This window comes from Methylacidiphilum sp. Yel, from assembly GCF_004421185.1.
Taxonomy (GTDB): domain Bacteria; phylum Verrucomicrobiota; class Verrucomicrobiia; order Methylacidiphilales; family Methylacidiphilaceae; genus Methylacidiphilum.
Window position 1 is genome coordinate 1 of record NZ_LXQB01000027.1, and the last position, 45,837, is coordinate 45,837.

General features: G+C 40.2%; 47 protein-coding genes and 1 tRNA gene. 20 read left to right on the forward strand and 28 right to left on the reverse strand.

What is annotated here, in order from left to right; all coding sequences use genetic code 11:
* Positions 1 to 305: 305 nt before the first annotated feature.
* From A7Q09_RS11455 to A7Q09_RS04900, 3 genes are all read left to right on the forward strand, one after another.
* Positions 306 to 647, forward strand: a complete 342-nt coding sequence (locus A7Q09_RS11455) for a zinc ribbon domain-containing protein (protein ID WP_134390179.1) — start codon at positions 306 to 308, stop codon at positions 645 to 647.
* Between the two features lie 178 nt (positions 648 to 825).
* Entirely contained in the window at positions 826 to 1,254 is a 429-nt protein-coding gene (locus tag A7Q09_RS04895; RefSeq protein WP_134390180.1) for a hypothetical protein, read from the forward strand.
* A 138-nt stretch (positions 1,255 to 1,392) separates the two neighbouring features.
* A complete protein-coding gene (locus A7Q09_RS04900) occupies positions 1,393 to 1,977 on the forward strand; it encodes a carbonic anhydrase (protein WP_134390181.1) in 585 nt (194 codons plus the stop codon).
* Positions 1,978 to 2,300: 323 nt separating this feature from the next.
* Here the strand turns inward: A7Q09_RS04900 and A7Q09_RS04905 are convergent, their stop codons facing one another.
* Positions 2,301 to 2,483, reverse strand: coding sequence for a hypothetical protein (locus A7Q09_RS04905; protein WP_134390182.1), 183 nt, complete (start codon positions 2,481 to 2,483; stop codon positions 2,301 to 2,303).
* Positions 2,484 to 2,568: 85 nt separating this feature from the next.
* Between A7Q09_RS04905 and A7Q09_RS04910 the strand changes: the two genes are divergently transcribed.
* On the forward strand, positions 2,569 to 3,513 hold the full coding sequence (locus A7Q09_RS04910; RefSeq protein WP_134390183.1) for a class I SAM-dependent methyltransferase: 945 nt from the start codon (positions 2,569 to 2,571) through the stop codon (positions 3,511 to 3,513).
* 347 nt (positions 3,514 to 3,860) lie between these two features.
* On the opposite strand, the gene A7Q09_RS04915 is transcribed toward A7Q09_RS04910, so the two are convergent.
* Positions 3,861 to 3,933, reverse strand: a tRNA-Gln gene (locus A7Q09_RS04915).
* Positions 3,934 to 4,046: 113 nt separating this feature from the next.
* On the opposite strand from A7Q09_RS04915, the gene A7Q09_RS04920 reads away from it, so the two are divergent.
* Together A7Q09_RS04920 and ligD are read left to right on the forward strand one after the other, a co-directional pair.
* Positions 4,047 to 4,892, forward strand: coding sequence for a Ku protein (locus tag A7Q09_RS04920; protein WP_134390184.1), 846 nt, complete (start codon positions 4,047 to 4,049; stop codon positions 4,890 to 4,892).
* Positions 4,889 to 5,851 carry a non-homologous end-joining DNA ligase gene (ligD, locus tag A7Q09_RS04925; protein ID WP_134390185.1) on the forward strand — a complete coding sequence of 321 codons (963 nt, stop codon included), beginning with the start codon at positions 4,889 to 4,891 and terminating at the stop codon, positions 5,849 to 5,851. Before A7Q09_RS04920 ends, ligD begins: the two co-directional genes overlap by 4 nt.
* Positions 5,852 to 5,877: 26 nt before the next feature.
* On the opposite strand, the gene A7Q09_RS04930 is transcribed toward ligD, so the two are convergent.
* The 12 genes from A7Q09_RS04930 to A7Q09_RS04985 form a co-directional block, all read right to left on the reverse strand.
* Entirely contained in the window at positions 5,878 to 6,180 is a 303-nt protein-coding gene (locus tag A7Q09_RS04930; protein WP_009060748.1) for a GYD domain-containing protein, read from the reverse strand.
* A 77-nt stretch (positions 6,181 to 6,257) separates the two neighbouring features.
* Positions 6,258 to 6,956 (reverse strand): endonuclease V, encoded by a 699-nt coding sequence (locus A7Q09_RS04935; RefSeq protein WP_134390186.1) that lies wholly within the window; start codon positions 6,954 to 6,956, stop codon positions 6,258 to 6,260.
* Positions 6,957 to 6,958: 2 nt separating this feature from the next.
* Positions 6,959 to 7,300: a hydrogenase maturation nickel metallochaperone HypA gene (hypA, locus tag A7Q09_RS04940; RefSeq protein ID WP_134390187.1), complete on the reverse strand. Its 342-nt coding sequence runs from the start codon at positions 7,298 to 7,300 to the stop codon at positions 6,959 to 6,961.
* A 4-nt stretch (positions 7,301 to 7,304) separates the two neighbouring features.
* Complete coding sequence (locus A7Q09_RS04945; protein ID WP_134390188.1) at positions 7,305 to 7,784, reverse strand: hydrogenase maturation protease; 480 nt, start codon at positions 7,782 to 7,784, stop codon at positions 7,305 to 7,307.
* A gap of 38 nt (positions 7,785 to 7,822) precedes the next feature.
* Positions 7,823 to 9,901: a glucans biosynthesis glucosyltransferase MdoH gene (mdoH, locus tag A7Q09_RS04950; protein ID WP_134390189.1), complete on the reverse strand. Its 2,079-nt coding sequence runs from the start codon at positions 9,899 to 9,901 to the stop codon at positions 7,823 to 7,825.
* 22 nt (positions 9,902 to 9,923) lie between these two features.
* A complete protein-coding gene (locus A7Q09_RS04955) occupies positions 9,924 to 10,319 on the reverse strand; it encodes a hypothetical protein (protein WP_134390190.1) in 396 nt (131 codons plus the stop codon).
* A complete protein-coding gene (locus tag A7Q09_RS04960; RefSeq protein ID WP_134390191.1) occupies positions 10,316 to 11,854 on the reverse strand; it encodes a glucan biosynthesis protein in 1,539 nt (512 codons plus the stop codon). The genes A7Q09_RS04955 and A7Q09_RS04960 overlap by 4 nt, the downstream gene beginning before the upstream one ends.
* The gene (locus A7Q09_RS04965; protein WP_134390192.1) at positions 11,838 to 13,370 is read right to left on the reverse strand and encodes a glucan biosynthesis protein D; all 1,533 of its coding nucleotides are present in this window, start codon (positions 13,368 to 13,370) and stop codon (positions 11,838 to 11,840) included. The genes A7Q09_RS04960 and A7Q09_RS04965 overlap by 17 nt, the downstream gene beginning before the upstream one ends.
* Before the next feature lie 102 nt (positions 13,371 to 13,472).
* A complete protein-coding gene (locus A7Q09_RS04970; RefSeq protein WP_134390193.1) occupies positions 13,473 to 14,279 on the reverse strand; it encodes a hydrogenase expression/formation C-terminal domain-containing protein in 807 nt (268 codons plus the stop codon).
* 210 nt (positions 14,280 to 14,489) lie between these two features.
* Complete coding sequence (locus tag A7Q09_RS04975) at positions 14,490 to 15,317, reverse strand: Mut7-C ubiquitin/RNAse domain-containing protein (RefSeq protein ID WP_244228537.1); 828 nt, start codon at positions 15,315 to 15,317, stop codon at positions 14,490 to 14,492.
* Positions 15,284 to 16,423 carry a thioredoxin domain-containing protein gene (locus A7Q09_RS04980; protein WP_134390194.1) on the reverse strand — a complete coding sequence of 380 codons (1,140 nt, stop codon included), beginning with the start codon at positions 16,421 to 16,423 and terminating at the stop codon, positions 15,284 to 15,286. Before A7Q09_RS04980 ends, A7Q09_RS04975 begins: the two co-directional genes overlap by 34 nt.
* A 39-nt stretch (positions 16,424 to 16,462) precedes the next feature.
* Positions 16,463 to 17,080 carry a hypothetical protein gene (locus tag A7Q09_RS04985; RefSeq protein ID WP_134390195.1) on the reverse strand — a complete coding sequence of 206 codons (618 nt, stop codon included), beginning with the start codon at positions 17,078 to 17,080 and terminating at the stop codon, positions 16,463 to 16,465.
* A gap of 155 nt (positions 17,081 to 17,235) precedes the next feature.
* On the opposite strand from A7Q09_RS04985, the gene A7Q09_RS04990 reads away from it, so the two are divergent.
* Entirely contained in the window at positions 17,236 to 18,534 is a 1,299-nt protein-coding gene (locus A7Q09_RS04990; protein WP_134390196.1) for a M48 family metallopeptidase, read from the forward strand.
* Here the strand turns inward: A7Q09_RS04990 and A7Q09_RS04995 are convergent.
* Complete coding sequence (locus A7Q09_RS04995; protein WP_134390197.1) at positions 18,531 to 20,366, reverse strand: bifunctional homocysteine S-methyltransferase/methylenetetrahydrofolate reductase; 1,836 nt, start codon at positions 20,364 to 20,366, stop codon at positions 18,531 to 18,533. The genes A7Q09_RS04990 and A7Q09_RS04995 overlap by 4 nt on opposite strands.
* A gap of 28 nt (positions 20,367 to 20,394) precedes the next feature.
* On the opposite strand from A7Q09_RS04995, the gene A7Q09_RS05000 reads away from it, so the two are divergent.
* Together A7Q09_RS05000 and A7Q09_RS05005 are read left to right on the forward strand one after the other, a co-directional pair.
* The gene (locus tag A7Q09_RS05000; RefSeq protein ID WP_134390198.1) at positions 20,395 to 21,438 is read left to right on the forward strand and encodes an LOG family protein; all 1,044 of its coding nucleotides are present in this window, start codon (positions 20,395 to 20,397) and stop codon (positions 21,436 to 21,438) included.
* A gap of 34 nt (positions 21,439 to 21,472) precedes the next feature.
* Positions 21,473 to 22,102, forward strand: coding sequence for an HAD family hydrolase (locus A7Q09_RS05005; protein WP_134390199.1), 630 nt, complete (start codon positions 21,473 to 21,475; stop codon positions 22,100 to 22,102).
* Here A7Q09_RS05005 and A7Q09_RS05010 read toward each other — a convergent pair.
* From A7Q09_RS05010 to A7Q09_RS05040, 7 genes are all read right to left on the reverse strand, one after another.
* A complete protein-coding gene (locus A7Q09_RS05010; protein ID WP_134390200.1) occupies positions 22,099 to 22,965 on the reverse strand; it encodes a metal ABC transporter permease in 867 nt (288 codons plus the stop codon). The two genes, A7Q09_RS05005 and A7Q09_RS05010, sit on opposite strands and share 4 nt — an antisense overlap.
* Before the next feature lie 7 nt (positions 22,966 to 22,972).
* Positions 22,973 to 23,734 carry a metal ABC transporter ATP-binding protein gene (locus A7Q09_RS05015; protein ID WP_134390201.1) on the reverse strand — a complete coding sequence of 254 codons (762 nt, stop codon included), beginning with the start codon at positions 23,732 to 23,734 and terminating at the stop codon, positions 22,973 to 22,975.
* Positions 23,715 to 24,692, reverse strand: coding sequence for a metal ABC transporter solute-binding protein, Zn/Mn family (locus tag A7Q09_RS05020; RefSeq protein WP_134390202.1), 978 nt, complete (start codon positions 24,690 to 24,692; stop codon positions 23,715 to 23,717). Before A7Q09_RS05020 ends, A7Q09_RS05015 begins: the two co-directional genes overlap by 20 nt.
* Before the next feature lie 112 nt (positions 24,693 to 24,804).
* Positions 24,805 to 25,245, reverse strand: coding sequence for a DUF5069 domain-containing protein (locus tag A7Q09_RS05025; protein WP_134390203.1), 441 nt, complete (start codon positions 25,243 to 25,245; stop codon positions 24,805 to 24,807).
* Between the two features lie 92 nt (positions 25,246 to 25,337).
* On the reverse strand, positions 25,338 to 26,153 hold the full coding sequence (locus A7Q09_RS05030; RefSeq protein WP_134390204.1) for an MBL fold metallo-hydrolase: 816 nt from the start codon (positions 26,151 to 26,153) through the stop codon (positions 25,338 to 25,340).
* A 385-nt stretch (positions 26,154 to 26,538) separates the two neighbouring features.
* On the reverse strand, positions 26,539 to 27,555 hold the full coding sequence (locus A7Q09_RS05035) for a biotin--[acetyl-CoA-carboxylase] ligase (RefSeq protein WP_244228538.1): 1,017 nt from the start codon (positions 27,553 to 27,555) through the stop codon (positions 26,539 to 26,541).
* On the reverse strand, positions 27,536 to 29,473 hold the full coding sequence (locus tag A7Q09_RS05040) for a PHP domain-containing protein (protein ID WP_134390205.1): 1,938 nt from the start codon (positions 29,471 to 29,473) through the stop codon (positions 27,536 to 27,538). The genes A7Q09_RS05035 and A7Q09_RS05040 overlap by 20 nt, the downstream gene beginning before the upstream one ends.
* 729 nt (positions 29,474 to 30,202) lie before the next feature.
* Here A7Q09_RS05040 and A7Q09_RS10675 point away from each other — a divergent pair.
* The 8 genes from A7Q09_RS10675 to accB all read left to right on the forward strand — a co-directional run bounded on the left by A7Q09_RS10675 (position 30,203) and on the right by accB (position 36,985).
* Positions 30,203 to 30,343 carry a hypothetical protein gene (locus A7Q09_RS10675; protein WP_208526686.1) on the forward strand — a complete coding sequence of 47 codons (141 nt, stop codon included), beginning with the start codon at positions 30,203 to 30,205 and terminating at the stop codon, positions 30,341 to 30,343.
* A 10-nt stretch (positions 30,344 to 30,353) separates the two neighbouring features.
* The gene (locus tag A7Q09_RS05045; RefSeq protein ID WP_134390206.1) at positions 30,354 to 31,136 is read left to right on the forward strand and encodes an enoyl-ACP reductase; all 783 of its coding nucleotides are present in this window, start codon (positions 30,354 to 30,356) and stop codon (positions 31,134 to 31,136) included.
* 33 nt (positions 31,137 to 31,169) lie between these two features.
* Positions 31,170 to 31,862 (forward strand): HAD family hydrolase, encoded by a 693-nt coding sequence (locus A7Q09_RS05050; RefSeq protein WP_134390207.1) that lies wholly within the window; start codon positions 31,170 to 31,172, stop codon positions 31,860 to 31,862.
* 41 nt (positions 31,863 to 31,903) lie between these two features.
* A complete protein-coding gene (locus A7Q09_RS05055) occupies positions 31,904 to 33,325 on the forward strand; it encodes an NAD(P)/FAD-dependent oxidoreductase (RefSeq protein WP_134390208.1) in 1,422 nt (473 codons plus the stop codon).
* Positions 33,326 to 33,370: 45 nt separating this feature from the next.
* Positions 33,371 to 34,777, forward strand: a complete 1,407-nt coding sequence (gene cysS, locus A7Q09_RS05060; protein WP_134390209.1) for a cysteine--tRNA ligase — start codon at positions 33,371 to 33,373, stop codon at positions 34,775 to 34,777.
* The gene (tmk, locus tag A7Q09_RS05065) at positions 34,765 to 35,406 is read left to right on the forward strand and encodes a dTMP kinase (protein ID WP_134390210.1); all 642 of its coding nucleotides are present in this window, start codon (positions 34,765 to 34,767) and stop codon (positions 35,404 to 35,406) included. The genes cysS and tmk overlap by 13 nt, the downstream gene beginning before the upstream one ends.
* Positions 35,390 to 36,250 (forward strand): DNA polymerase III subunit delta', encoded by an 861-nt coding sequence (locus tag A7Q09_RS05070; RefSeq protein WP_134390211.1) that lies wholly within the window; start codon positions 35,390 to 35,392, stop codon positions 36,248 to 36,250. Before tmk ends, A7Q09_RS05070 begins: the two co-directional genes overlap by 17 nt.
* Before the next feature lie 294 nt (positions 36,251 to 36,544).
* Positions 36,545 to 36,985, forward strand: a complete 441-nt coding sequence (gene accB / locus A7Q09_RS05075; RefSeq protein WP_134390212.1) for an acetyl-CoA carboxylase biotin carboxyl carrier protein — start codon at positions 36,545 to 36,547, stop codon at positions 36,983 to 36,985.
* A gap of 30 nt (positions 36,986 to 37,015) precedes the next feature.
* On the opposite strand, the gene A7Q09_RS05080 is transcribed toward accB, so the two are convergent.
* Complete coding sequence (locus tag A7Q09_RS05080) at positions 37,016 to 37,648, reverse strand: SIS domain-containing protein (RefSeq protein ID WP_244228539.1); 633 nt, start codon at positions 37,646 to 37,648, stop codon at positions 37,016 to 37,018.
* Positions 37,649 to 37,670: 22 nt separating this feature from the next.
* Here A7Q09_RS05080 and A7Q09_RS05085 point away from each other — a divergent pair, with 22 nt between their 5' ends.
* A complete protein-coding gene (locus tag A7Q09_RS05085) occupies positions 37,671 to 38,780 on the forward strand; it encodes an LptF/LptG family permease (protein ID WP_134390214.1) in 1,110 nt (369 codons plus the stop codon).
* Between the two features lie 6 nt (positions 38,781 to 38,786).
* Here A7Q09_RS05085 and A7Q09_RS05090 read toward each other — a convergent pair whose 3' ends face one another.
* Positions 38,787 to 40,313, reverse strand: a complete 1,527-nt coding sequence (locus tag A7Q09_RS05090) for a peptidylprolyl isomerase (protein WP_134390215.1) — start codon at positions 40,311 to 40,313, stop codon at positions 38,787 to 38,789.
* 119 nt (positions 40,314 to 40,432) lie between these two features.
* Here A7Q09_RS05090 and lnt point away from each other — a divergent pair, with 119 nt between their 5' ends.
* Together lnt and A7Q09_RS05100 are read left to right on the forward strand one after the other, a co-directional pair.
* The gene (gene lnt, locus A7Q09_RS05095) at positions 40,433 to 42,034 is read left to right on the forward strand and encodes an apolipoprotein N-acyltransferase (protein WP_134390216.1); all 1,602 of its coding nucleotides are present in this window, start codon (positions 40,433 to 40,435) and stop codon (positions 42,032 to 42,034) included.
* A 106-nt stretch (positions 42,035 to 42,140) separates the two neighbouring features.
* Positions 42,141 to 42,620 (forward strand): phosphate-starvation-inducible PsiE family protein, encoded by a 480-nt coding sequence (locus tag A7Q09_RS05100; protein ID WP_134390217.1) that lies wholly within the window; start codon positions 42,141 to 42,143, stop codon positions 42,618 to 42,620.
* A gap of 128 nt (positions 42,621 to 42,748) precedes the next feature.
* On the opposite strand, the gene hpt is transcribed toward A7Q09_RS05100, so the two are convergent.
* Genes hpt through nusB form a run of 4 tightly spaced genes read right to left on the reverse strand, consistent with a single transcriptional unit; the run spans position 42,749 to position 45,722 of the window.
* On the reverse strand, positions 42,749 to 43,312 hold the full coding sequence (gene hpt / locus A7Q09_RS05105) for a hypoxanthine phosphoribosyltransferase (protein WP_134390218.1): 564 nt from the start codon (positions 43,310 to 43,312) through the stop codon (positions 42,749 to 42,751).
* Positions 43,309 to 44,406, reverse strand: coding sequence for a bifunctional diaminohydroxyphosphoribosylaminopyrimidine deaminase/5-amino-6-(5-phosphoribosylamino)uracil reductase RibD (gene ribD / locus A7Q09_RS05110; protein ID WP_134390219.1), 1,098 nt, complete (start codon positions 44,404 to 44,406; stop codon positions 43,309 to 43,311). Before ribD ends, hpt begins: the two co-directional genes overlap by 4 nt.
* Positions 44,384 to 45,232, reverse strand: a complete 849-nt coding sequence (ftsY, locus tag A7Q09_RS05115) for a signal recognition particle-docking protein FtsY (protein WP_134390220.1) — start codon at positions 45,230 to 45,232, stop codon at positions 44,384 to 44,386. Before ftsY ends, ribD begins: the two co-directional genes overlap by 23 nt.
* Positions 45,233 to 45,257: 25 nt before the next feature.
* Positions 45,258 to 45,722 (reverse strand): transcription antitermination factor NusB, encoded by a 465-nt coding sequence (nusB, locus tag A7Q09_RS05120; protein ID WP_244228540.1) that lies wholly within the window; start codon positions 45,720 to 45,722, stop codon positions 45,258 to 45,260.
* Positions 45,723 to 45,837 lie beyond the last annotated feature (115 nt).

Below are 45,837 nucleotides of genomic sequence, written 5' to 3' on the forward strand. Positions count from 1 at the left end.
TATCGGCCATGGCAACACTCTCAACAAGGAGAAAAGGTACTCGGTCCCAAGCCGCACAGGGCCTTGCTCAAGCGATTGGGGCGACTCTCTAGAAATCTCTTGCGCAAGAAAAAGGAGTCGGCCAATCGGACCAAAGCCAAGGCTTGGATTTGCAAGGCTGCATGCCAGGATTGCCAATATCCGGCAGGAGGGCTTGCACAAGCTCATCTCACGGCTCAGGCGATGATTTCACCGCGTGCTTGTCAAAGAGCTGAAAGTGGGCAGCATGGAGAAGAACCGGTAATCTTGCCTGCTTTCTATCCGACATGGGTTTCTTCGAGTTTCGGCGACAACTGGAATATAAGGCAGAAAGGGGTGGTGGTTTGGTGCTTGTCGCTGGTCGCTTGTTTCCGTCCAGCAAGAGCTGTTCGGCATGGGGGAGGGTCCAGGAAACACTGCCGCTGGCCATTCGCCAGTGGGTATGCCCGGAGTGTGGAAGCATCCACGACCGGGAGGTGAATGCGGCAAGGAATATCCTGGCGCATGGTTTGGCCGTCCTAAACGGTCCTATGGCGAGTTCCGCCAAATGTGAAGCCGGTGGAGAAAAAAGCTCTGGCCGCCGTCGCATGACGATGGGAAAAACTGTCCTCTGTGAAGCAGGAAGTTAGCTTTGTTCCTCTCTGAGCAGGAACGAGTAAGTCTGAGGGAACGGTAAGTAAACCTAATCCAAAGGATTCTTCCTTCAATTCCATTGACATTCACAACTCTAAATTTTATAGACAACATGATTGTTAAAAGAAAAACATCCGTATCAAGCTTTGAAGCAAACCAATGTATCATGGATAGGTGAAAAAATTAATCTTTATTTTCCTCTTAGCTTCGATGCCTCTTTTGATGGCTACCGACAAATGGTTGGATTACTATCCATTAAAGATAATAAAAGGTCAGGGGGGAGCCTTTTACATAGAACCCAAGACAAAATTTAAAATCTATGTGTATGGGACTCCTGAAAAATACATCCCACAAGGCATCATCATTCATAAGGGAAGCTTACTAGACGCCTTTCGAAGTAACAATGGCATCCTAAGAGATTTTATCAGGACTGCTAAGCAACACCACAGCAATGCACTGATTATAATCGACAAAAATAAGCCCATGGTATTTGCCGTTGCCGGATTTTGGCCTGCTTTTGCTTTTCCTGTAGGCGTAGGCAGTCTGATGTTTCTAGCTATACAGGACTGTTCGACAGGAACAAAGCCCCATCTTGCCAATTAAAAAATCCCAAACACAAAAATTATTAAAAGCATGCGCTAGAAAACTTTTTAAAAATTTTGCTTTCATTTTTTAATTAAAAGGTGCAATTGATGTTATTACATGAAAAGAGTATGTATAACTAGTTAAAGGAGAGAGGTTATGAGTCAAATATATCAAGAAGTGTTAAAGGCAAATGAGCACTATGTAGCAACTTTTGGAGATAAAGCACAATTGGCCATGCCGCCTGCGCGGCATTTTGCAATTCTTACTTGTATGGATGCAAGATTGGATCCGGCAAAGTTTGCTGGCTTAAAAGAAGGAGACGCCCATGTTATTAGAAATGCTGGAGGCAGAGCCAGTGATGACGCCATCCGTTCTCTGGTTATTTCTTATAAGCTATTAGGAACCAAAGAATGGTTTATTATTCACCATACAGACTGTGGTATGGAAACATTTTCAGATAGTATCATGGAAGATCTTTTGGAAAAAAGCTTGGAAACGGCTGTCCTTGAAAATGGACAATGGAAGGACGTTGGCAAGGAAAAGGGCTCTCCAGAAGGAAAATATATCCGATGGTTGACAATAAAAAACTTATCGCAAAGCGTTATTGAAGATGTGCTTAGGGTGCGGCATCATCCTCTAGTCCCCTCCTCTATTCCAATCTATGGATTTATTTATGATGTGAAATCTGGAAAGCTTGTCGAAGTTAAAGAAGCAAATGAAGTTGGGAAAGCTAAAAGCTAATTAGAGGTTGCTTTAGAATTTCCTTACAAAAGAAAAACTCATTGGCATAAAAACTTTCCCTGAAAGCGAGCCCGTTCCTGTTTGGATTAACAAATGTGGAACGGGCCCTTCCTCAAATTCAAGCTTCAAATTTTCAAATTGTACTTGGTTCTTTCAGTTGGCTTCTTTGAAGAAGCTTACTCGATTTTTTTTCATTTCTTTTTTATTTGGTCTTCAACAATCAATTAGAGAAAACTAAAGGATTTGCTTCTGGATGGTTAAGGTGATCAGAAAAGTGATTCGATGAACCTTTAAAGAGAAAATGCTACCAGTAGAGTATCTAGCTAATAGGTTAGAAGATCTTCACAATTTTTTGATTTTTTTTCCAACTCGAATGCAAAGCTAACATCTGGAGGAAAACGACAGTTATCTAAAGCATATATTCTATTCATCCCAGATCCTTGCCAATTATAAAAACAATAAAACCATTCGACCAATTCAGGATTGTTTTTAAAGCTTTCAAACACTTTTCTTAGTAATGAAGAATAAATAACTAAAGGACTTTGGAAAGCTCTAGCAGAAGAGGAAAGACTAAAGAAAATTGGAAACTCTATGTTTTTAAAACACAAACAGCAAAACAAAGAAGCACCCTCTTTTCTACTGCTAAAAAAGCAGAAGAAAAAAAGGACAAAAACCTATTTAAAAATAATCTTGTTGATTGCAGCTAGTTTTAATTTTTTTTCTTTAAAATTATTTGCCTATAATCCTGTAAGGAATGATTCTCTTGAACTTGCTAGGCTTTACGATAAGCTAAGTACGCCTCAATACATTCAAGGAAAAGATCTCATAAAACTTTTAAAGGTTACAGCAGGAAGTTTTGTTCTTGATTTAGGTTGTGGAACAGGAAGACTTGCTGCCTATTTGAGAGAACTCGTTGGTCCTAAGGGATGGGTTATTGGAATGGATCCGTCCCCTTATCGAATTGAGATTGCAAAACAAAGAATGAAAAAAGGACTTTCCTTTCAACTTGGCGGGAGTGAGGATCTGGGAGTATTTAAAGACAATTTTTTTGATTTTGTATATTTGAACAGTGTTTTTTATTGGATTAGAGACAAAGAAACAGCCTTAGTCGAGATTTACAGGATTTTAAAACCAGGAGGGAAATTGGGAATAACTTCTGGTTATAAATTTGAAAATTCTCCTCTACTGAAAATTGTAAATGATGCCATCATGGAAGTAATGGGTAAAGAATTTGCAAGCGGAGGGATGAATGAAGATTCTTTTGGTAAAGAAGACTTTAAGGAGTTGCTTCAGGAAAGTGGATTTTTAATTATCCATTTTAAGCAAAAAGAATATACAGACTACTTTCCAAGCCCTAAGGAAGTTGTTCAGTTTTTTAAAGCAAGCAGTAATGGAAATTTACTAGAAGAGATTCCTCAAACAAAGCGAGCCTTCATTTTATCAAAAATCGAAACACGGCTGGAAAGGCTACGTTCTTCGAAAGGAATTAAAATTATTCATTGGACAATGTTTGCGGTTTGTCAAAAACCCTTATAAGTCAATATTGCTGAGAATGTGGCACCGTTGACTGATGCTCAACAACTCATTAAGAGGCTAAAGTTTTGCACTCTAATGAGAACAGAACAGCTCCCAAGGCCCTTCTCGCACTGACTGACTCTCAATCCCCCAAGCTCTTCTTCTATCCAAAGAAGAAAAATCCGGTCCGTATTATCATCGGTCAAAAAAGGATGATCTGTATAAGCGGCAACTATTCCACCTTTCCGACAGCTTCTCTGTCCTTATTTGATTGATTGGCCAATAGCTTCTAATAGTGTGTGTGTCGGCAAATACTGGAGAGGGGAGAGGCTTAAAAAAAGTCTTGAAAAAAACCTTTTCAAATCCTGCTGCCGCGCTAGGATTCGAACCTAGAACACTCAGATCCAGAGTCTGATGTGCTACCAATTGCACCACGCGGCATAATTTGTCTCTTTTTCCTTATTCAGCTTTTGAAGAATTGCAAGCGTTCCTTTTCATCTTTTTTATTTTAACTAATTGTTGCCTCCTCTATTGATAAAACTTATTGTTAGTTTATGCGAGCCCTATGGAAAGGGACCATCAGCTTTGGGCTTGTGACGATTCCGGTCAAGCTGTATCCTGCCATAAAAACGGAACCATTGCATTTTAAATTTCTTCGACGCAGCGATCTTTCACCTATAACGAACAAACGGGTGGCTGTGACAGATCAAAAAGAAGTGCCTTGGGATCAAGTAGTTCGCGGGTACGAATATGAAAAAGGCAAATTTGTAATTCTGAAAGATGAAGACTTTGATCGAGTCGATGTAGAAGCCATTCATACTGTTAAAGTTTTAGATTTTGTTGCGCTTTCTGAAATTGATCCCATTTACTTCGAAAAACCCTATTATTTAGTTCCTGATAAAGGCGGAGAAAAAGCCTACCAATTATTCCATTATGGTTTAACCAAGACCGGAAAAACGGCCATCGCCAAAATTATACTACACAACAAGGAGCACATGGCCGCATTGAAAGCAAAAAATTCCTTACTGACTCTGGAACTTATGTATTTTCAAAGGGAAATTGTTGATCCCAAAGAACTAGGCACTCCACCAAAAGTCGAATTGGATGAGCGTGAAAAGAAAATGGCGATAGAATTAATCGAAAAAATGTCTGTACCTTGGGATCCAAGCCGGTATCAAGACGAATATTCGAAAGCTATTGAAAAACTCATTAAAGAAAAAATCAAAAAGGGACATACAGAAATATCCAAGGAAAAAAAGCCTCAAACTAGAGGAAAAGAACAAAAAGATCTTGTTTCTCTGCTTGAAGAAAGTTTGCGAATGGGAAATGGTCGATCAAGGATTTCTACAGGCTATGGGTTAAAGCAAGAGACTAAAAAAGGAAAAAAGAAAAAAGAGTGAACTTAGATCTCTTCAACTTACCTAAATTGGAACCCATGTTTTTAGAGCCGATGCTGGCCAAAAGCAGTCATTGCCAGATTCCTTATCCGGGCTGGATTTACGAACCTAAAATTGATGGTATGAGGATTATCGCTGTCAAATTTGACAATCAAAAGACTGTTCTTTTTTCTCGAAGGAAGTTATCAGAAAATGAAAGATTTCCCGCCATTCTCAAAACTTTAAATTCAACTGAAGAATCCACGTGGGTTCTAGACGGAGAAATCGCTGCTCTCGACCAACAGGGTAAACCTTCATTTCATCTTCTTCAAAAAGCAAGAGACAAAGTTTTGACCGTTTTTTATCTCTTCGATCTGCTTTCTTTAAGGAAGCGCGACCTGCGCAGATTGCCTCTTAGCACCAGAAAAGATCTTCTCTACCACTTCTTTTATCATCTTCCCTCCCCAGTCCGCTTGATCCCCTATTTTTCTGAAGAGCCAGAGAAGGTCGCCGCAAAAATTAATGAGTTAGGTTTTGAAGGAGTCGTTGCAAAACGTGCTGACTCTGTCTATACATCGGGGAAAAGATCTTCAGCATGGTTGAAATTCAAGTTTTTAAAACGACAGGAGTTTGTCATTATAGGCTGGACAGAGCCAAAAGGCTCGCTAAGGCCTTTTGGCTCTCTTCTTTTAGGTTATTATCAAAATAATGTTCTCTGCTATGCCGGCAGAGTAGGCAGCGGGTTCTCAGAACAAACAGCTCTGGAGCTTTATAGGCTACTAAAAAAGCTTGAAATTTCTTCTACCCCACTCAGTCAGTCGCCACCAATTCAATTTCCTAGATCTCTTTCTATCCACTGGACAAAACCAATGATTCTTTGCGAAGTTGCATTCAGAGAATGGACAGCAGTTGGTAAAATCCGCCAGCCCGTCTTTGTAGGAATCCGTACAGACAAAAGTCCTTTAGAAGTCAGTCGCGAATAAGAAGAAAGCCCTTTTCTTTTAACCAACTATTTCTTATGAATCGCCATAGAGGAAACAAACTCATCCCAGGGAACGGCTGACATCGTTTCAGTGATTTCTTTTCCATATCCCCGGAGTATCATCGCTGCTTTTTCCACCTCAGCTACATCTTTTGCCTCAACAATGTCCACAATGTCATATTCTCCTAGGGTCGCATAACTTTCTTTCCATTTTATCCCCGGGCATTCCTCTTTGATCTTACTGGAAACAACCTTTGATAAATTTTTGATTTCTGATGGCTCCTTCATACTTTCTGGAGTTAAACGGCTGAGGATAATAAAAGTGGGCATAAGTTCACTCCTTTTTTAATAATTGTAACTTTTTTTCTATCAGAAACAACCTGTTCTTCTGAACAAAATACAAGAATCTATGAGCACAGAGCTGAACGCACCAAGCCCGCACGACATAACCTAGCTGCTTTTCTAGCAAGTCTTAATGGTTCTGGAGTCCTATATTTTATGGTATAGCTAAGAACAATCTCTATCGCTGTCTCCCAATCAAGTCGGTAGCCTGGATGCACAACAAGCGGCGCTTTGTTCTCTTGCGTTCTAAGCCAAAAAGCAACAGTTTCGTTCCCGATTCGAAGTTCGGATCTATCTCCTCTGTTCTTTCCTGGAAGAACGCCTGTGGCTATTAAAGGTTTTCTTGTGATCCCCACCGTAGGAATATCCAGTTTATACCCCAAATGCAGAGCCAGACCCGCTCTGTGAGGATGATCCCTTGAAGTTGCATTGACAAAAAGAAGCTCAGGGCGAAGATTAAGTCCAACGACAGCTTTTTCTAATAACGGTCCATCTCTTAAAGCAAGCAACCCTGGAATATAATCGAAAGAAGCTCTTTCAGAAATAGTGAAAGTCTTTAGTTGTCCATCGGGAAAAAGGGCAATAGCAGCCCCCCATCCTTGATCGAACTTTTTACCGGGTCCACTTCTTTGTCGTCCATAACAGATGAAGACGGCAGCACAGACAAATGGTTTGGAAGGTTTTTCCCAATTTGAAACAGAAAGCATAGCTATTCTTTTTTGTTCCGAAATCAACTCTTCTATGGTTGTAGGCCACCCCTCCATCTTTATTCGACCTCTATACTATCTAGTGTTAATTCTTTGACCTCTTCGGATAAGATCATGACTCCCTCACAGTTAGGACAGCTCTCACCAATTTTTCCTACAAATCCTTCCTTTTGACAACTTAAGCAGTAGGCTTTGACAAGAATTTCTTCAATATGAAGTTCAGCTCCTTCGGCAATTGTTCCTTTAGAAGCAATCGAAAAGGAAAACTTCATCGCTTCTGGTTCAACAAGGGCTAAGGGAGCTGTCTTTAAGACAATTTTTATGACCTTGTGAAATCCTAATTCCAGCGCCTTTTCTTCAAGCAAAGAAACCAATGATTCGCACAGGGAAAGTTCATGCATAGATTTAGCTAACCTCGGTTTTTTCTGAACTAAACTCTTTTTTGAACATTTCTACAAGTCTCTCAATTGCTTCTTTTACTGGTTCTGAAAGACCGATCCCATAGCCCACCTCTTTAACCTCAACCAAGTAGATTTTAATATTTTTAGGGAACCTTTCCTTATAGAGCCATTTAGCCCATTTCAAGGCATCATCCCAGCCGAAAGAATGCAGATCGACATAGGGATCTGTTTCTAGCAATTTTTCAAGCTGCTCCCCTCCAACCATAAAAATTGTTCCAGGGATAGATCCACTCTTTAGTCCATCGACCACAATCAATGAATCGTATTCCTCCAGATCATCTAAAAGAGAAAACCCCGATGTTCCATAATCAATGAGTTTTACAGGCAGGGATGGATGCAATGAAGCAAGCCTTTGGATCAACTCAGGGCCAAGCCCATCATCTTTTCTAAGCAATTGACCACAACCAATAATAGCAATAGCCATTAGGAAGTATTCTAACACCGTTGGTTTTGTTTTTCATTCTATCTTTCGGAATCTCCCACCCAGAGCTTCCAGATGGGTGGATCAGCAGTCCATATTTTCTTATGAAGAAGGCTCAAGCTATAGGGATCCCTTAAGAGCGCTTTTTTTTCGAAAGAGGATAAGGACTCAGGGCCATTTTGAAGCAAACGTTCAATTAATTGTTGTTTCCATTCTTTCATCTCCCTAGACTGCTTTTTGCATTTGGATAAACCGATGCAGGCTAGATGGAGTGCATGGATCAACGGATCAACGACTGCAGATCTAAAGCCATAAATTGAAAGTCCTCTTCTCACATAAGAAGCCTTTTCGTTTAGCGCTTTTCTTAGGGCAACGATCACAGGAGTTGGATCTGACTCGACAGGAACCATAAAGATCCCTTTTTCTTTTGCCTTCCTTCCTAAAGATATCCTGCTGGAAAGCACAGCTAGAGGAATGGAAAGCAAAAAAGAAAAAATAACAGCTAAAAGCCACCAGAAACTCGAAGGATTTAATAGGTAGGTACCAACCCCAAAAGCTATGCCAATAATAGTCACAGGGAAAAACTGATACAATCCCTCTTTCCAAGAAAATTCAGCTCCTTCCCGTATCTGTTTGCCCCAGCTAACTCTCTTCCCCAAGAAAGCGGATAAAATAAAAAAACCATGGAAAAGTGCTTTGATAGGAGCAATCAAGCTCGAAAACAGAATTTCTAGGAATACACTTTCTAGTAGATTTTTCAGCCCCCCATATTTTTCCAATTCCCTAGTCCAAATCACAAGAAGCACCCCTAAGAGCTTCGGCATTAATAATACCAAAAGAGTAAAGAGAAAAAGCAACGCTGCCCAATCAGCATGAAAAACAGGCCAGCTAGGGAAAAGGCTTAACCCTTGAGGAAAGTAATTTGGAACGATAAAAATATGAAGCAGGCTTTCTAGAGTAGTAAGCAGTAGAAACCCTCCCCAAAGCACCGCTGAACCATAGGCCATCACTCCATTAAGAAAAAGAAATCGATTAAAGATAAACAAGCCTTTAGAAAAGATGAGTCGAAGATGTTGGAGATTTCCTTGACACCACCTCCTGTCTCTTTTCAATTCGTCAAGAAGGGTTGGAGGCAGCTCTTCATAGCTATCCTCAAGCTCATAAGCTAACCAAACCGAATAACCTGATTTTCTCATAAGGGCTGATTCGACGAAATCATGGCTAAGGATTTCTCCGCCAAATGGCAGCCTATCAGATAGTTTTGGCAAGCCACAATATTTTATGAAAGGCTCGGTCCGGATAATTGCATTATGTCCCCAATATTGGCCATCTCCAAGCTGCCAATAATGAATGCCAGCAGCAAAGATGGAACCCAAAAGATGGCTTGAAAACTGTTCTATTCGAGAAAAAAGAGAACTGGCACCAACCGCTTTAGGAACTGTTTGAACTATTCCAATAGATGGATTGGATTCCATGATTTCCACAAGCCTTATCATTGTTTGCCCTCCCATGAGACTGTCCGCATCCAGAACGATTAAGTATTTGTAATAAGCAGCCCAGCGCCTACAAAATTCAGCGATGTTCCCACTTTTCTTCTTTAACCGTACCCTTCTTATCCTATAAAAAATTTTGCCTATGCCGTTGACTTTTCTGCAAAGATTCGCCCAGCCAATCTCCTCTTCGATCTGGTTATCTGGACTATCCGAATCGCTAAGGATAAAAAAATCAAAAAAAGAAAGTTTCCCATATTCTTCTATGGACCTATACATGGCTTCAATCCCGGCACAAATCCTTTCAACTTTTTCACAATAAATGGGCATTAAGACAGCCACTTTGGTTTCTGTCATCATAGATTTGGATTCAATCGGCATTGCTTTAAACTTCTCTTTATTTCCAACAAGCAGCAGAAACCCTGCAATCGCCGTCCATAAACCGATCGATATCCAACCAAAGAGAATTCCAAAAAGAATAATGATGCCTATTTCCAAAGGATTAGACCCCTTATATGGAAGAATTTCGGCCATGAACTCGCTGGCTATTATGGTGGGAATAATTACTAGGAAAAGCAGTAAAATCCTTCGCCTCAGCGCAATCCTTTCCCAAGAGCTTTGCAGTATCATCGAGGTTTTTCTTTATAAAAAGCTAAGCGGACTTCCTTCGTAACCGTCCAAAAAATGCTACAATCTTCAGAAACTGGTTTGGTTCCAAGAGCACAGAAGCCGTCATCGATTTTCTTTTAATCGGCAGCATCGCTACTGCTAAGGGCTTAGAAAAGGTTGGATCTAAGCAACAGCTGTTTTCTTTGGAGACAAAGAGCAGCTGCTGCAGCTCCACCTCCATCCACTGCCTAAGAAAGGCTTCTTTATTTTTGGCGCCAGAACAAAAAAATCTAAATGTATCAAAAACTTCTTCAGGATTATCCGCAGAGCTAAAAGCCTCCTCTAGAGCTTCTCTAGCCTCCTTTGCTTCACAAGAGCACAGGCTCGCATAGAAAAGCAGCCTCTCTGTTAGAAAAGATGCCAGCTGATTATCCTTCATTTGAAAAATTCTTGATACCACCTTTCGGTGAGTTTTTTCCCCTTTTTTTCAAGCCAACCTTCTACGCGCAGTGGTTCTCTACCGTTTTCCTGAATTTGCACTTCTAGCAGCGCCGTTTTTTCTTGAGCCTCCCATCCAACCGTAGCGTAAAGGAGCTCGCCTCCCGACAGGACATGAACCACTGGATTAAATTCTAAAGCGGCATTCTCTTCTAGCATTTCTCCCTTAAAACTGAGGAGAACAGCTGTTTTTCCCTGAGATATTTTGGTTCGGTCCACTCTAGCCGAAATGACTTTGCCCAATTTTCCCTCAGCCGGTACCTCTCCTTTGAGCCAACAGATAGAATAACTAAAACTCAGTGACTGACCAGCAAAAGGGGTTTTAGATGGCGTCCAGAAAAGAAGAATGTTTTTGTTCAAATCATCTTTGAGCGGAACCTCCACCAATTCAACTTTTCCATCTTCTAAAAAACCGCTGTTTAACTGTACCCAGGCAGATGGCATATCCTGAAAGCTTCTGTGGATATCCTGGTAATGATCATAAAGTCTGTTCCTTTGAACTAGTCCAAATCCCAACAGTTGACCGTTAGCTATTTCCTTTAAAACCAAGCGTGAAGGATTTTCCAAAGGGCTCCATGTCCACTCTCCAGTAGTAGACTCAATGAGTAGTCCGTCAGCCTCATGAACCTGAGGTCTATAATCCGATAGGATTTTGGGACCATTTTCTCCATACTCAAACATGGCAGACAGAGGAGCTATCCCAATTTTTTTTGGAGAGGAACGAAAAAATAGGTGTGTATCAATTTTACACACAGTAGAGAAGCCCTCAGATAGAATAATAAACCGACAGGCTTGAGTAATACTAGGGGAATCCACAATTGAGTAGAGTTCGAGCTCAGAATCCTCTTTTTTTGGCTTTACAAGCCAAAACTCCCTAAAAAAAGGAAACTCCTCGCCATCGGCTAAAGCAGTATTGATCGCTATTGTTCTAGCTGTTATTCCAGGGATTTGGCCACAAGTGAGTCCCTGGAAAAAACAGGCGCCGAGAAATTTCGCAATCATACAATATTCTTTTTTTTGCCAGTCTGAACTATAAACGGAAAAACCAGCAAAACCGATGTCCCTTTCTATCGGCTTTTTCTCTATGGAGGGCCCATAAAAAAAAGATTTTTCCAAAAATTCAATTTTCCTTTCCTGCTCATGTACTACTTCAAAGATAGTAACGGGCACCCTGAAAATGGAACCCAGATGATAAAACTGAATTTCAAAAGGAAGATTTTCTTCTCTCCAAAGACTGCTATTGGCATCAAATCGGATCGCTTCCCATTGGGCATAGGAGAGTTTTTCCAACCAGCTAGGAATGCGGCTTCGTGGCTCACGAAAAGGTAGATTCGATAAACCTCTAGCCTTTATTTTGATTTCTTCCCATAAGTTCGTTTGAGACAAACCTTCTTCAGAAAGAAAAAAGAAAGAAAAAGCCAGATAAAAAGAAGCGAACAGCATCCAGGCTTTCATCTGCTTATGGAAAATCGACATAATCCCAAGTCTCAGTCAAAGGAAAGTCTTTTGCTTCAAGATACGCTTTTAGTGGGATGGGCCCTGCTTCTTGCCTTTGAATCTTAAAAGATAACCGAAATCCATTGACATACGAATTTCTTTCTATTCTAAGTTCAATCAGTTTAGCACCTTGTCCAACAAGAAGAATAGGCTGTGGATCCAACCCTTCAGAAAATCCTGGAATGAAGAAATCAACAATATACTCTCGGATGGTTTTGTCAAGTTGTGCGTAGCGAGTGGAAACCACACGGCCAATCTCCGACCCAGCTATCACATCCCTACCCCAAAAAATCGTATAAGCATAGTGAAACTGCCTCTGTGAAAGGGCAGGGGTATTGGAAACAAAGTAACTGACAATGTTGTCTTTAGTTTCCGTTGTCGTGGGAAGTTCGACAAGTTCTACATGTCCCCCTTCCTCCCATCCTTGACTAGGAACAATCCAAGCACTTGGCCTAGATTCATAATGAAGGAGGACTGATTTATAATGGTCGAAGTTTCTATCTCTTTGCATCAATCCAAAACCAAGGAGCTTTCCGCGAATCGGAAAATCAAAGGAAGAAAAGAAGGGTGGATTTTGCAACGGTCTCCAAATCCATTGACCAGTATCCAACTGAATAGAAAGCCCATCGGAATCGTGTTCTTCTGGATGCAGAGGATTATAGAGAAGTGGGCTATTTTCACCCTGTAGAAACATGCTTGTTAGGGGGGCAATTCCCAATTTTTCCACTGTCTTTCTCAAAAAAATATAATTTTCAATCTCCACTTTGCTCGTTTCTCCTGGAGTAAATAAAAAATGAAAGGCGCCTGTAAGACTTTCTCCATCAAGTAACGCATAAAAAGAAAGGGACCGATCCTCTTTTTTCGGTTCTTCAATCCAAAATTCCCTATAATACGGAAATTCTTCTTTACTGCTTCCCGTGGTATTGACAGCTATAGCCCGTGCTGAAAGGCCCCACGTCTGTCCCAGTCCCAAGCTGCGAAAATAGCTGGCCCCAACAATCGAAAAAAGTTCCACCCATCCCCCTTTTTCTTTCGAATCATAAAATACTCGAAAGCCAGAAAATCCAAGGTTTTTTGGCAATTTCTCCAGCTCCACATTCTTAAAATCAAAAAGGGAAGGTTCAAAATCATAGTTTTTTTCTTCGTCATTGGCAGTGATCAGATGGAGAAAAACAGGCTGACAGAAAAGATATCCTAAGGGAAAAGGCTTAATCACAAACCGACTTTCATTGGGAATGATTCCTCTTTGATCTTTAAAGCTAATACCAAACCACTGGTCATAACTGAGATTGGAAAGTTGGCCAGGAACCGGTGCAGGCTGCAAATAAGGAGTAAATGAAAGTTCTTTTGCTTTCTTTACAAGCCTAGAGAAAAAAGAAACATTCTCTTTAGCTTTAGCCTGTTTTCCTGTGGTTTTGTATTTAGAAGCACCAAAGAAAACAAAGAGTAGAAAAAGGCCTAGAGAAAAGGTACAGAGAAAAACTAATTTTTTCATTCAGCTTTAAAGCAGTACAGAGGATTACGATGCTCTAAAAAAATAAGTTGTGGCTAAGACTTTAGAGCATAGGAAAGGGAAAAAAAAGAAAATTTCATGAAATTATGGTTTTAGCTGGGCAGCTATTTTTTCTAGTCTTCTAGCGCTTATTCTAAGTTCTGAGCTAACAGGAAATAATGAATAAGGAATTTCGCAGACAAGCAGGCTTAATTCCCACCTATTTATTTCCACATCGGTAAGCTCTTCAATCCACCAGATATTTTTCAATAGAGTCCCAAAAACCCAAGCCTGCTTTCGTTGAGAATAAATTGTAATTTCAGTCTTCGGTAACAGGCTAAACAATGTTTTTTTATCCTGAGGAAATAGGGGAAGAAGATTTAATTGAATCTTTTTTTCGGTAGCCAAATGGTTTTCCTTAGTATCCTTCTCTAAAGAACTGATGAGTGCCTGTAATCCTACACTTGTAGATTTGAGGGATGGTAGCATAGTCTCCACATCCAAGTTTTGCAGACGTTCTTCTTGTTCTGCAGTTACAAATCGAGGGATTAATCCGATTTCGATACTCAACCTAGAAGGTTTGTCAGGGCCTACTTTGTTTTCTACCCACCAGACTCCGGAAAATAAGGTTTGCTGCGCAGCAAACACAGCTCCAGATTGGGAATAAAAAATACAGAGCTCACCTAGTCCTAGAATCCTGAAAAATTCTTCAATCTCATTTTGAACTATACCTGATAAATCATAAACGATATTCTTTTTACTTTCTATTAAGACTGCATAAAGGGCTTTGATAATATCACTTATTAAGTTAAAAGAGCGAAGATTCTTTCTCAGATATCCAGGACAAAACATACTTTTTAATTGGGATAGAAGATCAAAGATTTTTTTATACTTATCTAGCTTCTTTTTCATTGTATCCCTCTATAAACTAGAGATTTATACTTATAATTCTATTTCCAATTCTATTTCCCCCCCAAAAAAAAAAAAAACCATATTTTAGTCTAGAAAAAATATAAGGAAAAATATAGGACTGTATAAAGGTAATTGAGGGATTGTTAAAAAGGAAAATACCCCATACTTTTAAGGAGATAAGCAAAAAAAATCATGGCATTCCCAAAGAAGTTAGTAAGCATGGATCTTAAGCCAAAGAACTAGTGCCTTCATCCTATGATAATGGCTCCCCGGCCAATAAATTTTGCCACAATGTTGACATTTTAGAAAAGAACTCTGTGTTTCACAGACTTTTGGAGGAACAACATTTTTAATTTCTATTTTGTTTACAGATTGAAGTAGGCCATTACAGCGTAGGCACCTTCCAAAAGGACTAAGTTTTTCTTTTAAATGGAACTCCCTTATGATTTCTATGGCTTGCAATCTGGGCTCAATGGCTCGGACAAAATAGCCTTGCTTGACTTTTTTTCTTTTCAAAAGCCCAGGATCTCTTGTCAATAAAATTCTTTCCTCTGCATAGGCAATATCTGCCAGCTGCTCATCAGAATAGCTATTGTTGTAGAGAGTATCAAAACCAAGCAGTCGCAAATATCGAGCTAGGGTCCCTAAATGCACATCAAGAATGAATTTAAATTGTTTTGGCCTTTCAAAAAGAATTGGAGCTAATTTTCCAATGTCGATCGTTTTAAAATGGGGGAATACGCTCACAAGAGCACCATCTATAACTTTTTGTTCAAAACTAGCAGGAAGGCTATTACAGAGAATGAGTCCAATTTCGGTATGGGGCACCCCAAAAGACTCAATGGCATCTTTTAAAGTGGTATGTTTACCAAAGGCTTTTTTTATTTCTTTTTGCCTTTTCCAGACTGGAAGAAAATCATTCAGCAAAGAATAAAAGCGAAAGGTCAATTCTAATTCCTTGGCCCCATTATCTGCTGCCATTGAGACAGACTGAGAATTTTTCATCATTGACAATCCGAACCAAGTTGCCCAGTACATTCTTCTTCTGGAGGCATTCCCCGCTGCGGGCATTTTAAAGAATAGATGCAGGCCTCATCACTCACAAGAGCTAATTCCTTAGCAATCAGTTCCTCTGAGTTTGGTCCAAAATAGAGAAGAATTCTATCAAGATCCTTAGGTTCATAAGCATCCATTAAGGGTTCTTTTCGGCCATTGACAAAAAGCAGGAGAACTTTATTGCCACTGGGCTCAAATCTCTTGCCTGTATCCAAGGTAAAATGATCTTTGCCAAAATCCATGCCAAGGGTGTTAAAAAAATACCCGAGGTTGATCCCATTTTTATGTTTATGGAGCACCTTCCCATTGCCATGATGCAAATGGACATAGGGATCTAGCTCCTGACCGTATTTCGACTGAAATTTAGGCAACGAAAAATCCACTGGCTTTCCATCAAGCACCACTCTAATATCAGCATGCTCATGAACTTGCGTCTTTTTAGATTTAATAAGAGAAGCCTCAATGAGTATTTTAAAATCTTCGTATGACTGAGGATTTGGAATCCTTTCAGCGTTCAAGAAAAAAGAGGGAATCGTCGTCGCTCCTAAAGCAAGAGAACTCTGGATATCCTTATAGATTTTCTTTTGCAGCTGTGGATCTTTCAAGTTCCTTAAAAAGCGTTCGTCGACTATGTTTAAGGATTGGGCATATTGTCTAAAGAATTTCCATGGATCTTGGGCATTGGCCCATTGATCCTGTTTTTCAAAAAGCAGATCTGTCATTTGCCAAAAACATCCTTCTTTGCCAGCGGCTTCAGCGCTTAATGCAGCTATAAAACTGTAAGGATGCGTAGGGGAAGGTTTGTGTCTATAAATGATCAATAGCCTTCCCTGATAATCTTTCAAAAGTTGTTTGTTGATTTCGTTATATCTTTTACAAACGGGGCATTGAAAGTCGACATATTCGATCAAAAAAGCAGCCGCCCGAATAGGACCCTTCATCCAATCCCCTACTAAGGGAAATAAGTATTTTCTTGGACCTTCGGCGCTAGCTCTCTCTCCATTAGAAAGAGTTTCGACTGGATGTCCCCAAAGCAATGCTACAATGCTAAAAAAACAAAATAAAAAAAGGAAAAATATCTTATCCATTGCTAAAAAAAAGCTACTGACCCCTCAACAGCTAAAAGCTTATTTTTTTCTTTGATGAAATTCCAAAGGAACGCCTCCTCCCGCCCCTGGACCGAAATTGCCTCCTCTATTGAATAACCGGGCGGCGTTTTCCAGATCGTCATTTAACCCCTCATATTGTGGAGGCCACCAACAACAAAAAAATTTCCAAAACCCCGATCCAATCTCTTGTTGTAGTTCTTTTGAAGGTGGATCCAAAACCGCCATCTTCACTAAGGCTTCTCTCAAACATTGTTCTATCAAATCAGCCATTTCTCCAGAGTCGATAAAAAACACTTTTTCAGTAATCACCCCCAAAGGACTCACATAGAAGCCAAGAGCTACAAAACCATGTAAAGGAGTAAAGCTAAAAGGCAAAAGATGCATCCTCTTTCTTGCTGCCGACCTTTGCACGTAGGCATCGAACGTGCGGGAGACTTTTTCCATATATCGATCGACATTGTTCTGGAGATTTTCTGGAGGAAGTTTAGGACCATATTCAGCCACTACAAATATTTTTGCTGCAGGAGCAGGAGATTTGGCCTCTTTTTTCTCTTCTTTGGGCATTGCAAAAGAACTAACAATGAGCCAAAAGTAAAAAAAAGAATAGAGCAAAAAACAACTAATTTTCTTTGCCATCTTTTCTATTTCTAGACCGTTTTTCCTTTAAGAATTCAGAAAATACACAAATAAATCTATTAATTTATAAGCCATCTTTTTTATTTTTAGTTCGTCCAAATTTATTCTATCATAATTATTGGTAAAGAAATTGCTTAAAATTCCTTCATAAAAAGATGCTTATCCTTGGGCAAAGTTTTGTTTGGTCGGTCGTTCTTATTGCCAGTGCCGAACTCGCTTGGGATTACTGGTTGAGCAGCAGACAACTCAAATATCTTTCGAAAAAAAAGACTTCTCAGAACTTTCCCTTCATTAACAATCCTTCTTTTGGCTCTTTAAGTTCCCCATCCGATTCTTACCTTTATGCCAACCAAAAAATCAAATTGGCGCAACTTCGTTCTGTCTTTTTCTATCTGCTGTTCCTTTTTTGGATCCCTTTTGGGGGACTAAGAATGTTTGAAGAATTTTGGAAGATTTTTCCTTTTCCAAAGATCTGGTCAGGCTGCTGTTTTTTGATCTCCATCCTCTGGCTGGAAGATACCTTAAGAACACTATTTTCTGCCATTAGGACTTTTGGAATTGAATCTCGATTTGGATTCAATCGAACGACTCCAATTTTATTCCTTTTTGATCAGGTTGGCCATTGGATTCTCTCCCTTTTGTTCTTATGCCCACTTTTTCTATTATTTCTCTGGATAAAAGAATCCTCTTCCTTGTGGTGGTTATATTGTTGGGCCATTTGGATTATAGTCCTTTTTCTTATAGACTGGATGCTTCCCGTGTGGATTATTCCCCTTTTCTACCGTTTAAAGCCCTTGGATGATAAAGACTTAAAAGATAAAATAGAAAAAATATTCAAAAAAAATGGTTTTCCCATCCATCAGATCTTTGTTATGGAAGGGAGCAAACGCTCCCTCCACAGCAACGCTTTTTTGACCGGTTTCGGCAAACACCGCCGCATTATACTCTACGACACGTTGACCAATCAATTAGACCGGGAGGAACTTATCGCAGTACTTTTCCATGAATTGGCCCATTACCGGCTAGGTCATCTCTGGAAAAGCCGACTTGTAACCCTTTTGGGAGGATTGGTCCTGTTTGTTTTCCTTAACCTCCTTGATACCCATAAAACTTGGATAGCTGCATTTAGCCTGGATCCAAACTGGTCTCCATCCACTTTTGGACTGGCAATCGTGCTCTTGCCTATTTTACTCTATCCGCTAGAACCTTTAAAAAACTGGCTTTTGAGAAAGGCTGAAAAAGAATCAGATGCCTTCGCTGCCTTGAAATGGGCCGCGGAACCACTTATCGAGGCACTGAAAAAAATCGTTTCGACTAATTACTTACCTTACGATTCGGATCCACTCTATTCCATGTTCTACGAAAGCCATCCATCCGTTTTCGAAAGAATCCGATGGATCGAAAAAATTTCCATTCATCGCGGAGAGCCTCCAGCCATTCCTAGTCAACACTAAGATTTTTTCCTACTAGAGAGCAATTCCAAAAGCCTGACCGAAATATCATACCGGAGAAAAGGAGTGATTAGATAGATGCCTTTGAAAAGCGAAAGAATTTCTTCCCCAAGTACTTGTGCAAATCCCACACCTACCTCCGTAGCCTTTTCCCCATCTAATGCTTTCAATTTTTCACGTACCGCTTCAGGGATAGAAATCCCTGGTACCTCATTATGAAGGAACTCAGCATTTCGGTAGTTTAAAAGGGGCATTAACCCAATAAATACGGGGATGCCCAGAGGCTTCAGATAATTATAGGTCTTTTTGATAAGCTGGATATCGAATATGGGTTGTGTCATCACAAACTGCGCACCAGCTGCTAGCTTAGCTTCCAATTTTTTCACCTGAGCTTCAAACTGGGAAGTATTCGGATTAAAAGCACAGCCAATGATAAAATCCGTTTTACCTTTCAGATCTTTTCCAGCAGCGTTAAATCCCCTATTTAAACTAGCAAGCAGTCGGATTAATCCAACAGAATTAAGATCATAGACTGAAGTAGCTCCTGGGTGATCGCCAGATTTTGCTGGATCTCCTGTCAGGGCCAGGATATGTCTGAACCCTAAGGTGCCAAGCCCCATCAACTCCGATTGCAAACCTAAAAGATTCCTATCCCGGCAGGCTATATGGAGGATAGGAATCATTTTGGAAACTCTTCTAACATGAATGGCTGCAGCAAAGTTACTGATCCTTAAAATCGCCAGTGAGTTATCAGCCAATGTTATCGCATCAGCTCCAGCTTTTTCAATTGCCTTGACTCCCTCAAGAAACTTTCCGATTGCTAAAGTCTTAGGAGAATCATACTCGACCATGAAAACAGGCTTTAGAGCTAAGAGTTCAAGAAGGGAGGGTTCAATCTGTGGCAAAATCTCTTGTTCGGAGAGCTGATAGCGAGGTCTTCTTTTAGGAGGTTTTTCTTTGAGAGGTTTAATGGTTGCGGCTCTTTGAGCCATCGCTGCTATATGCGCTGGCTCCGTGCCATAATCTCCCCCTAGCAGACATACCCCCTCTTCAGCAAATCTTTCAACATTCTCTCCAAAATACGAAGGACTGGCGGAGTAGGTAAAGGTCCCATCATAAAATTCAGGTTTACCAGCATTCGGATAGGCACCTAGAAAATCTCCGACCTTTAGCTCAATCTCCTCTAAAAGATGAATCGAAGCTTGGACACCGCAGGCGCCATTGATCCCCACAAGTGTTGCTCCTGCAAGCCTGAGTTTCGAAAAAGCCTCTCCAAGGGTTTCCCCACTCGATAGTTTTCCTTCTTCAAAGGAGGCGATAAAAGCAAAGAGCTTGTCTGCTCCTTTTTTGCGAGCAATGTCTAGTACAAGCAAAAGCTCAGAAAGCTCGGTAAAAGTCTCAAAAAAAAGAAGATCCACTCCTTCTTCCATAAGAGAGGCAACCAACTCTTCATAGAGGCTTTGTCTTTTAGCCATATCGATTGGCGATTCAGTAGGCTTAGTCCAGATAGGACCTACGGTGCCCGCAATCCACCCTTCTCTGGATCCAAGAGCTTTTTTGGCTAGCTGCACGGAGCGGCTAACGATTTCTTTGAGTTTCTTTTCCAATTTGAAAAACGATAAGTGATAGGCGTTCGCTTCGGCTGTGTTGGTTCGGATAATTTTTGCCCCCGCATCGATATAGTCCCTATGAACCTTTTCCAATAAGTCAGGATGGGAAAGACTTAATTCTTCAATACAATAGCCTCTAGGAATGCCAAGAGAATAAAGATAGGTCCCCAAAGCCCCATCGCCAATGAGCAGAGATTCATTCAGCCGATCTATTAGAGTTGCCATTCTTTTTTAACAAGGCATTATAGATAAAGTGACAGAAAAAAAAAGCTTTGTATACAGTTCAGGTAAACCGGAAATCGACAAAAAAATAGAAGAGTTACTCCAAGCTGCAGGAGTCATAGAAAACCGTCGTGAATACTTCGAAATGATCGCGACTGTGCTTCGCTTTTCATTCCAAAACACTCCTTACGCTGATGTCCGTCTTGTCAATCAATCCTTGAAAGAAATTCGATATGCGGAGTCGATTTTTCAACCTTACCGCTCCTTTAAAAAAGTCACAATTTTTGGTTCAGCCCGCATCAAACCGCAAACCCCGGAGTGGCTCAGTGCAAAAGATTTTTCAAAAATCATGGTGGAGAGCGGCTTTATGGTTATCACTGGAGGCGGAGAAGGGATCATGGAAGCAGCTCAATTTGGAGCCGGTAAGGATAAAAGCTTTGGGCTAAATATTCGTCTACCCTTTGAGCAAAAACCCAACGAAGTTATCGATGGTGACCCTAAACTCATTAGTTTTAGGTATTTCTTTAACCGAAAGCTACATTTTGTCAAAGAATCCCATGCCATTGCCCTTTTCCCCGGCGGGTTTGGAACTATGGATGAATGTTTTGAAACTCTTACCCTCCTGCAAACAGGAAAGGCTCCTCTTGTCCCTTTTGTTTTTATTGATGTCCCCGGAGGGACCTATTGGAAAAACTTTGTCGAGTTTCTTTCAAACAATCTCTTGAAAAGAGGCCTTATATCTGCAGAAGATTTTAATTTATTCTTGGTCACTGAAGACTTACATGAAGCCAAAAAAGAAATCCTCTCCTTTTATCATAACTTTCATTCTTACCGGTTTGTTGGGGAAAATCTAGTCTTACGTATTTTTAGAATCCCTCCAACAGAGGCTCTTGAATCGATCCAAAAGGATTTTTCTGACATCATTTTAAAACCAAATGCTTTTTCTTTGTCTTCTGCTTTACCACAGGAATCGAATGAACCGGAAATAGCCCATCTTCCCAGAATCGTTTTCCCATTTGACAAACGATCCTATGGCAGATTGAGATTATTGATTAACCGATTGAATTTGTTTTGATTGTTTAGTCATCTTTTCAAAAAAAACAAAAGCGATGAAAAAAATTCAAACTGTGTTTTTGGATTGGTCGGGCACTCTTGCTAATGACTTGCCCTTTGTCTTGAAAGCCTCAAATTTTATATTTGGTTTATACGGAAAGCCTAAACTTTCGATTGAAGAATTCAAAGAAACATTTTTCTTACCGCTTAAGGAATTCTATAAGAGCTATTTACCAGAAGTTTCTTTCATGGAGATGAACGAACATTACCATGCGATCTTCCGGCTGTTCCAGGTTAAAATTCCACTATTGCCCTATGCCCTTGAATTTTTAGAGTTTTGTCAAAAGAAGAAATACCAAGTAATTCTTTTAAGCACTATCCATCAGGGTCATTTTATAAAACAAGCTAAGCGGTTAGGCATTGAACAATACTTTGACCGCATTTATACAGAAATAGAGGACAAAAGAATTGCCATCAAACAGATCATCGAAAAAGAAAAGATCGATCCTCAAAGGACGATATTTTTTGGGGACATGGTTCATGATATCGAAGCTGCCCATGCAGGCGGCATTTTCTCTGCCGCAGTGTTGACGGGTTACAACTCCAAGATAAAACTGTTATCAGCCAATCCTTCTTTTCTGTTTGAAAATCTAAAAGAGGCGATGGATAGCTTAGAAAGCCTCTAACTATTCCGTATAGTTTTTAGGTTTTTTTTCTTAAAGAGATTTTTAAACAATAGAGCCAATAATAACAAAAAAATATCACATCCCACAATGGTTGGACCTGTCATCGCATCCATATAATAGGATAGAATGACCCCTCCAACAGCTCCCAAAAACCCATTGACAAGGGAAATCAACAAAAGAGAACGGAAATTCCATGCCCATATTTTTCCCGCTGCTGCGGGAATAACGATCATTGCACTTACTAGGAGTGCCCCAAGCAGTTTAAGGCTCAAAGCAACCACTCCTCCAATTAGCAGCACCGTCCAATAGTTAAGTTTTTTGACTTCGACCCCTTCGCTTATCGCCATATTTTCATCGATCATGGTAAGCAAAAGAGCAGGCATATTAAATAGAAGGAAAGATAAGCTCACCACAGCAACCATTCCCAGTAGAGCAATATCGGTCCAAGAACTTGCATTGATGTCTCCAAAAAGCAGGGATTCAAGCAAAGGATAGCGAACAATTTTAGTTAATAGGAGAATGCCTATGGCCACAGTTCCTGTAAAAATGATCGAAAGTAGGGTATCCGACTCCAGTTTGGATTTATTCAAAAAATAGGCAAAACAAAGAGAGATCCCAAGACAATAGAGAAAAAGAAAAGCGGAAAGGAAAGTCTCAGGGAAGCTCAGGTTGAAGTATCGAAAGGCAAGTAGCTCAATAAGTAGCCCCAGACCATAGCCTGCGATGGAAGCATGGGAGAGAGAATCACTGAAAAAGGCTTGTCCGCGAGAAGTTGTGATAATTCCTAAAAGAGCACAAGTTGGCCCGGCTATAGCCGCCCCTAGTAAAGAACGCCTTAAAAAATCAAAAGAAAGAATTTCCATCTTTTATCTATTTGCCATGAATAAGATTGTAGACAGCAGCAAGTTTTTCTTCCTGAAGCACATCGGAAGGTTTTCCTTGAGCAAGAACCCGATGGTTCAAAAAAAAGATCCAATCGGCTATATGTGAGACCAGTTGTAAATCATGACTCACAAGCACTGTGCCTATTTCTTTTTTTTCTTTAAGCTCATGAAGTAATTGATCAAATTCGATTCCACCAGTTGCATCTATTCCAGTTAACGGTTCATCTAATAGGAGTAAGTCAGGATTTTTTGCCAGTGTAGAAGCCACCATTACCTTTTGCATTTCTCCTCCCGAAAGCTCTTGCAGTCTTCTTTCGAGTAAATCTTCAGCCTGAAAGCATTTCAAAAGCTCAGCAATCTTCTCTTTCCTTTCCTTTCGACCAAAAAGTCCATTAAGCAGCTGATATTTTCCAAGCCTCAGCGATATAAACTCTTCAACCGTTACCGGCAGATACCGTGGAATCGACGGTCTTTGAGGCAAATAACCAATGACGAGCCCAGGCCGTCGCCAAATGCTCCCCTTTTTGGGTTGAATGATCCCAGCAAAACATTTCAATAGCGTTGTCTTCCCTGCTCCATTCGGTCCAATGAGAGCCACAATCTTGCCTCTTTCTATTTCCATGCTGACATCCTCGACGGCCGTTTCCTCTGTATAAACAATCGTAACGGAGTCAGCCTTTAAAAGAAGCTTTTGTTGGCTGGAGAAGAAAGAAACTGGCTCTGGGGCTTTAATTTTGCTCTTTTCCATCGGCACAGACCTCAAAGTTGTGGGACCAACAAAGGTTTTTCTTTCCAAAAACTTCTACCAAAACCGATAAATTTTTTTTTGCTATAGTTTCATAGAGAGATGGATCAGGATTGGCGCTTTCCATCGAATCGATTTCTCCGCTGCAAGTCTGGCTTTCTTTGATGATTTCCATGACAAGGGCTTTCTTTGAAAAAGGAGTATAAAAGAAAGGGATCTTTTCCTTCCTCATGGTTTCAATGGCGGTTGCAAGTTTTCTAGGCGATAGACCTTCTCTTTGGCCACATTCTTCAAGAATACCAGCTACAAGGATATCGTAGCGCTTTGTCAGATACATAAAAGAGTCATTAAAGAAATAGGCTTTTTTTTGTGCGATCTCTTGAAGCTTTTCTCGATACATCCGATCGATTTCTTTTAATTTGAATATATAGGAAGCGGCATTTTTTTCGTAGGCTTCTGTATGGAGTGGATCCCGTTGGCATAACGCTTTTTTAATATTCAGCACTTGCTGAATAGCCAAGTTAGGATCAAGCCAAACATGCGGGTTAAAAGAATAAGGGCTATTTGCTGGAAGTTTATTAAGAGAGCCAATGGAAGGAATAGGTTCTATCCCTACGGTAGAAACAACAATTTTTTTTGCTTTTTCTTTTGAACTGAGCCCCTTTTCCAGCCAACTTTCCATTCCCAATCCATTAATAACAATCAAATCTGAATCTTGAATCTCTTGCATCTGCCGCATGGATAGGGAAACTTCGTGGGGCTCAGCTCCAAAGAAGATCAAGTTTTTCACTGTGACATACTCCCCTCCAATGTTGACACAAAAACAATACAGGGGCGCAATAGAAGTAAGAATTTTTAGTCTCTCCAATCCATAGGACTTAAAAGACAAAAACCATAAGCCTATTCCTATACCCCACAGACAACACAAAACCCCCAGCCCATTATTTTGCAATGGTCGCATGATGCTATTGATAATGAATTATTAATATAAACAATAAAACATAAAAATAAAAAGGCTAAGAGAAAAGAGCTCTTAGCCTTTCTAAGCCTCTTAAAGAAGCTTATATTTTTTTTTATTGGCTTTTTAGCCACTTATGGAAACAGGTAAAATCATCGATTGCGTTCAAAGTCACTGCATCAGGCATAGACCCATCATCTTTGAGACCTGCTTCCTCCAAAATGGCTTTCTTTGTCTCTGCGTCATGATGATACTGCAAAACAGCCCTGTTGTGAGCAGCAACCTTGGCTCCATCAATTTTCCCACCATTTTTTTCTACGATCCAAGCTTCAAATTCTGTATAGCTTGGTAGATTGGTTCTAATGTAATTTCGCACTTCATCTTCAGTGAGATTTAGGGCATTCATGGTCATCGCATCAAACCCTTTACCTAGGTCGGGATAACCATCAGCTAGCATGCCTTTAGCAGCCAGGATACATTTCAGCCACATTCTTGGCAAATGCAGTACACCAAGTGGACCGGCAACTCCAGATCCAATTAAGGGAACTAGTTTCATTGTACCTCCTTTTTTAAGTTTATATTCATTATCTTTCTTTCCTTAGGAAAGAAAAGCCTTGGATTCAAATGCATCATTTCATAACTTTCTAATCAATTGAAAGCAAAAAAAGGATTATGGACTTTTTCTTCACCTACCGTTGTCAATGGCCCATGCCCAGGACATATAATCGTATCATCAGGCAGGGTTAAAATTTTTTCCCGGTTGTTCCTTAAGGCCTCCGTATAGGAATAATTTCCCCCTCCCATTGAGCCAGCAAATAGTGAATCACCCACAATGACTAGATTTCTCTTTCCTCCAGTAACATAGTAAGAAACCCCTCCGGGAGAATGGCCATTAGTAAGAAAAGAGCTAATGGACAAATTACCTAATTGAAATGTCTTGCCTGGAGAGAACGGCTCGGCTCCAGGAATAATCTCAAGTTGACAGCAATAAGCAGGAGCCTCTACGGCCCGTTTAAGCCTTCCTAGCTCTGCGATGTGATCAGCATGCGTATGCGTCAGCAAAATGTATTTTACGCTTAAGCCATTTACTTTAATAGCATCAAGCATTTCGGTGCAATTGCCTCCCGTATCAAAAGCCGCAGCCTCTTTTGTCATCGTATCCCATAAAAGATAATTGTTAACAGTCATATCTTCCCATCTCGTATTAAAGTGAAAGAAGCCAGGAATAACCCCTGGATCTTTTGGGTAATATAAACCTTTAGCCAAATCCAAAAGCGCCTTCTTCCCAAGACCAAGCACCGGAGCAATTCTTGCTAAAACCTCCTCATCCAACTTTCCTTCTTTCAGCCTCTGGAGTTTTTCGAAAGGCACAGCCGCTCTTTTTGCCAGCTCTTCGTCACTGATGTTAAGCCCTCTCTGCGCTTTCCCAATCACATCGATATAGTTGTCTTCCAGTGGAATCATAAGCATTTTCTCCTAGTGCTGTTTAGCTTTAAAAAAACTCTGAAAAGGAATTCAAATAAAGAACATTTGTCTCTCACTAGCCATTTAAAACTCGTATCCTACCACCATCCAAACGTTCTCCATATTCGAAAAAATAGCGCCGACATGTAAAGAATAAACAAAAATAAAAAGATAAAAATTATCGTTTTATTCTCTTTATCCCATCTGCCACCAGGATCTCCTCCACCGGATCCTGGCCACCTTTTGGGATTTGCAACCATGCTATTATTCTATTTTAATTCTAGAAAATAAAAAAGGGCATTTTTTACTTTTAGATTACCTTTTTTTATTCGTTCCGGATCATTCGCCCCTATTTCAAGACATATCTTGACCACCATGAACCAGCTCAAATGGAAAAAATTTTTTGGATGCTTCCATTTGCACTCTCTATAAGCAAACAACCTGTTTCATCTATACCTTTCATTCGTCCTACAATTTTTTGACCATTTACTTCAAAAGTAACCTTCTCATTCAACAGCACTATCCTTTTTTCCCACGATGACTTGATCGCGCCAAAAGATCGCTGCAAATTCCGATCCAATCGACCGAGGATTTCTATCAACAGCTCCACTCTTCGCACCTTTTTCCCCGTCTCCAAGTAAAAGGAGGTGGCTTTTCCTTGCAAGGATTCTGAAAAGTGGATTCTTTGTTGATTGAGGTTAATGCCAATGCCTATTGCAGCAAACCACTCTCCACCTTCGTCCCGATCTATTTCTATCAGTATTCCTCCAAGCTTTTTAGTAGCAACAACGATATCATTAGGCCATTTAATAGTCACAGTTTTCAAACCCATTTGAAATAAGGCTTCCGCCGTAGAAAGAGAGCTTAAGATAGCCAATTGTTGAGGATTGGCTACTAGCCATTTTGGTCGCAATAGCACTGTCATATAAAGACCTAAGGGAAGGAAGGATTCCCATGATCGACCTTGCCTTCCTCTTCCCTGCAATTGCCTATCAGAGACGACCACAAGCCCTTCCTTAGCCCCTCTCTTTGCCTGCTTGATTACTTCATCATTTGTCGAACCAATTACTTGAAAAATCTCTGATTTCCAACGGATGTGAAAGTCCCCTCTTTCCAACAGAATCTGGAGTTCTCCCGGATGGAGGATATCTGGTAAAGGATCCTCAAGAGATATCCCCACTAGAGGTGAGCAATTAATGACAAACCCTTGTTCCTGCAATCTGCAAAGACTTTCCCACACTTCCTTTTCATCTGCTTTAACTGCTGCTAATAGATCACGGAACACAAGCTTGCAATTCCTATTGGCAAGCAGCCGTTTTAATAGTTGGAATTCCGTAAAAGAAGCAGCGCAAGAAGGCAAGATCATTCGACGCATCAAAGCCTTAGGCAATTTCCAGTTCAAAATCCTTCTTTTGAAATAACGTTCCAAACTTATGATCCCGATAAAGGGTTATGGCAACATTCCTATTGGAACGAATACATTCTTTGATTTCATTCGCCTCTTTTGCACAATGGAGGATTGTTTTCCAGGAATAGATGTGCTTTGGCTTATGAAAATCACTGTTAGCAATAAAAGGCAGTTTTTTTAAGCCAACGGGAGAAAATAGATCATACCGATTTGCCACCTCCCAAGCATCAAGCAGAGGAGCATATTCTTGCTGATTTTCCCATAAAAATAGGGTGTTCGGCCCCCAAACACTTTGGAAAATGTGTGGATGAGAGGCAACAGCTAAGCCATTTTGTTTATGGATCTCAGCAATAATCTCCTTTAAAGAAAGGCATGGATCAATTGGGCTTTTAAGATCGATCCCCAGTAGATGCGCAGAGGTTTTTGGGCTATATCCGTCTTTGTTAAATTCTATTCCACAGAAGAGAATCATTTCATATTTTTTCCATGCTCTTTTTTTTTCTTTCTCTATCGTTTCGAAATACTCACCGACTTTAGTCGGTGTTAATACAAGGCCAGTCAGTTCGCAGAACTTACCGATCAATCTTTTTCTGTCAACAAGATGATCGGTTACACAGATACAATCAAAACCGCGCTGTCCATAAAAATCCACGATCTCTCCTACGGATAACCTCCCATCAGAATAAGTCGAATGAATATGAAAATCGCACAGTAATGCTTGAGAGCTTTTCGTTTTGGTCACTGAAAAATTGACATTCTCAAACCTTTTCCCAGGAAAAGGGAAAACCCTCGAAGGGATGATTTCCAGGACAGATTGTTCTAGAACAAACCGAGCTATTTTAAGGGAACTGTCTGGCTTACTGATTTTTTTAAGATTGTTCTTTAATTTTTTCCAATGCTTAGCCTCGTTTTCAAATAAAAAGTCCAGAGCGGATCCGATATCCGATGGCTTTTCAGCAAAACAAGCCACTTCGTATCTTCGTAAAAGTTCATAATTTCCTTCTTCTTGACCAGGAACAACTTGTGGAATGATCATCGGACAACAAGCCGCAATAGCTTCCTGTACTGTAGCACCACCTGCTTTGCTAATAATCACATGATGATTGAGCAAAAGCTCGGGAATTTTATCTGTCCATCCCAAAACTTTAACCCGTTCTTCAAAGCCTTTCACATGTTCAGCAATATTGTAAAAGAGTTTTTCGTCTTTCCCCACGACGATCGTCGCTTCCCAATTCTTTCTGGATAAGAGTTGATCAATAATTTTTGATGCTTTTTTTCTTCCCGAATTGATAATATATAAAATCTTGGGCTGTCGTATGGGTTCCAAAGGCATGGAGTTTTGAGCATACTCCAAAAATTCAAGTTGGACAGGAAAACCAAATTCAAGAATCCTTTCCTCAGCTATGCCTGCTGATTTTAAAATGGTCGCCGTATCTTTATTAGGCACTACAAAATAATCGCTCCAACTCCTATACCAAAAAGAATTGACGGTGATCGAATCAGTGATGACGGTTATTTGAACAAAGTTCTTTTCCTTCCCATCTTTAAAGATCTCTTCTATCAGAAAATTATAGAAAGGATAAGTCGACAGAACGATGTCAGGTTGCATTTCTCTCAGCAACCAATCCAAGGCCTGCTTCATTTTGGCAAAAGCCACCAGTACGTCTTCTATAAAACTCGTACGATCAAAAATGGAATAAATCCCTCGCCAAATTAATGGTGCACGATTAATGGCTGTTAGATAGCCTTGCCGCAACAGATCGCTGAACTTGCCATAACAGGTATCAAAAAGATCAATCCGATCAACAATCGCTTCGTCCGGCTCCAGATGTTCAATGGCTTCCTGTATATTCCGTGCCGCAGTGTTATGACCTTCTCCAAAACCGGCCGTCAAAATAAGTATTCGTTTCATTCCTTTGCGATCCAGATCAATAGACCTGAATCTCTATCACTTTTTAGTTATTCACCAAAAGCGCCATACTACTAATAAATGAAATGCGATCAAAAGACAATGAGAAATCTATATAATCTCCTAATATAGAAAATATATTGAAAGATTTTTTAGGAAATAAAGTATTAAAAAAAATTAACAGTTTTACCATATTAATTAGCTTCTGGGTGAGGCTATGAACGACATTTGCTAACGTTGTTAGAGCATGGCTTGCATTGCTGCTAGTTACAAAATGATTTTCCTCTCCATCCATTTCCAGTGGTAAACTCTCAGAACTTTTGGACGATTCGAGCCAGAGCAACTAAACAAACATTTTTCTCATTTTTTATCTTAGCCTAGGCAAGGAATGCATAAGGATAAAAGCTAAAGAACATTAATAAACCAAACCTGGCGAATTAAAAAATTAAAGTATTTTCTCATTATAAGTGTAGTAGGCTTGCAGGCTATTTCTAAACTAATCTAATATTAGCCCTTCCCCTTCCCTTTCCTATCCCTGAGAAGATAAATTTCAGAAAATCTTTACCTTCCTCAATAAAACATTTGTCAAGGAAAATCCGCAGCCATGGAGTAGATTCAGATAATTATGACTATTAATTGGGCAGTTGAGCTGCTTTTAGGAGAGATTTCCAGTAGAAATAAATGGCCTATGAGTAGAAATGAACGCCCCATTTGAAAGGATGGGGGAAAAGAATGGAAGATCTTCGTTCGGAAATTAGTTCTAGATCTACATCTCAGAAAAAAAATCGAACAACTCGTTTTAAAAAAAAAGATAGGCTTGTGCTTACTGATTTAAAATTTGCTCTTTATATTTTCTTTTGTTTTCTTCATTAAGGATTTTATTATGAATTATAAGCCACTATTAGGAAAAAATGCCCTTGTCTTTGGTGTTGCTAATAAATGGAGCATCGCTTGGGCCGTTGCCAAAACCTGGCACGAGGCCGGAGCCAACTTGATCGTTGGATACCAGGGAGAAAGACTAAAGAAACCTGTGGAAGCTCTCCTTTCTGAACTCCCTCCTAGTCCTCCTTCTTTGGCTTTTCCTTGTGATGTCAGTAATGAACAAGAAATTAAATCTTTCTTTTCGCAGGCTGTAAAACATTTTCCCAAAATCGATCTTTTACTCCACTCCATTGCTTTTGCTCCAAAAGAAGCATTAGAAAAAAACTTCTATGAGACAACTCGAGAAGATTTTATAAAAACTTTTGAAATAAGTGTGTATTCTTTTATAGCCTTAGCAAGGGAAGCCAAAGCCTTGTTCAGAGATGGAGGCAGTATTTTGACGTTATCTTATTATGGCTCAGAAAAAGTTATATTAAATTACAAAATTATGGGGCCCGCAAAATCAGCCCTTGAATCCTCCGTAAGGTATCTGGCCTATGAGTTTGGCAAAGATCAGATACGGGTCAATGCTTTAAGTCCTGGGCCAATAAACACATTAGCTGCAAGAGGAATCAGCGGATTTACAAAGTTTTTAAAAGAATGTGAAGCAAAATCCCCATTGAAAAGAAATGTAGAAGCCAAAGAAGTAGCATCGGTTGCTTTATTTCTCGCATCAGATGAATCCAGAGCCATTACAGGACAAACGATTTACGTTGACTGTGGATACTCTATCCTTGGATTCTAAAGCTAAAGGCTGCAATTGTAACATTATCCTTTCATGTCAACAATAAAACATATCATTCTATGGGATATCGATGGCACTCTTATCCATTCTACTGGGAGCGGACTAAGAGCTATTTTTCGGACAATCAATGAACTCTATAATCTAGAGATGCATCCCAAAGAATTAGACTATCGGGGAAGAACAGATCTCATGATCGCAAAACAAATTTTGAATAGATGCCAGGTGCCATGGACCCCTGAAAACCTTTCTATTTACAGAAATCATTATTTGAAAGTTCTTCGGGAAGAACTTACAAGTCATGATACAGGGAAGCTTTGTCGAGGAATATTAGATATTTTGCAAACAATAAGTACTATCTCTACTGTCAAAATGGGGCTTTTGACCGGTAATTTCAGAAAAGCTGCTCAGATCAAACTTTCCTATTATAAGCTATGGACCTATTTTTCTTTTGGGCTGTTTGGTGATCAACACGAATCAAGAAATTCTTTAGCCAGTATGGCTGCTGAGCTTGTTATGGCAATGTTCGGTCAGGGTATTGAAAAAAAGAATTTTTGGGTAGTGGGAGATACTCCTCACGATGTTCTTTGCGCTAAATTTGCAGGTTTTACTTCGATTGCTGTGGCTACTGGAGGCTTCAGCAAGGAAGAACTTAACCAATACCAACCCGATTACTCTTTTGAAGACCTTGCTTGCGTAAAAGATTTCTTCTCTCTTTTTGCTGATTAGCCCTGAAGAAAGATTGCAAAAAAAAATTTTGAGGATTTTCAATGAAGGGACCATACCAGTTGGCCATCATCGGAGCAGGAACCGCGGGTTTTGCTGCTGCTTCATTAGCCGCAAAAAAGGGAATCAAAGTCGCCCTGATCGAAGGAGCAGAAAAGATTGGAGGGCTTTGTATACTCAAAGGCTGTATGCCTTCAAAAACATTAATTGAATCCAGTCGCCGATTTTGGGATTTGCAACAAGCCAAAACTTTTGGATTGAAAGTAGAGGCTATTTCAGTGGATATGCAGCAGATTCAATGGAGAAAAAGAAAACTCGTTGAGAGGTTTGCTAAATATAGAGAAGAAGAGATTTTTTCATTACCAGTAGACTTCATTCAAGCCCAGGCTTCTTTCAAGAGCCCCAACGAATTGGAAATACGAAGAAGAGATGGGGAAAAGCAACTCCTCTATGCAAATGTTATCCTCATAACGACTGGCTCTATAATCGATCCACTGCCCATTCCAGGCTTAATGGAGTCTGGATTCCTTACAAGCGATTCAGCACTTGAACTGGAGCATTTGCCAGAAAGTCTTACCATTCTGGGCGGTGGACCTGTTGCTTGCGAATTTGCCCAATTTTTTTCTCGACTCGGTTGCAAAACGACAATCATTCAAAGAAGCCCTAGGCTTTTGAAACAATTTGATCCGGAAGTTTCCCAATGCCTCAAGGATTGTTTTACAGCCGAGGGCATAACTGTTTTTAGCGATACTCAAATTGAATCCGTCTCGATTGTTAATGGGTTGAAAAAAGTTTCTTTCTTTTTTAAAGGAAAAAGGAAGGACGTTTTATCCAAAGAAATTTTCTATGCCCTGGGAAGAAAACCGAACCTAAAACATCTTGGATTAGAAAAGATAGGGATTCATACGGATTTTCAATCGCTAGAGGTCAATGATAAAATGCAGACTTCCATCCCCCATATTTTTGCCGCGGGAGATGCTACAGGCAACTTTGGAATCGTGCACATTGCCAGAGAAGAAGGAGAAATTGCTGCTAAAAACGCTCTTGAACTCCTAGCGGGTAAAGAACCTAGCCACGTCATTTCAAGGCGTTTGACAATGGAAGTTGTTTTTACTGATCCAGAAATAGCAATGGTAGGCATTTTGCCTCGAAATGGTGGAATGATAAGCGCTAAGTATTTTTTTCAAGATCATGGGAAAGCCATTATCGAAGGAAAAGAACATGGGTTTGTAAAAATCTATGCTGAGCCTTCCACTGGAGAAATTCTTTGCGGTTCCATTATTGGTCCTCATGCTTCAGAGTTGATTCATCTGTTGAGTACGTGCATGTATTTTAGAGGAAAAGTTGAGGATCTTTTGCATATGCCTTTTTATCACCCTACCCTTTCCGAAATCTTGGGATACCCAGCCGAAGAAATCTTTTCTGTGCTCCAGAAGCAAAAAGAAATGAACCAATCTTTTGTTTAGTGAGGAACACTATTGAAAAAATAACCTTTTTCAACAACAAAAAAAATGAACTTCTCTTTTCCTCTTCCTCCTTTTCGTTTGTACAATACAATCTCCCGCAAACTTGAGCCCATTAAGCCGATCAATCCTCCGCATGTTACCATGTATGCTTGCGGACCAACAGTATATAACCTTGCTCATATCGGCAATTTTAGAACCTTTCTCTGTGTGGATCTTCTCCGAAGAGCTCTTGAACTATTCGGATATAAGGTGATTCACACCATGAACTATACCGATATAGATGACAAGACAATTGCAGCTTCTCGTGCCGCTGGCCTTTCTCTAGTCGAATATACTCAAAAATATATCGATGCATTCGAACAAGATATGCAAACTCTTCATTTGCTTAAGCCGCATTTTCAACCAAAGGCCACTGAACACATTGAGAAGATGATTGAATTTATCCGCCAACTGATAGACAAAAACCATGCCTATATTGGAGAGGATGGATCAGTTTATTTCCGCATCGCTTCATTCCCTGACTATGGGAAACTTTCTCATTTAGAAAAAGACAAATTAAAACCTGGATCTCACATATTGGCTGATGAATACATCAAAGAACATTATGGGGATTTTGCCTTATGGAAAGCCAAAAAACCGGAAGACGGAGAGGTCGGTTGGATTTCTCCATGGGAAATAGGAAGACCGGGATGGCATATAGAATGCTCCACCATGAGTATCTGTTATTTAGGCAATGAAATAGACATTCACTGCGGGGGTGTCGATCTTATTTTTCCTCATCATGAAAATGAGATAGCGCAGAGCGAGTCTGTGACTGGACAAAATTTCGTTCGCCACTGGTTTCATGTAGCACATGTACTGGTTGAGGGCGAAAAGATGTCTAAGTCTTTAGGCAATATCTATACTATCCGAGACATTTTAGAAAGAGGATTTAATGAAAGGACGCTTCGGTATCATCTTTTAACGGCTTCCCATTATCGACAGACCCTCAATTTCACATGGCAGGGTATGGAAGCCTCACGTGAAGCTGTCAAAAGAATCGATCAGTGGTTAAGCCGCTTCCAAAGCCTCCCTAAATCTCAGTTCCAACTACAAGAATATGAAGAAGAGACTCGATTTCTTCGCTGCTTTGTTGAGGCTTTAGCGGATGATCTAAATATTACAGAGGCAATCGGTCATCTTTTCGATTGGATCAGACACACCAATCGGATGATGGATAAAGGAGAGCCTTTACCCCCACTCCAAAGAAGTTGGCAACTTGTTGATACAATCTTAGGAATCGGAGAATTCAGTGTGGAAATTCCCCCTGAAATTCAAACTTTGCTTCAGATGCGAGCTGAAGCCAGAAAGAACAAGAACTGGGCGACAAGCGATAGGATCCGACAGCAGCTCCAAGAAATGGGTTGGATAGTCCAAGATACTCCAGAAGGACAAAAAGCATGGAAAGTATAAAAAGACGCTTTATTAGTTTTGAAGGAAGTGAAGGCTGTGGGAAAACAACCCAGATTCGCCTGCTAAAAAAACGATTAGAAGAGCGGGGACAGAAGGTTATCCTGGTTAGAGAACCTGGATCCACACCACTTGGAGAACGATTACGCAGGCTTTTAAAACATTCGGCTATAGGCTTCTGCCCGCTGGCCGAACTCTTTTTGTTTGAAGCGAGTAGAGCAGAGTTAATAAAAAAAATCATTGGGCCTGAGATTGCACAGAATACATGGGTTCTTGCTGATCGTTTTACCGATTCGACTCTTGTATACCAGGGAGTAGTACGTGGCATTCCTCTAAAAACCATTGAAGAGCTCAACCAACTAGCGACGGCCGGTATAAAGCCAACTTTAACGATTCTACTGGACATCCCAGTGAAAAGTTCTCAGTTTAGGATTAAAAAAAGGGATGGTAAAAAATCAGGTATTGACAAGCTGCAGGCTGACTTTGAGAGTTCCTTAGATACAGTAAGAAAAGCTTATTTAGAGCTTGCAAGCAGAGAGCCAGAAAGGTTCTATGTCTTGGAAGCCACAGGAAGCCCTGAGGAAATTGCCACTCTTGTATGGGAGAAGATTAGCCATGTCTTTGAGCTATGAAAGTTGTATTCAACTCTTCAAAAAAGGGATTCTGAACCAAAGGATCGCCTCAGCTTATCTCTTCAGCGGTTCCGATGCTTCATTGTTGTTAAACGTAGGGATGGCTCTTTCCAGAGAGCTGCTCGAAGGAGATCCATTGAAGCACCCTGATTTTTACTTCGTCCGCCCCCAAACGAAACTAAAGCGCATCAGCGTTCAGCAAATAAAGGAAGTCTGTCAGCAGCTTTACTTGAAGGCTTATAAAGAATCCAGAAAAGTTTGCCTCATCTTAGAGGCCGAGTCTATGTGTTTAGGAGGAGGAGAAGCGGCCAATGCCTTTTTAAAAACCCTTGAAGAGCCTCCTTCGCATACCACCATTCTTTTAACTTCAACAAGGCCTTTGTCTATATTTCCAACCATTCTTTCCCGATGCATTCGGGTTTCTGTCTATAGTTCTCCGTTTGAAATTTCCACCGAAGACCAAGAGCTTTTGGCCGAAGTGCAAAAATGGATGCAAATCGACAATGGAGAACCAATAGCAGGGTTCAAAAAGATGGCATTGCTTAATGAGTTTATCCAAAAAACAAAAGCAGAATTGGAAAAGGAAAATGAAGAAGAATCACTAGAAGAAACCCAAACCTTAATCCATATCAAGCTCATGGATAAAAGGGAACGGTTTTTGCGCCTTCTTGAACAGGCGTACTGGCAAAAGATCCAAGAAGAACTAAAGAAAGGCTCTCCCAAGAAAAGTTTCTGGAGATATGTGGAAGCGATAAGAACCATAGAGCAGCTCCACCAAGATCTTAGACATGCGGTAGATGAATCGCTTGCTATTGAAGCCGCATTCCTTCCTCAAACTTTTTAAAAGGAAAAGAAAAAAACAGAGTCTAAAAAGCAAACAAAGCCTAGCAAACGAATCAGAAGGAATATTATTATTTTCAAACAAGAAACAAGAGTTCAAAAGAAGGAAAGAAATTGACAGAATCGATAAAAAAAGAGAAAAAGAGGGAGGAGGGAATACCTTTCAGTTGAAATATTTAGTTACCGAACATTTTTTGAGCTAGCTAATAACCCCACGCAACCCTAATATTGAAATGAATTGATTGAAAAGAGATTTTGCACAAAATGAGAAACATCAGTTTTAGAAAAAAGGGATGATATGGATATAGCTAAAATTGCTGAACTTATCGAACTGATGGTAAAAAACAATCTAAGTGAAATAGAGATCGAAGAAGAAAATACCAAACTGAGGCTTCGAAAAGACTTTCCTTCCCATCCCCCATTGGTCTCTGCTCCTCCTTCAAGCGGACATCTTGTCGAAGTCAAAGACAAAGAACCTTCCTTACTTGCTTCTCCCAAGTTTACAGAAATTCGCTCACCTATGGTAGGAATATTTTATAGATCCCCTTCTCCCAATGCCCCGCCCTACGTAGAAGTTGGGCAAGAAATCACAGAAGATACCGTAGTCTGCATCATAGAAGCCATGAAAGTCATGAACGAAATTAAAGCAGAAGTTCACGGGATCATCACAGAGGTGTTGGCGGAAAATGGTAAGCCTGTAGATTTTAACAAGCCTTTGTTCAAAGTAAAACTGCTTTAATCTTCCTCGATGATAAAGCTTATCTAGCTGTTAGGCACTGTTTTTCCAGGCTTCAATGATCTCTAAAAGGGCATGCACAGCCCAACAATGCATTTCTTGTATTCTTGAGGGATTTTCACTCGGGACAATCCAGGACATATCGACCTCTCTGCATAGCTCTCCTCCCCCTTTACCCAGAAAAGCGATAGAAAACATGCCCCTATGCTTGGCTGATTGCGCAGCCTTAAGGAGATTTCGAGAATTACCGCTTGTAGAAAAAAGGATCAGCAGATCTTCTGGATATCCAAGAGCTTCTATCTGCCTTGAAAAGATTTCTTCAAATCCAAAATCATTTGCAATACAACTAAGCGTAGATCCATCGGATGCTAAAGAGATGGCCGCTAGAGGAGGTCTTTTGGCTCTAAATTTTCCCAAGAGTTCTTCTGCAAAATGCATGGCTTGAGCAGCACTTCCTCCATTGCCAGCACAAAGGAGCTTTCCATTTTTTTTGAAACAATCGAGCAGTTTATCAGCAATTCTAGAGAGAATATCCACAGAATCTAGCATATTGGAAGCTAAGTGGAGTAACTGCTCTAGCTCTCTTTCAATAATTTGGGTTGAATTGACCGACATTTTTTCCATATTCTTGTAAAAAAAAAGGTTAGCTTGTACATCTTTGTACATCTTAGCTCAAGTGGTTTAAATAATGAAAAAAATTTTGTTCCGCTATCTTTTTAAAGGTTTCCTTTATCCCTTACTCTTTACGATCCTTGCCTTTTGTTCGCTTGTGATCATTGCTGATCTTTTCGGATCATTGGAAGATTTCATTCAAAACAAAGCCACAGCGCGTCAGATTTTCAACTATTATGTAGCTTATCTTCCAGCCGTGGTGATCATGATTGCTCCTCCTGCTTCCCTTTTTGCTTCTCTTTATTTTCTCATGCAGCTTCATAGACATGGTGAATTTGTCGCCATGCAAGCCTGCGGGGTTCCCTTGCAAAAAATCTTTGCTCCTTTTTTGATCATAGGTTTTATTATGACGGTCTTTCTTATTGCCCTACAGCTTGGTCCAGGTGGCAATTCACAGGCAAAAAGAGATCAAATCATGGAGGATATCAAAGGAAACAAAGGATCGGTTCATGCTGTAGGCGGCATCATTTACAGGGAAAAGGCAGAAAAAAGAATATGGTATTTCCGCCAGCTCGATTTTGTCAAAAATCAGGGAGAAGATGTTGAAGTCGTTGTTCAAGAAGATTCTGGAAAAGACCTGAAAAAATACTTCGCTCGTAGAGCCATCTGGAAAGATGGCCATTGGATTCTTAACGATGTCAATCGCATCGACTATGACAGTTCGAGTAATTTTCTTCAAAGCACCTATTTTGAGTCTCTCTCCCTTATTTCTTGGACAACACCTCCAAGACAAATGGTGGCGCTTGAAAAAAAACCGCGCGATCTAAATGCCTCAGAATTATGGAAACTGATCGACAATCCAGGAAATATCCAAAAAACGCTCCTTGCTCCCTATCAAGTCCAATTCTATACTCTCATTGCCGAACCTCTATCTGTCCTTGTCCTTCTTCTTATTGGGTTAGCAGAAGGAGGAAGACTTAGTAGCAGACATCCGGCTGCAGGAGTTTTTAATGCGCTTTTTATTCTTATCGCCTTTTATTTGATCTTCCACTTTTTCCAGATTTTAGGTCAAGGCATGAGAATTCCCCCAGCTATTGCAATTTTTACCCCCTTATGTGTTTTTGCTACCATCTCTCTTTTTAGAATTGCTCCTCTTTTTGGGATCGGGCTATTAGAGAAAAGCTAAAACAAATTATTTATCTTGTATACCGGCAGTTTGCAACAAGGAAGTAGGAGGCATATAACCTGGCTGTTTGCTTCTCCACAGTACCCATTCCTCTAGGAATGCTTGTCTTCTGCTCATAAGCAGATCTTTTTCAAGCTTGTTTTTAATTTCCATCTCATTGGGCAATGCGGGAGCGAAGCGGTTCTGTAGATAAATAAAAACTCCACCTTCAGGTGTAGGCAGAAAACGACTTAACCGCGATGGTTCCAATAGCTGACAAGCAAAACCTATTTCAGCAGCCGCGTTTAAGTCTTTTGGAGGATCAACAGGAACAAAAGATGGAGGCTTTTCTATCAAAAGGCCTTGAGCCCTGGCTACTTGTTCGATGTCCTTCCCTTCTTTCAGCGCCTTATTTAGCTCTTTTTCAATAGCAGTCGATTTTTCGAAAAGAGCTTCAAAGGCCTTCTTTCGCTTGAGTTTTTCTTCAATGATAGATTTTACTTGCTCAAAAGGACGTAACACCCCTTTTTCTACCCCAAGGAGAACGATGACATAATATCCTTTAGAAGTTTCAATCGGATCACTAACAGGCTTTTCTTGAGAGAGTTCAAAAACGGCTTTGGCAAATTTTTCAGGTTCCTCTAGCTCTGTAGGAGGATGATCCAAAGAAAAAAACGGGGTAAGGCGGTAAGAAAGATTTTTTTCTCTAGCGATCTTTTCAATCTCCGCAGTTTGAGAAGATTCCATGAGTCTTTGAGTATCTACTGAAAAATCTTCGGCTTTTTCTAAAAGCTTCCTTTTGGCCTCTTCAAGTTCTTTTCCTTTTAGAGATTGCCATTCTGGAGGAAAAGAAAAAAACACATAGCCTGCTTTTCTTTTTTCGGCCGTATAATAGTCCGGATCCTTGGAATGGCTTTTATATTCTTTTTCAATTTCTTCGGGTTTCACTTGAAGACCTTGCATAAAAGGATCGATCTTGAGCCTGAATAGAACGACCTGCACAGCACCAAAGGTCATGTTATAAATTTCATCTAATTCCCCTGAAACAACTTCTACGGGAGCAACCAAAACTTTTTTAACCTCCCCAATTACAAGCTCTTCATGCATCACCTGCAAAAATCTTTCTTCGGTTATCCCTTGTGGAACTAAGAAGGAAGAAACAAAACGTTGATAAATTGCAGGATCATATTTTCCCTCCTTCTGAAGAAAGGGAAGCTGCTGAATGAATTGAACAACTTCTTCTTCAGGAACCAAGCAATGCAACTCTTTTGCGGCTTGTAGGAAAAGCAATCTCGTCCAGGCCATTTGATCGAGTATTTGCTGGAGATTCTCCCCATAAGGTTGATTCCCAGAGCTCAAGGCAATCTCTATCGAGCTGGCTTGTCTAGCTAATCTGAACGTTTCCAATGAAATGCTCTTGCCAGCAATTTTGGCAACAGAGGGATTTTTTAATCCGCTCATAGCGGGTATGTTAAAAAACAGCAGGAAGGAGACGCCAATGACGGCAAGCACAACTACAAGCAACCACGAATGCGTACGCAATATTTTCAACATATTTCGTTCTTATCCTTATTAGCTATATTTCTTTGGAATACGCATAAAAGAGAAAAAGGAGAAGAAAAGAAAATTCCTTTTTTCATTCCCTTTAATTTTCATAAGTTTTAAAACCATCCATGGAAAATCTTAAAATAAAAGAAAAAAAAACAAAACAGATCTTCTCTGCCAGAATTTTCTTCTTGTTTATTCTTCCCTCTTTATCTGGGGTTGGGATGGCCTTTTCTTTCAGTCCTCTAGCTTCCTTTCTTTTCAGCTGGATTAGCCTTATTCCGCTTTTTGCCGCAGCTGATTACTATAAGGAAAATCCCTGGAGAAGATTTTGGAGTGGCTATCTTAGTGGCATGCTCTTTTTTTCTCTCTCTTTCTGGTGGATTGGTTATGTCACCATTTTAGGAACGGCTGCTTTGGTTGCTTATCTCTCTTTATATCCAGCCCTCTGGCTGCTGGCCTTAGGAAGACCGATTGTTCAATTTTCTTCCTACTCTTCAAAAACCAATCTGCTCAATGCTATAAACGGTGCTAATCTATGGATTCTGTTGGAATGGGTCAGAAGCTGGATATTCAGCGGTTTTTCATGGAATGAACTAGGAGTGAGTGCTTATAAAAGTCCCCTTCTTCTCCAAATTTGTAGCTTGGGCGGCGTCTTGAGCCTTTCCTGGCTTCTAGCTACCATTAATGGACTTATCTTTTTTTTGTTCCGTTCGCTGTATCGACAGCTTATTGCCCATTCTTTTTATTTTCCAAAACTAGAGTTACTGTTGCTACTGCTACTTTTAGCTCTTTGTATTTTTTATGGCGAACATCGCCTCCATACTCCTTCAGGACAGCCAGCTTTTAAGCTCCGTTATGCAGCCATCCAACCGAACATTCCTCAGGATTTAAATATTACGATCGACCCCGAAGCGGGTTTTTTGGAAGAAATCACTTTAAGTAGACAATCTTTAGGCTATTTTCCAGATCTTATATGCTGGCCAGAAAGCCCCTTTGGCTTGGATTTTTTTTCATCTCCAAAACTTCTAGAACCAATTCGCAAGCTGCAGCAAGCACAGCCCTTTTCTTTTCTCTCTGGATCCTTTAAAGCCACAGGAGAAGAACTTTTCAATGTAGCGGTCCTACTCAAATATCCTCAAGAAGAGCTAGAACTCTACGCAAAAAATCGTCTTGTTCCTTTCGGGGAATTCATCCCCTTTGCTAACATTTTTCCATTTCTGCGTAAACTCGTTCCTTTCCAGGTTGATCTTACTCCAGGGAAAACATCCAATCTCTTTTTCCTGGATAATCCTAAACTCAAAATTGCTCCTCTTATCTGCTTTGAGGATACAATCGCCAGTTATGTACGAAAAATGGCCGTTCAAAAACCTGATCTATTGATTGATATCACAAATGATGGATGGTTTAAGGATTCCCCAGGTGCCTTTCTCCACATGATTAACGCACTATTTCGAACAGTAGAACTGGATATTCCCTTGCTCCGATGTACAAACACCGGGGTATCGGTATGGATAGATCAACGAGGAAGAATAATTAATATTCTTAAAAAAGATGGGAAACTGGTCGGATGTAAAGGGATAATGGTAGGAGAAGCTCACTGGCATCAGCCCGACGAAACTCTATATAAAAAGTTTGGAGACTGGATCGTCGCTTTGGCGTTCTTAACTTTGAGTTTTTCTTCTTTTTCTAAAAGAAGAAAGGTTTCTTTAAGTCCAAACAACCTTTGAACTTTTGGTATTTTATTTGACAGATATTCCTACTCAGCTTATTAGTACAATTTCTTATAGATCTTCCATAGTTTGTTTCCCAAATTAAGAACAGGAACTTACTGGAATGCAAAAAGTCCTGCTCCACTTTTTTAGGATTTCGGTCGCAATTGCCTTTAATATCATCATTTTTTTGCTTCTTATTGGATTGGCTGTTGAGATCGTACGCAGCGTATGGGAATTAGCTCCAGGTTTGGTAAAAAACAGGACAAATTTAAATTTTCGCGATCTTGTCGAACGGACTCTTTCTCTAGTTGTTATCCTCGAGCTATTGCGCGCTTTCGTCGAATATTTCCAATTTGACCGTATTCGACTTCATGTGCTTTTGGAAGCGGGAGCGGCCTTTGTACTTCGGGAGCTTATGCTCCTACTATTCGATGAAAAGATCTCGGGAATCCATATTTTGATATGGAGTCTAGCGGTTCTTATCCTTGTCTTAGCACGAACCGTCGCCCTTTTATTCCCCCCTTTGCTCTTCTCCTCAACTAAGCGAATGCTTTCTAACACCGAACAAAAAGAGCCAAAAGAAGACCAAACCAGCTCTTAAGCCTAAATCATTCCAGTGTTGTATTGATTCGATGCTATCCTATCCTACCTAGGGGCCTTGTAGTCGGCACCTCAAACAGGAATAGAATTTCTAGAGCCACGCATAGAACAAGAACATTCATTCTATGTCTATTTTTGAATTAGAGAAAAGGACCGAATCGATTTGAGCCCCCTATACATCCCCTCATAATCTAGGCCATATCCTACGACAAAAACATCCGGTATTTCGAATCCTACCCATTTTGGTTGAATCGGCTTTTGCTCTTTTTTTAGCTTTTTTAAAAGCACACAAAACTCGACATTCAATGCTCCTGAATCATAAAGTATTTCTTTAACCGCACTTAATGTCTGGCCTGAATCAAGGATATCGTCTATGACAAGAATATTTTTAGCTTCAAATTTTTTTTTCTCTATCCATTCTAGTCCTTGAATAGATCCAGTGGAAGCTGTTCCAGCATAGCTTTTAAGCTGTACAAACTCGACTTCTGTCCGCAACGGTAAATTTTTAAGGAGATCTGTAACAAAAAAGAGTGAACCATTCAAAAGCCCTAAAATCATAAAAGGCCTTTTTCGATACGCTTCTCGAATTTCTGCGGAGAGTTCGAGGATTCTCTTTTGAATTTTTTCCTCTGAAAGTAACACCCGCCCAATTTTATAGGATAACCTAGCGTTTGGCTTATTAACTCTATTCATACATTAGCAAGACTAATAACTTGATTTCGAATCTCTTCAAGGAACTGAGCGCCCTTTAATAAAAGTCCATGACAATAAATATCCCCTTTTAAATTTTCCCAAGATGGATAGATCAAAGGAATAGGACTAGACAAAGCCTTTGATTCAATCAAAGAATTGCCCCATTCGGTGTGATGGCCTTTGCCTATAATCAGTGGAGAAAGGAAAAACGCCACCTCATGAATGAGTCCTTTAGAAAGAAAAGTCTGAAAAATCGTTTTTCCTCCTTCCACAAGTAAAGTGGCAACGGCCCTTGAACCCAATTCTTCTAAAACCATCTCTAAAGGAACTCTAACAAAGAGTAATGTTCTTTCTTTAAAAGAGTCAGTAAAAAGAAAAAGTTCTTTCGGCAGCCTTCCCGAAAGGCTCACAATAGCTCTCCAAGGTTGGACTTTATATTTTTTATCTACATGCCGGATAGTCAACAGAGGGTTATCATGTCTGGCTGTCTGGGCTCCAATTAAAATGCCGTCGGAAATCATCCTTAGTTTATGAGCAACAGTTCGTGCCGGAAGCCCAGAAATCCATTTCTCATCCCCAATCCCAGCAGAAAAGCTTCCATCAATAGCCATAGCCATCTTGCCTATCACCCAGGGTTTTCCAGTTACAATCCAATGATAAAATCCTCGATTAAGAAAAATTGCCTCTGGAAGGATCTCCCATGAAAAATCGATCCCCTGAGCACGAAAAAGCTCCATGGCTCTCGGCTTATTTTTAGGATTAGGATCCGGAGAACCAGCCACCACCCGACTTATTTTCTCTTCAATAATTCGCAAACTGCAGGGAGGGGTTTTTCCCCAGCATGTACAAGGCTCCAGGGTTACATACAAAGTAGAGCCGCTGACTGAGTAACCATGCCTTTTGGCTTCTTCTATAGCTTCAATTTCTGCATGGGGAGCTCCAGCTTTTTTATGATAACCCTTGCCAATGATTACCCCATTTTTTACAATCACAGCACCCACAGAGGGATTAGGGCTAGTCAAACCTTCCCCTAAAAGAGCCAGTTTAAAGGCCTCTTGCATCCAGTAACGATCATCGAGAGAAAAACTCTTCAATAAAACCCTCCGGACTAAATGCTTCCAAAGCCTCTAGATTTTCTCCACGACCAATAAACAAGGTTGGAATACCTAGTTCATATTTAACAGCAGCGATCATTCCCCCTTTAGCGGAACTATCGAGTTTGGTTACAACCATTGCGCTTAGTCCTAAAGCCTGGTGAAATTCTTTGGCTTGAACTAAAACATTAGATCCAGAAGTCCCATCGACTACCAATAAAACAAAAAGTGGGACCTGGCCTGATGCTTTTTCTAATGTCTTTTTAATTTTCTCTAATTCCAACATGAGGTTTTTCTTGTTCGCTTGTCTGCCAGCCGTATCAACAATCAAATAATCAGCCTGAGATTGGGATGCTTGGCTAAAAGCTCTAAAAGCAACACTGGCAGCATCTGCTCCCTCTTTTGCTGAGATGACTGGTAGCTCAAGCTTGTCAGCCCAAATTTTCAGTTGTTCGGTGGCTGCAGCTCTAAAGGTATCACAGGCAGCCAAATAAACTTTTTTCCCTTCGCTCTTGAACTTATAGGCGAGTTTTGCCGCTGTAGTCGTTTTACCCCCTCCATTAACCCCTACAAGAAGAATGACTCCTGGCTGGCCAATAGGAAAAGAAAGCCTATCGTTACCAAGAATAGCGATAAGCTCCTTGCGGATTCTTTTTTCAGCTAGATCAGTTCTAGTCAATAATTTTTCTTTTTCAAGCAAGCTATAAAGCTTTTGAGATAGATTTATCCCCAAGTCTGATTCGATCAGTATAGCTTCCCAATCTACCTGTTCTTTTTGACCAATAAGTGTTGTAAATTTTCCTACTAAGTTTTTCCAAAATGACATAACTTCAACCAATTCTCCATATCTTCTAGCTACTTGTTACCCAAGCTTGTCTACCAGATTCCTTTCGGATAGCATCAAGTACACCATTGACAAATTTTCCAGATGCCTCAGTACTATACTTTTTGGCAATTTCAACCGATTCGTTAATAGTTACTGCTGGAGGAATATCTTTTCTGTAAAGAATCTCATAGATGCCTAGCAAGAGGATACACTTATCCACAATAGCTAGCCGGTCGAGACTCCAGTTTTTGATATAACTGTTGATCTTTTCTTCAATCGTTTTTTTCTTTTTTATAATATCTCTAATCCATTCTTCTACAACTTTTTTATCCTCCTCCTTTATCTCTACAACATCCCAAAAAAGGCTAAGTGTCTGCTCAAAAGGACTCTCTTTGTTCATTTCCCACTGATAAAGAAATTGAATAATAAGTTCTCGAATTTTACGCCTGCTTGTCATTTGAAGAACCATTCCCTTAAAGTTTATTGACATCCTCCCCATGCCTAAAGGCAGGGGATTCCTGGAGATAACTGACCAGATTTAGCCAGGGCAAGCTCTCCGATGAGGGTGTTGAGGTTTTGATAGACCCTGACACTCTCATCGGCCT

Coding starts and splice junctions, on each gene's coding strand:
- A7Q09_RS05040 (WP_134390205.1), bottom strand. CDS start 29,473: ATGAAACGAATACTTATTTTGACGGCCGGTTTTGGAGAAGGTCATAAC.
- A7Q09_RS05010 (WP_134390200.1), bottom strand. CDS start 22,965: ATGGAAATTCTTTCTTTTGATTTTTTAAGGCGTTCTTTACTAGGGGCG.
- tmk (WP_134390210.1), top strand. CDS start 34,765: ATGGAAAGTATAAAAAGACGCTTTATTAGTTTTGAAGGAAGTGAAGGC.
- lnt (WP_134390216.1), top strand. CDS start 40,433: ATGGAAAATCTTAAAATAAAAGAAAAAAAAACAAAACAGATCTTCTCT.
- nusB (WP_244228540.1), bottom strand. CDS start 45,722: ATGTCAATAAACTTTAAGGGAATGGTTCTTCAAATGACAAGCAGGCGT.
- mdoH (WP_134390189.1), bottom strand. CDS start 9,901: ATGATACTGCAAAGCTCTTGGGAAAGGATTGCGCTGAGGCGAAGGATT.
- A7Q09_RS04970 (WP_134390193.1), bottom strand. CDS start 14,279: ATGAAAAAGAAGCTAGATAAGTATAAAAAAATCTTTGATCTTCTATCC.
- A7Q09_RS04965 (WP_134390192.1), bottom strand. CDS start 13,370: ATGAAAAAATTAGTTTTTCTCTGTACCTTTTCTCTAGGCCTTTTTCTA.
- A7Q09_RS05085 (WP_134390214.1), top strand. CDS start 37,671: ATGAAAAAAATTTTGTTCCGCTATCTTTTTAAAGGTTTCCTTTATCCC.
- accB (WP_134390212.1), top strand. CDS start 36,545: ATGGATATAGCTAAAATTGCTGAACTTATCGAACTGATGGTAAAAAAC.
- A7Q09_RS11455 (WP_134390179.1), top strand. CDS start 306: ATGGGTTTCTTCGAGTTTCGGCGACAACTGGAATATAAGGCAGAAAGG.
- A7Q09_RS05005 (WP_134390199.1), top strand. CDS start 21,473: ATGAAAAAAATTCAAACTGTGTTTTTGGATTGGTCGGGCACTCTTGCT.
- hpt (WP_134390218.1), bottom strand. CDS start 43,312: ATGAATAGAGTTAATAAGCCAAACGCTAGGTTATCCTATAAAATTGGG.
- A7Q09_RS05025 (WP_134390203.1), bottom strand. CDS start 25,245: ATGAAACTAGTTCCCTTAATTGGATCTGGAGTTGCCGGTCCACTTGGT.
- A7Q09_RS04955 (WP_134390190.1), bottom strand. CDS start 10,319: ATGAAGGATAATCAGCTGGCATCTTTTCTAACAGAGAGGCTGCTTTTC.
- ftsY (WP_134390220.1), bottom strand. CDS start 45,232: ATGTCATTTTGGAAAAACTTAGTAGGAAAATTTACAACACTTATTGGT.
- A7Q09_RS04995 (WP_134390197.1), bottom strand. CDS start 20,366: ATGGCAACTCTAATAGATCGGCTGAATGAATCTCTGCTCATTGGCGAT.
- A7Q09_RS04960 (WP_134390191.1), bottom strand. CDS start 11,854: ATGTCGATTTTCCATAAGCAGATGAAAGCCTGGATGCTGTTCGCTTCT.
- A7Q09_RS04975 (WP_244228537.1), bottom strand. CDS start 15,317: ATGTACTGGGCAACTTGGTTCGGATTGTCAATGATGAAAAATTCTCAG.
- A7Q09_RS04985 (WP_134390195.1), bottom strand. CDS start 17,080: ATGGCAAAGAAAATTAGTTGTTTTTTGCTCTATTCTTTTTTTTACTTT.
- A7Q09_RS05020 (WP_134390202.1), bottom strand. CDS start 24,692: ATGCGACCATTGCAAAATAATGGGCTGGGGGTTTTGTGTTGTCTGTGG.
- hypA (WP_134390187.1), bottom strand. CDS start 7,300: ATGCATGAACTTTCCCTGTGCGAATCATTGGTTTCTTTGCTTGAAGAA.
- A7Q09_RS04910 (WP_134390183.1), top strand. CDS start 2,569: ATGTTTTTAAAACACAAACAGCAAAACAAAGAAGCACCCTCTTTTCTA.
- cysS (WP_134390209.1), top strand. CDS start 33,371: ATGAACTTCTCTTTTCCTCTTCCTCCTTTTCGTTTGTACAATACAATC.
- A7Q09_RS04930 (WP_009060748.1), bottom strand. CDS start 6,180: ATGCCCACTTTTATTATCCTCAGCCGTTTAACTCCAGAAAGTATGAAG.
- A7Q09_RS05070 (WP_134390211.1), top strand. CDS start 35,390: ATGTCTTTGAGCTATGAAAGTTGTATTCAACTCTTCAAAAAAGGGATT.
- A7Q09_RS05080 (WP_244228539.1), bottom strand. CDS start 37,648: ATGTACAAAGATGTACAAGCTAACCTTTTTTTTTACAAGAATATGGAA.
- A7Q09_RS04945 (WP_134390188.1), bottom strand. CDS start 7,784: ATGGCTATTGCTATTATTGGTTGTGGTCAATTGCTTAGAAAAGATGAT.
- A7Q09_RS05055 (WP_134390208.1), top strand. CDS start 31,904: ATGAAGGGACCATACCAGTTGGCCATCATCGGAGCAGGAACCGCGGGT.
- A7Q09_RS04900 (WP_134390181.1), top strand. CDS start 1,393: ATGAGTCAAATATATCAAGAAGTGTTAAAGGCAAATGAGCACTATGTA.
- A7Q09_RS10675 (WP_208526686.1), top strand. CDS start 30,203: ATGGAAGATCTTCGTTCGGAAATTAGTTCTAGATCTACATCTCAGAAA.
- A7Q09_RS05030 (WP_134390204.1), bottom strand. CDS start 26,153: ATGATTCCACTGGAAGACAACTATATCGATGTGATTGGGAAAGCGCAG.
- A7Q09_RS04935 (WP_134390186.1), bottom strand. CDS start 6,956: ATGGAGGGGTGGCCTACAACCATAGAAGAGTTGATTTCGGAACAAAAA.
- A7Q09_RS05045 (WP_134390206.1), top strand. CDS start 30,354: ATGAATTATAAGCCACTATTAGGAAAAAATGCCCTTGTCTTTGGTGTT.
- A7Q09_RS05090 (WP_134390215.1), bottom strand. CDS start 40,313: ATGTTGAAAATATTGCGTACGCATTCGTGGTTGCTTGTAGTTGTGCTT.
- A7Q09_RS04990 (WP_134390196.1), top strand. CDS start 17,236: ATGCTTATCCTTGGGCAAAGTTTTGTTTGGTCGGTCGTTCTTATTGCC.
- A7Q09_RS04920 (WP_134390184.1), top strand. CDS start 4,047: ATGCGAGCCCTATGGAAAGGGACCATCAGCTTTGGGCTTGTGACGATT.
- A7Q09_RS04980 (WP_134390194.1), bottom strand. CDS start 16,423: ATGGATAAGATATTTTTCCTTTTTTTATTTTGTTTTTTTAGCATTGTA.
- A7Q09_RS05015 (WP_134390201.1), bottom strand. CDS start 23,734: ATGGAAAAGAGCAAAATTAAAGCCCCAGAGCCAGTTTCTTTCTTCTCC.
- A7Q09_RS05100 (WP_134390217.1), top strand. CDS start 42,141: ATGCAAAAAGTCCTGCTCCACTTTTTTAGGATTTCGGTCGCAATTGCC.
- A7Q09_RS05050 (WP_134390207.1), top strand. CDS start 31,170: ATGTCAACAATAAAACATATCATTCTATGGGATATCGATGGCACTCTT.